The organism is Nostoc sp. DedQUE09 (assembly GCF_034530915.1).
In the GTDB taxonomy this organism is placed as follows: domain Bacteria; phylum Cyanobacteriota; class Cyanobacteriia; order Cyanobacteriales; family Nostocaceae; genus Nostoc.
Genome location: NZ_JAVRCE010000030.1, coordinates 1 through 57671, shown reverse-complemented (window position 1 = coordinate 57671; position 57671 = coordinate 1). Strand labels below are relative to the sequence as shown.

Sequence of the window (57671 nt, the reverse complement as noted above, 5' to 3'; positions counted from 1 at the left end):
TTGATGTTAATGAATCCATCCTAACTTTAATCATGATTACGTATTCGTTGATCTGCTATCTGCCCGATGCAACGTAGTCTAAAGTTTTATGGATATAGCAATAGGTTTAAACCTTGAATAAATCTGTAATCCCGTTGGTTTTTTGTGATAAACGGGTAATTCACCACTATTGCTGTAGCTGCAATCAGACTATCAGGAATAAGCAAGCCATGACTTAGCCGATAAGACCGCAATAAATCAACTGCTGTGTCAGATACAGTCTGGTCAATCTTAATGATGTAAAACTGCTTGAGGAAATTTTCTAGTGCTTGTAGTTCTGCTTTGTTACGACAACCAACCATTAGTTCCATTTGTGTGATTATGCTAATTGCCAAGCCAGAACTCGCTTTCAGATTTTGCAAACACTTTACTGCTTCGATAACACCGCTACCTGCATCAATTAGAATATCAGTATCAACGATAGTTGAGTTAGTCATGTAACTTTGACCACTCATTTTGTCTAACATCACGTACCCAAGCAGTACTATCAGTTAAATCTTGGCGATCGCTCCACATCCCAATAAAGCTATCATTTATCAAGTCAATATCTGGCGACTGAGAGGCAGGTTCAACTACTGCATATCTTTGCCGCAAAAAAGCAATAAAGTCGATTACTTGACGCTGTGCTTCCGCAGGAAGGGATAAAAACTCATTGAACAATTCTTGCTGTGTCATTCTTATGTCTCTCAAAAAGCAGAACTGATACAGATTTTAACGCTATGTCTCAGCTATTCACCCAGATAGCGCTAAAATATCGAGCAACACATCGCTGTCAAACAACACGCGCTTCAACTGTATTTTTAATCTAAATAATCAACATAAGTTTCTATCGGATTTTCTTCTCCTAGCTGGATTACACTTATTAAACTCTGAGTCCAAGGGTCAAGGTCGGTCAAAGGTTCTAAGGTGGAATTGAGAGGAATAGACGATAGAGTTTCTTGTTGAATTGATGCTAGAACAGACTGAACTAAATGCCAACGTTCTTTAATTGGTACTTACAGTACTTGTTTTTGTAGTTCTAGTAATGTTAAAAGTTTCGATAACTCTGCTGAGTCATCTTTGATACCTATCAGAAAAATGAAGATGGTTTTGAATTATTAAATAGTAGAACACCATTTACACTGATTAAACCTCTGTTTCAAATACTCCTGTTTGGGATGGCAAATTTTATCTTCTGGAACTCGTAACTTTATTCCATCAATTATTTGATACTCAGTGTTTTGAAGAATAGGGGAAATATGTACCATCATTGTTTTTGGATTAATGGCAATGAGATTTAAGTCAAATAAGGTATGTAAATCAGCACGTAACAACAAACCATTTGAGGGATTATTATTTTCGGTTTCAATATAAGGAATAATGTGGGCAGCTTCAAGTGCAGCCTCAGCATCAAAATTTGTAATTGCACATTTGCAAGAATAGGCTTTCAGCAAAGATTGACGAAACTGTGATTGACCCTGCCTCCTAACTATTGATACAGCAATTTTTTGACGAGCCTCAGTATCACTTGTACAAGTGAAGAAATTTTCCTTATCAAGCTCTTCTATTGCGGGCAATAGTTCATTCGTCTCTGGCGATGGCTCTGACTCAATCAGCAGTATTTTAGGCTTTGGTTCTATCGGTGCTTCTGGAGGCTTAGATATCTCACTCTCCCTTTTAATAATTGATTTACAATTCTTTATTCTCTCAATTGCTTTGCCATCTTTTGGATCAACTTCCAAAGCTAGTTGATAAGCATCAATTGCAGCTTGATACTGCTTTTTTTTCTTCCAATCATCACCTTGTTCAACAAATACATCAACAAGTCTTCGCCCTTTTTCTAACCTTTGATATTTGAGAGAATGTTCTTTCCATTCTGAATCTAAAAATTGAGCAGATTTACTATTGAATCTACGTCCACTTGCTCCAAAATTAAAATTTATTCCCTGAAATTGAGGTAATCTTCTTAAATCTTTTTGTTCCAGAGGAAAATCAAAGTCAACAACTGAATCTATTTGGATATTAACGGCAAAACATCTCCCATCGTAGGATATATATGCTGCACTTAAATCTGAATATTGTTTTCTATCTAAAAGCTTTAATTGCTCATCTTTTGGTGCTGCAATAACATGACCAGCAGCAATAAAGCCACTAGGTTCATTGCCAATATTTCCGCTTCTCTGAAAGTAAGCTCTATCTCCAACCTGTATAAATCTAGAATTCCAGCAACTCCAAGATGTTTCGTAGTATTGTCCTGACGAAATTTCTGATTTTATCAAGCCAGGAAGTTCACTATTTTTAATGATTCCTTTCCCACTGTAATATTCTGCTTCACCGTTGCAAAGAAAAATTATAGTTTCCATCAAAAATAAAATTGGCTAATCATGATTACCATGATGCTAGCCATTTATCATACTAAATATAAGCCGTATATTTACCCAATTTATAGTATGCGTAGCGGTCGTTATAGGGTAATTAAGCTTACGATTATTGGCCAGCGTTAGGATAAAAGTCTAAGTCTAAAATCTCATCAACAGAAAACGCACAAGCGATCGCAAAGCTATCCTCTGATAAACTTGTTTCCACCATTGCCTCTCGCCGCGCTCTTTGATAGTTAGTATTTATCCACTCGGCATCATTTAAAAAATACCGCAAGCTGGGACTTTCTTGCAGCAATTCATCTATATTCAGGCGCTCATGAGTAATAGTCACTTGCCAACTGTGACTACGACGTTCTGGTTGATACTTCCACTTCCACAAATGCGATAAGACTAACCGCAACCACTCTGCAACGCCCGCTGTTGATTACCCAAGTCCATCACTTCCTCAATTAAATGTTCTAAATCCAGCGTGTCCCAGTGGTGCGATCACAAAAGCTCTACTGTCTGCTCTATCCACGCACAAAAATCTTGCTCATACAGAGTTTGTAACATTTGCAATTCTATAGAGTTCATGGCGCTCCTTCTTCACAAATAAAATAGGTAGGTGCGATTTAATTTTATTTCTGCCTACCTACTTAACATTAGTCACAAACTACATCCTCAATTAGTTCAGCCTATGTGAAAAGACTAAAATTCCCAACTTTTGAGAAAAGTCGGGAATTTTGTTTATGAGGAATGACTTAGGGATATTATCTAACCAAACACTTTGACTGCTGCACGAGTTAGGAGTTCGCCCCATCTCCTTTATCTCCCTCTATTCTGATTGAATCGGGTTGTCTCTAGGATTCACTAACCTCAGCAGTTTTTGCTTAATTTGAGCGTCGAATACTTCCCATTTCATTTTCGCATAAGCAGAATTTTCATTGCTGCCAGATAAGAAGCCCATCGGGATTTCAAAGCCGCCTGCGCTTGTCCTTCCACCGCCGAAAAAGCGCCCTGCACTATCTTGTCCAAAGGCTTCTTTGATGAATTCATCGGGGTCAAGGGTCAGTTTGCTGGTTCTCAGGGAGCCAATGACTATTTCTAGTTCTTCGTCTTCATCGTGAACAATGCCGTAAACTACGGCGGTGTGGACATTTTCTTCGGTGACAAGAAAATCAGCCGCTTGGGGGATGGCGTCACGGTCTTCGTAGCGTAAGTAACCAACACCTGCAATGGAAAAGTTATTTTGGACGATGCGATTTTTTAGCGATCGCTCGATTACATCCATTACCCGCTTGGAACGGTTCGCCTGTAAAATAGCGTTTAGCAATTGGGCATCATAAAATCGGCTTAAATACGCCGCTGCCATAAAGTCTTCTTCTTGTGCTTGCATTAACCGATTTGTATCCGATCGCAAGCCATGCATCAAGGCAGTAGCGCATTTGACGTGTTGATTTATGCTGCTATCTAATGCTAATAATCCCGTTTGGAGGTATTGAGTAAAAATTGTTGCTGTCGCTCTTACATAAGGACGGATATCCTCAAACTCTGAGTGCAGATCGCCTTGGATGCTGTGATGGTCGATGAGTACCACTAAAGGAATTCCAGCCTGCTGCACCGCTGACAGTAGTTGCGAAGTGGTTCCCTGGTTGTCAATTAATACAAAACCTTGATAAGATGACAAATCTTTGGTTTTCAAGGTTTGCGTTGTCCAGCGTTGGATAGGTAAATTAGTCAGTCTTACCAAAGCAATATTTTCTTGATGGCTCAATGCACCAGCATAAATGATTTCACATTTGATATCATATTGCTGGGCAATTAACTGATAAGCCCAAGCACAAGAAAGGGCATCAGGATCAGGAAAATCTTGCAGAATTACCAGCTGGCGATCGTGTCGGTGTGCCAAAAGGGTTTTTTGCAATTCTTCTGACTTTTGTTGTGCCAGAGAATTACCACGCTGACTGAGATATATAGCCCCATCGCTTACCGATGGCGGTAATGACGGGCTTTTAAATGCAACTTCCACTGGCGCTTTCTCGATTTCAGGTTCCTCTGGGTTTGGCTCTGTGGTCAACGACAAACTCTCAAACTGAGTAACGGGAGAATTAAAATACATAGGGAACTTTTTTAAAGTGTGAGGCTCCTTTAATTCAGAAATACTACGAGCAGCAATTCACTGAATTTAGCCACATTAATTACGATCTTCGCAAAAATCTCAAGACATTGCACTATACATCTAAGTATATTTCTTGTCAGTAACAGCGCTTAACAATCAACTAACTTCCACTAAAGGGGATACAGCAAGGAAGTTTAAGATATCGGGCTGTATCTAGCAGGATAAATATGTTTTAGGAGTTTTGTTCTCTTTCGTGAATTGAATTAACCGGATTGTTATCTAACTTAGGGTATACTTTCTATCTTATACTTTGGAATTAGTCCTTGATATTTGAAATATTCTTATGCTTAATATTCTCATTATTGTGACTATTGAGCAATTAACAACTATTTTTCATGAACAACGCGTGTTTACTATCCCCTTTGAAAATTTTGAAAATTTAGAGTAAAGTCCAATGGAAAAGGGCAAAATACAGGGGGAGTAAAGAGCAAAAGGGAAACTCTATATACATACAACAAATTTAAAAGCTTGATAGTTGATCAATTGCCTTCGTTGCAAGCCATATAGCCGCCAATTTTTTAAGACTCCATAACTAAAGTTATTGGCTATTTCCCCAAGAAAGAGGGTATTTCTGCTTTCTCCTTTGCTCCTCGATTTTTTGCTCAAAGACCTATAACATACTTTTGCCACTCTGTATGCAGTCCACTCTTAAGATGTTTGCTGACCTCGAAATAGAGGCTGCTATAAGGTTGGCGCGGGGGATGACGCAAAGGCATGTGAGCTTCGTGGGGAGTCCGACTGCCTTTTTTGACATTGCAACGGACACAAGCGGTAACAATATTCTCCCAAGTATCGCCTCCGCCGCGCGATCGCGGTATTACATGGTCTAGTGTCAATTCATCCCCTGTGTAACCACAGTATTGACAGGCATGACCATCACGGTGCAATATATTTCGGCGAGTTAGAGGGATTTCTTTATAAGGAACGCGTACATAATGACGCAACCGGATCACGGTCGGCAACGGGAAATCCGTGTACAGAAATTTACCGTTGTGTTCCACGCGTTCTGCTTTGCCCTTGATTAAAAGAACTACAGCACGACGCCAACTCGTTATATTGAGAGGTTCGTAAGAGGCGTTTAAGACTAAAACCTTCCCCATTATTTGCGCTCAGGGTATGAGTTTTACAATATATTAACACAAATACACCCTGCTAGGGAGATGAGAAGAAATTATACTTTCGGGAGAATTTGGAAATTAAGTTATGAGTGAGGAGTTAGGAGTGAGGAGTTAAGAGTTGGAAAGTCAAATTTATCACTTGATTAAAATACTTACGTAGGCTGACGTAATCGCGCAGCTTCTCGTAGAGAAGAACGGAGTGAAAAATCGAGTCGTAAGATTTACTTCTAACTCCTAACTCATAACTCCTAACTCATAACTCCTAACTCATAACTCCTCACTCATAACTTTTAACTTTTACTTTAGCGCCGCAACATCTTGTATCAATTCCAATCTGAAGGTTAAACTTCCTATTTAATCTGATCTCGCTTTTAGGAGCGTGTATAGATAGATAACTTGCAAGTTTAGCCGTGGCGGGATAGGAGTCAGTACAAATGTTAAGTCGCAAACAAATCCCAGGTGTAGTTCCCAATCAGCAGTGCGATACTTACGCGTGGTTTTCGCAACGAGCTTGGGTAGAAATTGATTTAGAGGCGTTGTCGTACAATGTAAAGCAATTGGTGCAGTTTTTATCGCCGCGTACTCAGTTGATGGCAGTAGTAAAAGCTGATGCCTATGGACATGGAGCAGTAACAGTCGCCCAAATTGCCATCCAATCGGGAGCTAGTTGGCTGGGAGTGGCTACAGTTCCAGAAGCTATTCAATTGCGAGAAGGCGGGATTCAAGCGCCCATTTTGATTTTAGGGGCAACTCATACACTAGAGCAGATTCACGCGATCGCCCAATGGAAACTTCAGCCCACGCTTTGTAGCCCTAAACAAGCTTTAGTATTTTCTGATACCTTAGAATCGATGAATCACGGTTCTCCAGTGCCCGTACACATTAAATTAGACACAGGAATGTCGAGGTTGGGAACTGATTGGCGGCAAGCTGGTGAATTTGTGCAATTAGTGCAGCGCTTACCACATCTTGATATTGCCAGTATTTATTCGCATTTGGCGACAGCAGACGATCCTGATACCACGGCAATGGAAGAACAGCATAAACGATTTGAGGATGCGATCGCTCAAATCAAAGCAATAGGAATTGAAGTACCTTGCCTGCACTTGGCAAACTCAGCCGCCGCACTCACAAATCCAGCATTGCACTACGATATGGTGCGTGTAGGTTTAGCTGTTTACGGACTCTATCCAGCAACCCATTTACAAAATGCGATCGATCTTAAGCCTGTTTTACAACTTAAGGCACGAGTTACTCAAGTTAAAACAATTGCCGCAGGAACAGCTGTTAGCTATGGGCATAAATTTATTGCCCCACGTGAACTTCGCCTCGCTGTCGTGGGAATTGGCTATGCTGACGGTGTTCCTCGCAGCCTTTCCAACAAAATGCAGGCCTTAATTCGCGGTCAGCGGGTGTCGCAAATTGGGACAATTACAATGGATCAGTTGATGCTGGATGTGAGTGCCATACCCAATATCCAAGAAGGAGAAGTAGTCACCTTATTAGGAGAACAGGGAAAAGAACAAATTTCAGCAGACGACTGGGCAAAACAATTAAACACTATTTCGTGGGAAATTCTCTGTGGATTCAAGCATCGTCTGCCTCGTGTTGCAGTTATGTAATTGGGCATGGGGCATGGAGAAGAGGCAGAGGGGAAAGAGGTAATTTTTTATTCTCCCCTTTGCTTCCAGCAAGAACTGCTTCTTTATCTACTCCCGTCTCCCCTGCTTCTTCCTCATTCCCTATTTCCAAAAATAATTTCTTATGCTATTATAATAAACTGATGATGCGGATGTGGCGAAATTGGCAGACGCGCTAGATTTAGGTTCTAGTTCCGAAAGGAGTGAAGGTTCAAGTCCTTTCATCCGCACTTTTAATAAATTGAATTGCCTTATCTAGGCTGGTACTTATACTTGAGTTAAAACTTCAAGGATAGTTGCCAGCCTATTTAAATATCGTTTAAATAAAAATATATTTCGCCAGCATAGCTTCAGATATAAGAGGATATTTGAAAAATTATTTGTGGTGTGCTGCGCCTGTGAACAAGCCAGGGAAAGACTTTTAGCTTAATAGTCTGTTTTCCAGATGATAGTAAATGTGCGAAAGTGCATAAGTCCTAGTGGATTTAATAACCTACATACAATTTTCGTAGGTAGGATGTGTTGGGGATATAACGTACCATTCCGAGTCCTTTCAGTACCCTACTCTCGGCGGTAAAACACTTTGCAAAAAATAAGTTTTGCATTCTGTTTGATCTAGGTTCTTAAATGCAAATAACAAAAAATACATTTATAGCTTTCAATAAATAAGTATTGTTACTGTGGTCAATTTGAAGTTACTCGATGCAAAGTGGCTTCATTCAGTCCTTACTTGTTTAAAAACTAAATTTTACTTAAGTGTAAATACAGAAGTTAAAAGATATTACATCAATAAAATCAGTATTATTCCTGTGGTCAGATTAGGGTTACTCAATGGAAAGTGGCTTCATCTAGTCTTGACATTTTTATGTCTTATTTATCGAAAGATGTTGATAAATCTCAGTAACACTAAGTAGATTAATTACGATTTACGAATTTACTAAGATTTGCTCATCTGAAAATAACGCTACTCTCGTTGAGTTCTACCACAAATCTAGATGTAAACAGATGTACTTTAAAATCCGAAAGTTTAATGCTTTTTACTTGATTTTAATTGTGGAATAACTTTACACGAATTTAGCTTACACGTATCGAATTTTAGCTGAAGTAAAAGCAAAATGAGCACAACTCCTATAGGTAGCTACAGGTTGTTCCAGAAACTACATCCGCTATCTCTGTTGGCACAATTAACAAGTCGGCGTGCTACGGGTTGCTTAAGCGTATTTACCGGGATAGTTTCTTGGTCAATCTATCTAGAGGACGGTAAACTTACTTATGCCTCCTATTCAGATAAACTATTTGAGCGCCTTGACAGTCACTTACGGCGTTTGAGCCAGCAAATTCCTGCTCTCAACAATGCCACTCGTGTACAGATGCGGCTGATGTTTGAGACTAAAAATGAACATCAATCAATACCAAATGCAGATTACCAAGCTATTTGTTGGTTAGTAAATCAGGACTATATTACCTCTGTGCAAGCAGGAAGCCTGATAGACGAATTGGCAAAAGAAGTAATGGAATCATTTCTGTGTTTAAAAGAAGGTAGCTATGAATTCAGTCCAGAAAGCTCTTTGGATGAACTACCAAAGTTCTGTCACCTGGATTTACGGTTGCTTGTTGAACACTGTCAAAAACAGTTACGAAATCGGCAAAACATTCAGTCATCAATTCCGGCTGGTGGGAGTTCCCAAGTGTTATCTGTAACACAAACATCTCAAGTTCAGCCGCAACTGCAAATAAAAATTGGGCAAAAATTGCCAATCCCGATCAATTTTGATCTTCCTGAGAATAATAAAACTACTCAGCCAACTGTTGGCAAAAAACTATATACAATTGCCTGCATTGATGATAGCCAAACTGTTTTAAATTCCATTAAGCACTTTTTGGATGAAAACACATTTTCAGTTGTGATGATCAACGATCCGGTAAAAGCTTTAATGCAAATTTTACGGAGTAAGCCCGATCTGATTTTGCTAGATGTTGAAATGCCAAGTTTAGATGGCTATGAACTATGTTCATTATTACGTAAACATTCAGCTTTTAAAAATATACCGATCATTATGGTAACTGGTAGAACAGGATTTATCGACAGAGCAAAGGCTAAAATGGTCAGATCGTCAGGATATTTGACTAAGCCTTTTACACAATCAGAATTGCTAAAAATGGTTTTTAAGCATCTTGGTTGATTGAAATAAGGCAAATAAAAATAACAAAATATGTTTAATTTATTTTTTTAGGAGATTTGATAGTGAGCCTGACTTTGCTTGGCACAATTTTGATTGTAGAAGATTCTCCCAGCGAATTGGAATTAATGAGCCATTATCTCAAAGAGAGTGGTTACAACGTAATTAAAGCAAGTGGTGCAAAAGAAGGTTTAGAAAAAGCTGTGTTAGAAAAACCAGATGCGATCGTTACTGATGTAGTAATGCCAGAAATGAGTGGATTTGAATTGTGTCGTTCTCTGAGAAGAAATCCAATTACTGCAAAAGTGCCGATTGTGGTTTGTAGTTCTAAAAATCAAGAAATTGACCGTTTGTGGGCAATGAGACAAGGTGCAGATGCCTATATAACTAAACCTTACACCCGCGAACATCTTCTACGTACTATTAAATCAGTGGTAATTTGAATCAATGACTAGTACAAACATTACTCTTTCTTCAAAACCAATCCCGAATAATTTAGCAGATAGTTATCTAAAGTTTCAGCTAAATCAACAAACTACTGCTGTTTTATCAATGAGGCATACGCAAGAAGCAATTCTCGTGCCTGTTGAATCTATTACGTCAATACCGAATATGCCGTCCTGCATATTAGGATTAATGAATTGGCGGAGTCGGATAATTTGGGTAGTTGATTTACCAAGAATGCTCAATTTAGAATCTCTAGATTATCGACTGCGACAATACAATGTGATTGTTATCCAAGTGGAATCATTGGTATTGGGATTAGTTGTACAAGAAATAAAAGGTACAACCAAGTTCATAGTTGATGATATTCATTCTCCTATAGGACAAGTGACATCCAGTTTAGTTCCTTATTTATGTGGGTGCGTTGTGCAACAAGAAGAAATATTATTGGTATTAGATGCACAGGCAATTGTCCAGTCTTCTATTCTCCGTAGTGATTAGGGTGTACTACTAAAAAAAGCTTTTTAGTGTTCTTATTCACATATTTAGGAGAAATGATTTTATGTTTAATAAAACAAACACGAATCAAGGTAATAGCGTTCAAAATCGAGCATCACTGATTTCATCTCAAAAAGCTATTGGAACTGTAGTAAAGCTACCAAATAAGCTAAATAATAAAAGTGTGAATAATTCTTCTTTGAATCAGGGTATTGCCTATTTTACAAGGCTGGGATTAGTTAAGAAAGCGACTATTTTAGCGATCGCAATCGGTACAATACCAGTTTTGGGCATCGGTGCGATCGCTTTTGGTTTTGCTAATAAATCTATTACTAAGCAAATTACTCAATCTCAACAAGCCGAAGCCACTGGTTTGAGTGATAAAGTTAACCGCTTTATGCTGGGACGCTACGGGGATATTCAGGTAATATCAAACTTGCTATTTTTGACAAATTCTCAAGCTAGTATTAGTACTCAAGAAAAACAAGCAGTTTTAGATCGGGTTGTCGAAGCCTACAAAGCCTATGACGGTATTGCTGTTTTCGATCGCCAAGGTAACTTGATTGTCCAGTCTACAGGCGAACCCCTGGAAAATCCAAAAGACCGCACCTATTTTCAAGACGCTTTACAAAAAGATACTCCTGTCATCAGCAAACCGGAAGCAGCAAATACTGGTGTCGTGAGTATTTATCTAGCTGCACCTGTGAAAGAGACAAGAACGGGACAAACTATTGGCGTGGTACAAGCACGTATGCCCGTAAAATCTTTAGAAGAAGTTATCAAAAATTACGTAGCCAACGGGCAACAATACCATTTGCTTGATGCTTCAGGAACAGTTTTCTTGAGTCCCCAAAAGGAATTATTGGGGAAAGAGGCAAAGGGAGAGTATTCTAATTTACCTAAGCTGCTAGCAGCTAGAAAGGCAAATAGTTTTATAGAAGTTCCCAAAACTCACAAAAAACAAGAACTAGTCAGCTATGTACCAGCTAGTACGATAGATGGCTTACCTGATTTAAACTGGCAGGTACTTTTAGCTACAGACACCGCAACTGTATTTGAGCCGCAAAGACAATTGTTGTGGATTATAGCCATCGGTACAGCAGGGACAGCCTTGATTGTGGGTGCGATCGCATTTCGGTTAGCTAAACTGACTACACTGCCAATTCTCAATGCAACTGCGGCATTAGCAAAGTTAGGTCAAGGTAAATTTAATACCCGTCTGGAAATTGAAAGAGAAGACGAATTAGGGGTATTGAGTGCAAATATCAACCTGATGGCTGAACAATTGCAGGTCTTAGTTAAGGAACAGCAACAGGAACTGGATGTTGAAGGGGCAAAATTACTAGCAGATATTACCCTACGGATTCGGAAAATTCTCAAAACTGAAGATATCTATCACGCAGCAGTCAAAGAAGTTCAGCAAATCCTCAAAACAGACCGAGTAATAATTTATAGTCTGAATCCAGGTACTTTGGCTGGCGCTGTCGTTGCGGAATCGTTAACTGGTAATTGGCCGGAAATGCTGGGAGTGCAAATTGATGACCCCTATTTTCGGGAACATTATCTAGAAACTTATCTCGATGGAGAGGTACAAGCGGTTGCCAATATTCATCAAGACCAAAGCTTGAAAAATGCCGACGGTTACATCCAACTGTTGGAAAAATTTGCTGTCAAAGGTCTTTTAATCGTACCGATTCTTGCCCAAGAAAAACTTTTAGGCTTATTAATTGCTCATCATTGCGAAACTCCTCGTGTTTGGCAACAGCCGGAAATTGACTTGTTTCAACAAATAGCAACTCAAGTCGGCTATGCCTTAGAACAAGCCAAGTTATTAGAAGAGATAGAAAAAGTCAGAAATGTAACTGTAACCGGGTCAGACGAAACACTGCAACAACAACTTTTACAACTACTCAATGACGTAGAAGGTGCAGCTAGAGGTGACTTGACAGTGCGTGCAGACGTAACTGCTGGAGAAATTGGTACTGTTGCCGACTTCTTCAACTCCATTGTGGAAAGCCTCCGGGATATTGTTACCCAAGTTAAACAAGCTGCCATCCATGTAAATAGTGCCATTGGCTCTAACGAAGGAGCTATCCGCCACCTAGCAGAGGAAGCGCTAACCCAAGCTGCCGAAATCAACCGCACCCTTGATGCTGTTGACCAAATGACCCAATCCATGAAAGCCGTAGCCGAAAGTGCCGAAAAAGCTGCCTTCATTGCTAACCATGCTGCTCACACTGCTACTAAGAGTGGATACGCGATGGATTTGACAGTACAAAATATCCTCTCTTTGCGGGAAACTGTGGGTGAAACTGCTAAGAAAGTGAAACGCTTAGGAGAGTCTTCGCAACAAATTTCTCGCGTAGTGTCCTTGATTAACCAAATCGCGATTCAAACCAACCTGCTTGCTATTAATGCCGGCATCGAAGCAGCACGTGCGGGTGAAGAAGGTCAAGGTTTTGCTGTTGTTGCTGAAGAAGTCGGCGAACTAGCAGTCAGGAGTGCCGCCGCAACCCAAGAAATTGAACAAATTGTTGAAAATATCCAACGAGAAACCAGTGAAGTAGTGCAAGCAATGGAAATAGGCACTACCCAAGTGGTAGAAGGTACTCGAATTGTGGAGGAAGCTAAACAAAGTTTGAGTGAAATTTTGGATGTATCTTCTCAAATTGACTCCTTAGTGCAGTCGATTTCTACTGCAACAACATCTCAGGTTGAAATATCCCAAAGTGTTAGCCAATTGATGAAAGATATTGCTGCTATATCACAACGTACCAGCGATTCATCTCACCAAGTTTCCGAATCTCTGCAACAAACTGTGGATATTTCCCAGCAGTTGCAAGAGACTGTCGAGGCTTTCAAAGTTAGTTAAGTTTGTCATTTGTCATTTGTCTTTTGTCCTTTGCGATTTGCTAGTGATGAATACTTCTCTACGAGAGGCTACGCCAACGACTACGCTACTTCGGCTGCGCTCAGTACAAGTCAGTACAAGTGACGAATGACTTTTGTTATTTGTCTGTTGTCATTTGTCCTTTGTCCTTTTACTAATGACCAATGACCAATGACTAATGACTAATGACTAATGACCAATACTTCGGCTGCGCTCAGTACAAGTGACCAATGACCAATGACTAAGGACAAAAACCATGCTACAAGACAAAGAATTAGAAATCCAGATGCAGTTTCTGGAAGAAGCGACAGATTACTTGAATACCTTAGAAGGGGTATTGCTAGAAATCGATACTAGTAACCGCATCGATTTAGATAAAATCAATGCTGCACTCCGAGCCACTCATTCTATTAAAGGTGGCGCGGGGATGATGGGATTTAAATCGTTAAGTGATTTATCTCACCGTCTGGAAGATTCCTTTAAAGTTTTAAAAACTAAAAAAAATTCTTTAGAAATTGATACTCAGCTGCAAAGTTTATTGCTATCTGGAGTTGACTGGCTGCGTCAAATTGTGGAATTGCTTGCAGAAGGGAATGTTGTCGAAGATCAGTGGTTAGCAACTTTTTGTTATCCCATCTTCGATGAGTTGCACGATCGCTTGGGCGACCCCACCCCAGAAGATGCCTCAACTATGCTATCCCCAGAGGACGGGCAAGACGTTATCCCCTTGCTGTTTGCCACAGAAGTAGAAGAGTGTTTGCAGCGTCTAGAATCTATATTGGCAGATACCGAACAAGCCGGATTGCATGAAGAAATTGCGATTTTGGCAGCGGAATTAGGCGGTTTAGGGGAAATGCTCCAGTTGCCAGCTTTTAGCAAGCTTTGTCAGTCAGTAACGCAGCATTTGGAAACTGTTAGTAGCGATCGCATTCCCGAAGTTGCCCAATTAGCATTGCAAGCATGGCGGCGATCGCAAGCTTTGGTGCTGACAAATCAATTAGATAACTTACCTACAGCTATTGACTTGGGTAGTTCGCAATCCCAGCTACTATTGCCAGCAGAAGTAATACCACAACTTCTCCCTACAGATGTCATCGACACAGAAGTAGTGTCAACAGCTGTTTGGCAAGCAGAAATAACTCCAGAAACTTGGGTCAAAGATGAAGCAATTGCAGCCAATTTTACATTTGTAGATGCAGAAGTTGCTGATGATGTAAATTCTGTCAATGTAACTGAACACAATACAATATTTGCTAAAGAAGAGAATCCTCCAGATGCCAAATTGAGCGAAGGCAAAGGAGAGCCAGTTGCCGTTGGTAAAGAACGAGAAATTCATGAAAATAGCGTCCGAGTTCCTAGCAAACAGCTAGAGCAAATTAATGATTTATTTGGCGAACTGATTGTTCAACGAAATGGCTTAAACTCGCAATTAGAAAGATTACGCAAACTCGTTCGCAACCTCAACCAGCGAGTTCAAATTCTCGACCGCGAAAACCAGGAATTACGTATAGTTTCCGACAAAATTTCTACTCAAGCTACCTCACAGGTACAAGCTGAACACGGCCACCAACTACAAGGTACAAACACAGAATTTGATGCCTTAGAAATGGATCGCTATAACGAATTAAACCTGCGATCGCAGGAAGTTATGGAAACCATTGTTCAGGTACAGGAAGTCACAACAGATGTGCAACTAAGTGTAGATGATACAGACCATATTGCTCGTAAACTCAACAAAACATCGAAACAGTTACAGACCAAGCTAAATCACATCCGAATGCGGCCACTATCCGATTTAGTCGAACGTTTTCCCAGAGCTTTACGCGATTTAAATGTCGAATATGGCAAAAATGTTCAGTTAAAAATTGAAGGTGGCAACACTTTAATTGAACGCAGCATTTTAGAAGCTTTAAACGAACCTTTAATGCACTTGTTAAGGAACGCTTTCGATCATGGTATCGAAGACTCTGCCACGCGTCGCCTTTTGGGTAAACCAGAACAAGGATTAATTGAAATTACAGCTACTCACCGCAGTAATCGTACCATCATCACCATCCGTGATGATGGTTGGGGCATTTCTTTAGAGAAAATTCGCACCCGCGCTTTAGCTATGGGATTGGATGCTTCTTTACTGGCTAATGCTAGTGATGAAGAATTATTATCACTAATTTTTGAGCCAGGTTTTACCACCTCCGAACAAGTCACAGCATTATCTGGCCGCGGTGTCGGTATGGATGTAGTTCGCAACAACCTCAAACTAATTCGAGGAGATGTGAAAGTTGATACGGAACCAGGAGTTGGTACTACCTTCACCTTATCAGTACCCTTTACACTTTCCGTTGCGCGAGTTCTGCTGGTAGAAATCAATAAAATTCTATTGGCATTTCCCACAGATGTCATTTCAGAAATATCTTTACTCCAAGACGAGCGAGTTTTTGAAATGGCTGGTAGCGAAGTTTTAAATTGGCAAGGAACCATGCTGCCGCTGATTCGCTTAACTCGTTATTTAGAGTTTAATTGCCTACGCTACGATAGCGCAGAGTTGGAAATTCCGGCAGCCATTAGTACCAACAGCGTGTTAGTAGTCAAAGGTAATAATCAGTCAGTAGCAATCCAAATAGATCGTTGCTGGGGTGAACAAGAAGTTGCGATTCGCCAAGTCGAAGGAAATATACCTTTACCTGAAGGCTTCAGCAACTGCACAATTCTCGGTGATGGTCGAGTAGTGCCACTAGTGAATGTCAATGAGTTGCTGTATTGGATTGCTACAAATAAAAAGACACCGAGAGGTACTCAATTACCATCAGCAAGGTTAAAAACACCGTTCCTGATATTTGATGAAGAGAAAATTTCGGCAGCATCTATTAAGCAAAAAGGCACAATTTTAATCGTAGATGATTCGATTAATGTTCGCCGCTTTTTAGCTCTGACTCTTGAAAAAGGAGGCTATCAAGTAGAGCAAGCTAAAGATGGTCAAGATGCCTTAGAAAAACTCCATAGTGGATTAAAAGTGGAAGCAGTAATTTGCGATATTGAAATGCCTCGCCTTGATGGTTATGGCTTTTTAGGTAAGGTAAATTCAGACGTTGATACAAAAAATATTCCAGTTGCTATGCTGACTTCTCGTAGCAGCAATAAACATCGGCAACTAGCTATGCAATTGGGGGCGCGGGCTTACTTTTCTAAACCTTATAACGAGCAAGAATTACTCCAAACGCTGGAGGAGATAATTCGTAATGTTGCAGAACAGGCAGCTTCTAATTAAAAATTGTTAATTCATAATTAGGTTTTAGATATTTTCGTAGGGTGCATTAGTCTTTGGCTAACGCACCATTTGTTTTAACTTCTAATGTCTTGGCGACTGGAAGTCACAGCTACACGAGACTTTACCCGCCTGCGCGGGTTCAAAAACTAAATTATATCAGTAATCATCGCCTAGCTTTTGCGTCATATTATTGGTGTGAATTGAAATAAATATACGTAAACTCAATTTGTAGTGAATTTATGGTAACTGTAACATTGACGGCTGTTGCTACTGCGATCGCAACTACATATTGAACTAAAGCACAGGACAAAAACACAGAAGCTATCGTTATAAATAAAGTTGTTATCTTTACCAAGCTTGTCTCTTCGTTACCAACACGACTTGTTTTGTGACGAATGCTTATCCGTTGGTAACAACACAACTTGTTTCGTGACGAATGCTTATCCGTTGGTAACGACACAACTTGTTTTGTTACCAATACAACCTGTTTCGTTACCAAAGCTTATCTATTTGTGCAAACATTTATGCGATCGTTACTACAGCTTAAGCAAAACTTATCAATACAAATTCTAACCAAAGCTTAGAGCTATTTTTTTTTCAGGTAAGCAGCAACATCAAGGACAATAAACTCGCTACCTAAAATCCCAGGACAGAAAATGCTAAGATTCCAATCAAATATGGCATTTGCACAGCTATGACAACCACGCTGCACAAATCTATCTCTTTAGCAGAGTTCCTCAAACTGCCAGAAACAGAACCTGCTAGTGAATTTATCGATGGTCGTATCTACCAGAAACCAATGCCACAAGGCAAACATTCCCGCCTACAACTAAAACTTTGTAACGCAATTAGTCAAATTGCTGAAGAACAAGAAATTGCCTTGGCTTTTCCAGTATTACGCTGTACCTTTGGTGGACGTTCGATTGTACCAGACGTGAGTGTATTTACTTGGGAACGGATTCCCTTTGATGCTAATGGGGAAATTGAAAATACCTTTGGAATTTATCCTGATTGGACAATTGAAATTCTTTCACCAGAACAGAATACAACCAAGGTAATTATAAATATTCTTCACTGTCTAAAACACGGTACTCGATTAGGATGGTTGCTTGATCCCAATGAACGCTTAGTATTAGTATTTTTGCCAGGGCAGCAACCTATAGAGATAACTGGGGATGAAGTCTTGCCTGTACCTGACTTTTTGCAACTTAATTTAACGGTTACGCAGGTTTTTGCATGGCTAAAGCCAACAAAAATTAGTCAATAAAGATGATTAATATTCAGTTAAAAGATAGTAAGAATAATATCCCAGACTTTTGTAATTTTGAAAAATTAATCCGAGGAGTTTTAGGTGACAAAAAATAATAAAAAAAAGGCGATCGCTCAAGCTATTTCCACAGTCGTTGCTCTGGGTTGGGTGATAATGCAAGTGGAATCAGCACAAGCTGCTACCTTGGTGGTTAACAATCTCAATGATAGTGGCGTCGGCTCGTTGCGAGACACTATCAACATTGCAGCTAGCAATGACGTAGTAGAGTTCTTATTGGGCAGTAATCCTAGTACAATTACACTGACAAGTGGGGCACTTGCGATTGCCAAAAATCTCACTATTAATGGCCCAAGTGCTAACTTACTTAGCATCAGTGGCAATAATCAATTCCCCGTGTTTGACATTAACGCCGCGAATGTTACACTTTCTGGGCTTGCGATCGCTGGCAATATCAACGCTTACAATTCTAGTAATCTAACGTTTACCAATAGCACCATCAGCGGTGACAATGTGAATATAGATGGTAACTTAACACTTATCAATAGCACTATCAACAGCGAGAATTTAGCGATCAAGGGTGGACTAACAGGAATCGATGATAGTAATGTAAACGTTTTAAATAGCATCACCATTGGCGGCAATTTAACAAGCTCTAGCGGCAATTTAACTATCTCTACTGGCAGCCTGCGAATTAACGCTAGTAGCAATAATTCAGAAGCAGCAGGTAGTTTAACTGTTACAGCCGATAGTGTTGTTGTAATAAGTGGTAGTCAGGTAACGATTCCCATTAGCACTAGCGGCAATTCTGGACAAATTAACAGTGGTAGCCATAATTCAGGAGCAGCAGGCAACATCACTATCAACTCTGGTACTTTGATATTGAACCCTGGTGCTATTCTATCGAAACCAGTACCCGAACCAAGTGCGATCGCTGGTACTATACTTGCTGGTAGTCTGGCTTGGCTAGTGAAGAGAAAGCAAGTAGTATTTCGCAAGGTGAAAGTATAATTAATTATTAAAACAAATTTGTAAATGAAATAGTTTAAATAATTAGCCCGTCTGTGCGGGCTAATTATTTTATGTGCAATTAGTCAAAGATAATATCAATTACCTGAAACTAAAATAATTCCAGGAACCTTTATTAAGCCTCAACTTTTACACCCTTCCAGAAAGCCACATAACCTTCAATATTCTTAGCCTTCTCCTTGGCGGTGGGATAATACCAAGCAGCATCTTTATTGATTTGCCCATCAACTTCGATACTGTAGTAACTGGCAACACCTTTCCAAGCACAAGTAGTGTGGGTGTTACTTTCAGTAAAGTACTGCTTGTTAATGGCGTCAACAGGGAAATAATGGTTGCCCTCCACAACTACAGTATTATCACTCTCGGCTAAAGTAGCTCCATTCCAAATTGCTTTCGGCATAAATGACTTTGTAAATAAACTATACATATAACATTTTTACACTATCAGCTTATTTGTAGTGAATTTCTGGAACCTGTAACGCTGCAAAATAGTTCAGAAGTCATAAAGAGGCAATGAGTTACAGGATTTCCCTTTGATATTAATTACAATCACTTTTACTTATCAATTTGAAAATTAAAAGCATTTGCTTCCATCATCAAGATTTTCTAACATATTGGTATGGAAAGTTTATTAGCCAAAACAAAGTTATATTTCGGTTGATAGCCTCAAGTAAAAAATCTCTAGATATGTGAGTAAGCGATGCCTGCGGTGTTCACTGACTTGTACTGAGCGCAGTCGGCTTTGTCGTACCACTTGCCTACGGCACGCTACCCAAACGTGGAAGCAAGCTACGCGCAGCGTCTCGTAGAGAAGTGCGAACTAAGCTAAAGCATATTCTAGCAATACTTGTGAGGCAAGGAGTTTATTTAGCATATCTTTGACTCTTTTAAGTTCTGACTCAGCCTTCTTTGAATGTTCAATTTATCCAATTTGGGTGAATTTGACTAACCCGTTTAGGTAATTAACAAATCAACCCATCAGATCAACTGATCCTAAAAGGTTGAGATTAAAAAAATAGTGGACTCTATTTTTAGAGAATACTGATTGCAATTGCACTTTGTTCTAATTGAGGATAACTCTATGAAATTCACAAACTCGCTAAATTCTGCACATATTATTGCTTGGATTAACTCTATGTCCAAAATCACTTACTTTCATCAAAGCAAAAATCACAATAGCCCATCAATAAATACAGATGTCAACTCTGATACTTACCCTAGTTATTCCACGAATCCCAATTCTCTCAAACCTTTTGATACTGCTTCTATTGCCTATTACATGATGGGTTTTGGTAATTTTGAATGAGCTAAGTTACATCTGGGCTTTTGAGGTGTAGTCTATATCATTTTACCAATTACAGTTTTGTTTACAAAATAGTCTCTTATGAAACTATGGTAATTTACTTCAAAGCTTATCCCTCAAGCTTTGAGGATATTACTTTACGCGAATTTATGATTAATAAATCAATAAATATGATGACCTAATCACAAGAGCTTAAATTGCTACACAAGAAGATTCTATTACTTGAAAAGACTAATTAATTTCTACCAAGGATAAACTCATGAAATACCCAAGTTTGCTCAATTCTGCACTTATCATTACTTCTATAGCTTTGATACCTGGAATTGCTAGCGCTCAAACAGTTAATAGTAACGATGGTGGTGGACAAATAAATACAGATGCCAACTCTAATACTTTACGCAAAAATCCTACAGATACTAAATATCTGCAACCCTTTAATATTGCCTTTTTAGCTTATCAAGGTTATTTAAAAGAGCAGGGTATTCCCAGTGGAGGCACTTTGTTATTCAAATACCAAACCGGATACTTGACTGCAAAAGATGTGGTTCAAGCTGCTATCAGGGCTAATAAGTTACCAGCGGAAGTTTTGAACGATCGAGGTTACGTCAACGCAGTCGAGTTACAGATGACATCATTTGGCGATATTAATGATTCACAATAGACAATTTAGGCTTGTCAAGTTCCTAACGGATTTACAGCATAACTAAGTCTCTGGAGTGCTGAAATCGATCTCTGCATCTCCCAAATCTATTTAAATCATGCTGTAGAAGCACATCAATACTGTACTTCTACAGCATTTTCTATTTAGCATTCTACTAATTGGTATAGTGAAACGTTTGAAAATCACGAATTAGTAGTTAGTTAAACGCAGCGGCGATATTTGAGGTGATAAACTAAGCCACGGTGAGCAAGATCAAAAGAGTCAATGGTGGCTATCCCAATACCACTAGCACGCATCGAAGCATTTACCCGCATATTTACACTATCACCACAAGCCGACCAAATATTAGCTACGGTTGCCAAGCTATCTCGAACAAAGAAGCTTTATTTTCTAACAGTATGCTTGGAGTCAATGTTTTGCTAAAACCATTATTCCATAAGCATTATAGATTATACTTTCGTAAGAAAAGAGGAATAAGGTTAAAGCTTAGTCTGAAAAGCATTTGAAAATGAGCCATCGCTTGATTTATCCTGCTGCTGAGTTGATTAGGTTTGAGAGAAAGTCGCACACAGGGTTAGAATAACTAAAAACATGAGGATAAGAAAAGTTGGTGGCGAATATATCTCATATCCCCAAATTACCCATACCACCGTCTCTTTTGGGGTCAGAAGTTAGTTCTTTTGCTGAGTATACAGTTACTCAACGAATGCCTGCGATCGCTCGCAAAGTTATTGCTGAAAATAATTTCTCCTCTGAAATTAATACCAACTTAGAAAACTTGGCTACAGAATTGCCAGCTGGATATGTGCAACCTCTTTTAAATAAGACTGCTGTAGATTTTTCAGCCTGGAATACATATTTAGAATTATACAAAGGTCAGCGTTGGCTAGATATTCCTTGGTTTTTTGCCGAAACTTATTTTTTTCGGTTAATTCTAGAAATTACTAATTATTTTCGTCCTGATGTATCGCAAGGTGTCGATCTATTTGAGTTACAAAAGTCTCAAAGTTTAGAAGCATCTCTGGACTCGATTGTTCTACTGTGCGAGCGGGCTAACAATTGGTTAAATAATTCCCCAGGGAAGGGAGAATTAAATCAAACAGCTTTAATAGCGCTGTTATATTTTGCTTTGTGGGGAAATCGAGTTGACTTAAGTTTATGGTCAGCATCCGAGAGCGATCGCAGTCGTTTTGATATTCAAACCCAACTAGCTCACATTTTAGTAAATGATGCCTCCCAAGTCACAGAATTGTTAACCAACTCTCAAGGGGGACGGATTGATTTTGTTGTAGACAATGCTGGTTTTGAACTTGTTTGTGATTTATGTTTAGTAGATTTTTTGTTAAGTAGCGGATTGGCGAATCGGGTTTACCTACACTTAAAGCCACATCCGACTTTTGTATCTGATGCCATGATTAAAGATGTACATTACACAATAAGTTTTTTAGCCGCTACTGGAAATCAACAACTTACATCCTTTACCCAAAGACTGCAAGACAATATTGCATCAGGGCATTTAGTACTATCTGAAGATTACTTCTGGACATCGCCTTTAGCCTTTTGGGAAATACCCAACTACCTCAAAAATGAGTTAGCCAATGCGAGTTTGGTTATAGTCAAAGGAGATGCTAATTATCGTCGATTATTAGGCGATCGCCACTGGGATCTTACCACTGACATTGCAGATATAGTTTGTTACCTACCTGTGCCAATGGTAGCTCTACGCACCCTAAAGTCAGAAGTAGCAGTTGGTTTAAAACCAGAAGTTATTGAGAAAGTAGCAAAATCTGACTCTTCTTGGTTGACAAATGGACAGTGGGGTGTGATTCAGTTGGTGATTTAGGCAATTTTGAAACATCGAGATAATTTGTAAAAGAAGTATACGTATCTTCACTACTTCTACGGTCGTCTACCCTACCCGTATCACCACAACCAGCTTAGGATAGACTAGAACAACTTTCTAAGGAAAATGGTAGAAAAAATCACAGCTGTGTTTAATGGCAAAGTGTTCTATCCGGCTGAACCGATCGCATTGCCAATTAATACTCGCGTGCGAATCAGTATTGAAATTTTACCGCCAAGCGAACATGAAACGGTATCATTTCTGCAAACGGCGCGATCGCTCAACCTCGAAGGGCCGGCTGACTGGTCTGCCAATATAGATAAATATTTGTACAGTAAATAAACTTTTCATGCATTCTGAAGTCTTTCTGGATACATCATTTGCCATTGCCTTATCTGCACCGAGCGATCGCTTGCATGACCGAGCCTTACATCTGGCTAAAATGTTACAAGCAGCAGAAACTCGTTTGGTGACAACACAGGCGGTGATGTTGGAAATTGGCAATGCCTTATCCCAACAACCTTATCGTCAGGCTGCAATCATATTGTTAAATTCTCTAGTAGCAGACTCCAAAGTAGAAATTGTCCCCCTTTCCCAAGAACTCTACGAACGTGCTTTCGAGCTATATCGAGAACAAACAGAGAAAGAATGGGGATTTGTCGATTGCGTATCTTTTATTGTCATGCAATATAGTGGAATCATTGAAGCACTAACCGCTGATGAGCATTTTCAACAAGCAGGCTTTCGAGCCTTACTGCGAGAAAATTTGCCGTAAGGATTTGGGAATTGGGTATGAGACATTAATTATTCACAAATGACAAATGACTAATGACTAATGACAATTAAATATTTCGTTACAATTGGCGTGTGCGTTAGGCATTCAAGAGTTATCAGCCATGAAATTGATTTCCGATCCACCGATTCCTGTGAAAATTCAAAAGATGAAGGAACGGGTGCGGTGGATGCATCCAAGTTTTGTGCAACGGGGAATTGACCAAACCAGTCTAGTTATTGACGATCACAGGCAGGATAATCCAGAATTTTCCTTTATGGTTATTGGTGATTCTGGTACTCAATCCCATTATCGACAACACCCCCAACGAAAGGTTGCCGAACTGATGCTGACTCACCGCGATGATTGCAGCTTTGTGTTGCACACTGGTGATGTAATCTATGTGGTGGGTTCCCAAGAGTATTATTCAACAAACTTTATTGAGCCTTACCGGGAATTTCTTGTCGGTGGCAACAACCCGAACAGCATTCCTTACGATCGTATGGTGTTTAATCTGCCATTCTTGCCAGTACTTGGTAATCATGATTACTACGATGTGCCGTTAATGTACCGTTTATTTACTGGCACAACATCGTCACTACGTCGCCTGTTCCGCTACAAAGACATTGAGATTGGCTGGCATGGATCGTATCAAGGTAATGCTTATGCACGAGCATTTATGGACTATACCCAGGCGATGTCTCCACAAGAGTTAGAACGTCATTTAGATCGGCACTACACTGCTAAGACCGATACAGGGCGATGTTTGCGTTATCAACCTGGACATTTTACTCGTTTACCCAATCGCTATTACACCTTTCGTTACGGCGGGATTGACTTTTTTGCACTAGATTCTAATACCTTTAATACACCATCACCTTTACCTGCAACGAAAGAAGGGGAAATTTACCGTCGGGAATTACAAAAGCGTCGCCAGGAAATAGATCGAGAAGAATTGGAGATTTTGAAAATATGCGATCGCCTCAACCCAGATAAACCCACGGAAGCGGAACAACTTGATGACCTTAGTGCCAAATTAGACCAAATAAACGAAATCAAAATTGACATTGAAAAACAACTAGCATCTCATCAAATGCCTGCCATCGATTTTGAACAACTTGAATGGTTGCGAAGCAGACTAATCGAATCTTGGAACACCTCCGAGGTGCGCGGACGTGTAATCTTTTTCCACCATCCTCCCTACGTCACAGAAGCTACCAAGTGGAATCAAGCACAAACCTTGGCGGTTCGCCACCGTTTGCGCTGGGTGTTTGAACAAGTAGCAGAAACTCTTGGTACTCTAATAAAAGAACGCCCCATAGTTGATTTGATTTTAAACGGCCACGCTCACTGTTTAGAGCATCTTTGCACAACTGACACCGGATTTGCTGATTCTCACATTAACTGCATTATCTCTGGTGGGAGCGGTCATCGTCCCCGTTATCAACGGCGAGAAGGGACTGAATTGATGGAAACTTTTGCTGATATTGCAGGTAAACCCACTCGGAAAGTTGCAGATTCAACGCTATTTGTGGGCCGTCATAACTACAATTTCCAGAACCGACTGCCTTATTCATGTGTGCGGATTGATGTTCTGGATGGTAGCCCGCCCAAGTTTATCATCAGGCCGTTGATTACTGAACGGATTGAACAAGAGTGGCATAACACGGAACTTGAACCTTTTGCGATCTAAACGGGATGCGGCAAGTAATTAAACTACATCATTCCCCATCTCACTTAAAAATCAAATCTTAGTGCTGCTGGGTTGCTTGGAGTGATTTTGTTAGTGTTTTTCCAAATGCACCTTTGCATTGAGACAAAAGCTAGGTATATCCTAATCTTAAATAGAGTTACGATCATCTCAAATTATGGCAGGACATAGTAAATGGGCAAATATTAAGCGCCAGAAAGCGGTAGTAGATGCAAAAAGGGGAAAAACCTTCACTCAGTTATCCAGGGCGATTATCGTTGCGGCTAGAAGCGGCGTCCCAGATCCGGCGCTGAATTTTCAACTTCGCACGGCAATTGACAAGGCAAAGGCAGCAAGTATTCCCAATGATAATATTGAACGAGCGATCGCTAAAGGTGCAGGCACTTTTGGCGGCGATAATGCTACCTTTGAAGCGATTCGCTACGAAGGTTATGGCCCTGGTGGTGTAGCGATTTTAATCGAAGCCCTCACAGATAATCGCAATCGCACTGCTGCTGACTTGCGTGTAGCTTTTAGTAAAAATGGTGGCAATCTTGGTGAAACAGGTTGCGTTAGCTGGATGTTTGAACAAAAAGGTGTTTGTGTAGTACAAGGTGTAGTCGACGAAGAACAGCTTTTAGAAGCATCCCTCGAAGGTGGTGCCGAGTCTTATGAAATGACTGAAGATGAGATGGCTGAGGTTTTTACTGATATTGGAAATTTAGAAACCCTTAGTCAGACACTCAAAAATCAAGGCTTTAAGGTGACTGATGCCGAATTGCGCTGGATTCCTAGTAATAGTGTAGAAGTTACCGATTCCGATCAGGCGCGATCGCTTTTCAAGTTAATTGATACTCTAGAAGGCCTGGATGACGTGCAAAATGTCACAGCTAACTTTGACGTAGCAGAAGAATTGATGGCTCTCAGCATTTCCTAATCAAAATTAACCCCGGTATTATAGCCAAATTACAGTTATTTGAATGATGTCCAGATTGTTACATTTAAGATTGAAATATCAGCAAGTATTTTTTAGCCAAGTATTCCACGTAGGCCCATACGATTCAGTTAAGCTTTTTTTTGATGAGAATTCCAGATTGTAGAGACAGCGATTTATCGCGTCTCTTGCCTTAACCGAGTAAATCCTATATTTGACGAATGTAAAAATAGACATGAAAGATTCATATTAATTACAAACTGATGACATACGTCTATTGGATAGTTAAATTGTTGATTACCTAATGAGGATTTTTCAAGTGAATAAGTTCGCTAAAGCTTTAATTTTGGCTCTAATTTTTGCTGCACCTGTAACCGCTTTTGCATCTCAAGCTCAAGCTAAAACTATCCATCATCCTAGCGTAAAATCTGCTAAAGTTCATCATACGAAACATCACAAGCATCATGCTAAAAAACTAGTTCATAAACACTTATAAATAGTTACTATTAGTCGTAAAAGTTTCTAGTAGCTCTATAATCAAGTTTAGTGTTGGTTTCTCTGAAAAGATAACTGTATTATTTAACCCCGCTGGAATCCCTACCAATCAGTGGGTTTTTTATTAACTTGCTCAAGGGTGCGATCGTATAAAAATCAAAGTTCAAAGCGATCGCCTAATCATATCTGCCACTATCCAATTAGTCTTCAGAACATATATGAACGCAGACTATTTAGAAGAATCACTTTTTCGTGAATTGGAGGAGCGTTTGCTTCAACCCGATGTACGAAAGTCAGCGAAAGATATCATGGATTTACTTGCTGACGAGTTCATTGAATTCGGAAGCTCAGGGCGTGTTTTTAATAAACAGCAAATTATCGAGAGCTTGCAGAATGAATCCATCCAACCTCTGACTCAAAGATTGATAACAGAATTTAAAACGTTAGTTTTAGCTACAGGGGTTGTTTTAGTAACTTATCGTATAGTCAGAAATATATCTGGCAAACAACCTGTTCATTCGTTGCGAAGTTCCATCTGGAAATTAAACAACGATCAATGGAAAATGATCTTTCATCAGGGCACTTTGGTTAGAAAATCATCAGTGCAGTATGATGAATAATTGGCCAAAATTATTTAGAATCAAAGTTTCGCATAAAAAAGGCTCAAGCATTCCTGCCTGAGCCTTTTCTAAATTAAATTCAAGTTAGTAGCGGTTGTTGCTGCGGTTGTAGCCGCCGCCACCACCACGGTTCCCAAAGGAACCACCACTTCTGTCTTCTTTAGGCTTGGCTTTATTTACCTTGAGGTCACGACCAAGCCATTCAGCACCATCAAGAGCTTCAATGGCTTTTGCTTCTTCATCTTCTGAACTCATTTCCACGAAAGCAAAGCCGCGTAAACGACCTGTTTCACGGTCTGTGGGTAGTTGAACACGCTTTACAGCACCATATTCTGCAAATACAGCACTCAGCGCATCTTGTGTAACATCATAGGAGAGGTTACCAACGTAAATTGACATCAAATGTCTCCAAAATCATAAGTTTGTAGAGATTTAGATTTCGGAGAGAAGTCTGTAATACCAAAAGGAAAAAGCCTGTCAATACTAAAAACAAACACTGTCGCCGAATTAATTCTCATTTCACTTCCCATGATGACATAGGAGGCAAATTTCTGGGTAAAAGTTTGAAAAACTGTTATAAAAAGTTATATAAGTGGTTAATAGCTAGATGTTGGCTGGTCTAAAAACGGGTGAGGCTACTCGATCTCTTTAGTTTCTCCCTCCGGTAGGGTGTAGTAGCGTCGTTGCGATTGCCACTTCCCCTCTGATTCTTGGAAAAATTCGGAAATCTGGGATTCATTAGTGGTTTGTACGATTCTGAGCAATGATGTCACGCCTTACCTTCCTCACCTAATGCAAATATATATCTGGCAAAAAACTTCATTCTTGCTGTTGTTGCTATGGTACTTATCACCCTGTTTTTGCCATATTACGCAGGGGGAGTAAAAAAATAGTGTTCTCCGGTACATTATATATAAACTTAAAAAAGCAATAAATCTTTAATATTCTTAACAAGAAATAAAGTACTGTAATTACGAGTATTTATGCGAGAATAAAAAGTGAGATGCAAAAACAAGGGTAATTCTTGTAATACCGCCCATCTTAGGATGTGGGACAAAAAGTTTCATATCTTTAGAAAAACCCAGGCTTCCCCTATGGGTAGATTTCAGAAAACTGACAAATATTTATACTTTGTTTATAATTTATTATCTGCAAGAAGATTTTCTACCTCTGCGTAAGAAGTAGAGCGGTGAGAAGTTTTGGATTTTTATGGGAAAACAGTAATTTCTGATACAGAAATTTAGTGTAAGACAGCTTATGAATTCTCGCCGTTTTTCGTTAATGATATCTCTCAAAATTACTTGGTAAAACACGGCTGTTAACCCCAAAAGCTCCCCAATAAGAGAAAAATAAATGATTTTGGATATGAATAAGCCGCACAAGCAGGTGAAAATAACAGATCCGCTAGCCGCCGACCAGCTCATTAATATCCAGTTAAATTCAGTTGTGAAAACTGAGGTAGTTATGCCTGGGGTGGTCACTGAGCCTGTCCTGAGCGTAGCCGTTGGCGCAGCCTCTCGTAGAGAAGGGCGCAGCCGAAGTGCGGGCTGGGCCTACGCAGATTTAAAGAGTAGACTTCTTGCAAACAGCACTAGTGCAACAGGTGAAAAAGGTAAAAAAGAAAATTACTTACTTTCCTCTACCTCTGTAAGAAGTTTATTTATTTCTTGTTTGCTAGGTATAGGGCTGCTGACGGCAAGTTGCGGCTCGTTGCCCAAAGAATCAGCAGATGCACAATCCCAGAGTCGCGCTAGTAGGAAAGGCAGTGGTGCAACACCTGTAGATGTGGCGATCGCTCGAACTGATTTGCTGCAAAAATCACTAGAATATACAGGTAATACAACACCGTTTCGGATTGTATCATTGCGATCGCAAGTAGAAGCCCGGTTGTTGGCTTTGAACCTAGATGTAGGCGATAGGGTAAAGCTTGGGCAAAACGTCGGGCGGTTAGATGATGCCATACTTATGACCGAATTAAAGCAAGCAGAAGCAGAACTAGCAGCCCTTAAATCAGAAGTAGCTAGGGCAACCAATCAGGTAAGCAATGCCCGTGCAGACGTTGAGCGGGCGCGGCTAGAAGTGGTGCAAGCTCAGGCAGACTCACAACGGCAACAGAATCTATTTAAAGCCGGAGCGATCGCTGAACAAACTGCCCAACAAGCGCGTACCCAGGCGCAAACAGCAGCCCAGGCACTACGGGCAGCTCAAGAGCAGATGCGTACAGAACAGCAAGCTGTTGCTGCGGCCCAAGGTAGAGTATTGGCCCAACAGGCATTGGTTGCTCAAACCAAAGAGCGGAGGTCTTACACTCGGCTGACATCTCCTATCACTGGCGTAGTCACAGAAAAGGTGACAGAACCAGGCAACCTTTTGCAAGCAGGTAGCGAAGTCTTAAAAATTGGTGATTTTAACCGTGTCAAAGTCGTTGTGCAAGTTTCCGAATTAGAACTAGCACAAATTCAGGTTGGGCAGTCTGTACAAGTCCGTTTAGATGCCTTCCCCAAAGAAGCGTTAATTGGCAGAGTTACGCGCATTTCCCCAGCTGCCGATGCCACAGCTCGCTTGATACCTGTAGAAGTAGTGATTCCCAACAATCAGGGCAAGATTGGCAGCGGACTACTGGCGCGAGTCAATTTTGAAAACCAGACTCAACAGCGGGTAGTAGTACCGCAAACAGCTATTCAAAAACAAGCAGGGGCAGCAAAGGCAGCAGCGAAAGAGCAAGAAAACCGCTCGGGGACGCTATTTGTGGTGAAAGACACAGATGGTAAGACGAAAGTAGCGACACGTGCTGTCACCTTAGGACAAAAAGCTGATGGCAAAGTGGAAATTTTATCCGGCTTACAAGCGGGAGAGCGCTATGTTGTTCGTAGTGGTAAGCCGTTAAAAGAAGGTGACACTGTAGGTCTTTCAATTCTTTCAGAAAAGCAATAGTAGGGTGGGGAGTAACCACCATATTAATGAAAAAAGTACTCAGTAGTCAGCACTTAGCACTTATCACTTAGTATCATGCAACAGGCAAATAATAATAGTGGCAGTGGCGGATTTAGCCTTAGTGCGATCGCTATCCGCCAACACATTGGCACACTCATGCTCACCGTGGCAGTAATTGTCATTGGGGTATTTTTTCTCACCACGATCCAAGTCGATCTGCTACCAGCTATTACCTATCCGCGAATTGGCGTCCGGCTAGAAGCCCCTGGTATTTCACCAGAAGTAGCAGTAGATGAAATCACTAGACCTTTAGAAGAAGCTTTACGGGCAACCGAGAATGTAGTGCAAGTTTTTTCCCGCACCCGTGAAGGACAAGTGAGCCTCGATTTATACTTCCAACCAGGGGGCGATATTGACCAAGCCCTAAACGATGCTACTGCTGCTTTTAACCGAAACCGAGGACAACTGCCAGATACGATAGAGGAGCCGCGCTTATTTAAAGTCGATCCTTCCCAATTACCGGTTTATGAATTGGCATTGACATCTGCTTCTTTGCCAGGTAAAGATTTACGCGTATTTGCTGATGAAGAGTTAACGCGTGAACTCAGTGTCGTGCCAGGAGTGGCCTCAGTTGATGTATCTGGCGGTGCTGAAGAAGAAGTACGAGTGCTTGTTGACTTAAACCGATTGCAAGCTTTGGGTGTCGGGTTAAATGATGTCTTAGATGAATTAACAGCCCGTAACCAAGATACTTCTGGTGGTCGGATTCTGGGGCAAAACTCTGAGCCATTGACTCGGACTGTCGGACGCTTCCAAAATGCCAAGGAAATTGAAAACCTTTCTTTAGAAGTTTCTTCTCCTGCTAGTGCTAATACCAGTAATAGCAGTAATAGCACTACCACTTCCACTTCCACTACTCCTGCACCTTCCCGCCGCGTCTACTTGCGAGACTTTGCAGAGGTAATTGACGATACAGAAGAACAGCGAGTATTTGTTTACTTAAATCGCCAACCTGCGGTGAAATTTTCAATTCAAAAGCAGCCTGAAGCCAACACAATCACGGTTGTAGATGCTGTTAAGCGGCGAATTGAACAATTACGGCAATCAGGTTTAATTCCAGCAGACATGACTTTGAGTCCCACCACAGATGAATCTGTCTTCATCCGTAATTCTTTAAACGATGTCATCTTTTCGGGGATTTCTGGGGCATTGTTAGCAGCCGCAGCAGTGTTGTTATTTTTGGGATCGTTCAGGCAAACATTTATTATCAGTTTGACGATTCCGCTGTGTACTCTGGCGGCGATCGCTTTGATGAGAATATTTGGCTTGACTTTGAATGTATTCAGTTTGGCAGGTCTGACATTAGGAGTCGGTCAAGCAATTGATACATCGGTTGTGATTTTGGAGAACATTTCTGAAAAAGCGGGGATGACTCCCAATCAAAAAGAGATCGAGGCAGAGGGGCAGAGGAGAAATTCAAGATTCTTTATTGACAGTGCCATTAATGCTTCCCAAGAAGTAGAATCTGCTTTAGTTGCTGCTACGGGTGCTAACTTAGTTTCCGTAGTGCCATTCCTTTTAATTGGCGGCTTTATTGCACTGCTATTTAATGAGTTGATTCTGACAATTAGCTTCGCAGTTGCAGCATCCCTTGTCGTCGCCATCACAGTAGTACCAATGCTGTCTTCTCGACTCTTGGGAATTCGCTGGTCTAGTCGAATCAGCGAATTTTGGCTGCTTAGACAATTTAATCACCGATTTGAAGATGCTACGCGAGGATACGGTAACTTCTTAACCAAGGTTTTACGCTATCGACTCCTCGTCGTTATCGCTGCTTTGGGAATTTTAGGCGGCAGCAGCTTCTTTATGTTTGGTCAAATTCCCCAAGAAATTTTACCCCGGATCAGTACTGGTCAAGCTAACTTGAGAGCGCAGTTTCCTCCCGGTACACCTTTAGCAACTTCTGAAAAAGTAATGCAAATTGTCGATGACATTTTGCTCAAACAACCAGAAACCCAGTCTGCTTTCACAACTGTGGGTGGTTCTTTGTTTGGTAGCAATACTACAGAGAATCCTTTACGTGCCAGCAGCACTATTAATCTAAAACCAGGCACAGATGTCGAAGCTTTCGTCAAAAAAGTAACTCAAGAATTTAACAAACTCAACTTAGCAGGAATTTTGCTGCGCCTCAATCCTGGTCAGGTGCGGGGTTTAATCTTGAGTAATTCTCCAGTGCAAGGGTCAGAAGTTGACGTGATTCTGCAAGGTGAGAATGAAGAAAACTTAACGCAAGCAGGCGCACAAGTGCTGCAAGCATTGCAGGAAAGGGCAAAATTAGCGACATTCCGACCAGATGCCGACCCCCGACAACCAGAAATCCAAATTCGCCCCGACTGGGAACGGGTTTCAGCTTTAGGGTTGAGCGCTCAACAAATTGGTGCAACAGTTCAAACAGCAATTGAAGGTTCAGTTCCCACACAAATTCAACGCGGTAATCGTTTAGTTGATGTGCGGGTGCAGCTAAATAAAGAAGCTATTCAGCGTCCTTCCCAACTAGAGCAATTACCGCTATTTACAGAAAATAATCAACTAATCCGTCTTTCAGATGTTGCGAACATTCAAGAAGGTCAAGCGCCTGGTGAGGTGCAACGGATTAATCAGCGCCAAGCTTTTATTGTGGCAGGAAATCTGAGCGAGGGAGCTAGTCTTGGTGAAGCGATCGCAGAAGTCAACGAGGTACTCAAAGATGTAGACTTACCTGATGGCGTTTCAATTGTACCTAGTTCTGCCCAAGAAACTAATCAGCAACTTCAGGATGCTTTAAAAACTTTGGGGGCGTTGGCAACGTTCTTAATCTTTGTAGTCATGGCGGTACAATACAATTCCCTGATTGACCCATTGGTAATTATGTTCACCGTACCACTGGCCTTAGCTGGGGGACTTTTTGGGCTTTATATTACCCAAACTGCAATTGGTGCAACTGTAATTGTTGGTGTCGTCCTGCTGGTAGGAATTGTGGTCAACGCAGGAATTCTCATGGTAGAACTAGCGAACCAAATTCGGGATGAAATTGGTTGTAGTCGTCAAATTGCCATCATGAAAGCTGCACCTCAACGCTTGCGCCCAATTATCATGACCACAGTCACCACTATCTTGGGACTGTTTCCTTTGGCATTGGGTATTGGCGAAGGTTCTGAGTTTTTGCAGCCTTTAGGGATTGTAGTTTTCTTTGGGATGGCGATCGCAACGATGCTGACATTATTTATCATCCCCTGTTTTTATATTCTGCTGCACGATTTGCTAGGTGGAAATTGGGCAAAGCCAGTGTTAATCAGGTTGCGTGGAGTTACGAAAAAACTTATCAGCTAATGAGCATTTAACTTGCACATAGCGCAATACCAATTTTGCTGGCGATCGCGATCGCTATTTGTTTCTGGAATGGTTATAAATAGACAACCGTTTGCCATAGTTTCTCAACCTTATAACCATTTCAGATATCCACTTAGATATCACCCCTGTTCTAACCAAGCCAGCCCATTCCCGAATGCTAAAAACAAAGTTTTCCAAAGTTTATGACGCTCAGAGTCAACAAAACGATAGTCTTAGCTGAGTAAATGAATAAAAACTAATATCTCATTACAAGGCATTCTTTCTTGTTTGTGCCTTTTGTGCTTGAAAGCTTATGCTAATCCGCTCCGCCACAATCACTGACGTACCCGCAGTTTTACCAATGGTTGCCAAAATTTGTGCTTTGCATGAGTCTTGGGATTCCGCCAAGTATGGTTTTCTGCCGCATCCAGAACAGCGTTATGAGCAATGGTTGACGCGTTTGGCAAATAGCGATGGCTTCTCTACGAGACGCGACGCGAACGCCGACGCTTCCAGCGATCGCAGTGTATTTCTAGTATCCGAAAATGAAGGGCAAATTGTAGGGTTTCTGGTAGCAACAGTTGAGCGAGAAATACCAATTTATCGGTTACAGGAATTTGCTTTTATTCATGATATCTGGGTAGAGCCGGAATATCGCCAAAAAGGAATTGCGCAGCAGATGGTGATGCTAAGTATTGAACGCTTTCATCAGATGGGTATCAAGCAAATTCGTCTAGATACAGCAATTGCTAACGAGGCTTCACGGCGGTTATTTGCATCTTGTGGTTTTCGAATCAGCATTATTGAAATGCTGATTGAATTGAGTCATTAGTCATAAGCTTATGACTAATGACTAATGACAAAGGACTAACTAGCTAACAGAGTTTTTTCTAGAGAAGTCCAACGGAAAGAGCGATCGCCACCCCTTTCAATGATTACTCTCACTCGTGGTTCTAGTTGAGGCAAATTTGTCAAATACTCAAGTTCTTGATTTGAAAGAATATGCCCTTCAATAATCCACAAGACCAGCCCCTTAGACTTTGGTGGTAGCTGTTCTAGATGAGAATTGAGAATTGGGGGTAAATAGTACACATGACCCACTGCGGCACCGCTACCAGTGCTTTTTTTTCCAAGATGAGGAGGTCTGACTCCATGAATTCTTGTGAGATACGCAGCTAAATCACCCAGTCCTTTAGCAGTAATGTGGAGGGTAGTATAGCCAGCTGCCCGTAGTCGGCGCTGATATCGACCTTCATAACCTCCTTCCAGAGGTACATACACTCCCAGAGCGCCAAACTTTTCCAGATCGCGGATTAAACCGTTGCCAGTGGTAATTAGTGCCATAGATTTTCGTCTTATCCCACTTAGATATTTCTATTATTTACCCTGAACCGATAGATTAAAAGCATTTTTTTTGGGTATTGGGCATTGGGATTAGGGGAAAGGTGACAGGTGACAGGTAATAGGTGATAATCTTTACTCTGTAACCTGTACCCTATTTCCTGCTCCCTTGCTTCTTCCCTACTCCCTCCCTAAAAATAGCTCTATAAATTACTGGACAAACATAAATAAATAATTTATATTATTAGATTGTGACCAAAAACGCAAATTAGGTTAACTTTTTACTGTCATTCTGAAGTAGTGCTAGCATCAAAAGCTGATGACTTAATCCAAATTGGATAATCTAACTCAGAGCGATCGTAGACTGGTAAACTAAGAAAGCTTTCAGGTCAACATTAGAGCTTATGGAAGAATAACTAAAGTTAATCCTAAGCTTCAAGGTACGTTTACTCCTGTGCCTCTAAAAAAAGCAGGCAAAAACTTAAACAATAGTTTAAGGTGTTTAAGGAAGTAAAACTGAGCAGCAATGTTGGTTTCATGGCATTACGTCAGTCTCAGTTAACGGATACTGGGCGGTAATAACCGCTTAAGTCCAACTGCAACACGGCAGTAGCCAATCTCCGGGAAGCCGCCCTTCGGGCGTGTAAAAATCGGAAAACCCGCCGACAGCGCTGCCTCCAGAAAGTGCCAGAGCAATTGCTTGGACGAAAGCATTGCTGCACACAGCTTAAAGCTGTAGCGCCTTGCATTGATTCCAGAAGTTACTCCTTCCCAACGGGAAGAGACTTGTGGCTGTTCTGGTGATCTAAATGAGTGAAGCTAAACAGATTCACCAAGCAGTAAGGACACGGTTTGTTGTGTCCGAAAGCATTTGGAGCGGTTTATTAAAACCATTCCAAATTTCGCAGGCTAACCTAGCCTAAACTGATGCGTACAAAGCGTGTCCTCTAAAGTCCAATTCCAAGGTCAGCAAGTAGAAAGGAGAACCAGTTACTGTGTCTGTAGGTATTCTCGGCACCAAGCTGGGCATGACTCAAATATTTGACGAAGCAGGAGTATCTATTCCTGTAACTGTCATTCAAGCAGGGCCATGCACTGTTACACAAGTTAAAACGAAAGAAACCGACGGGTACTTTGCCATTCAAGTTGGTTATGGCGAAGTCAAACCCAAGGCACTAAACAGACCATTATTGGGTCATTTGGCGAAATCATCTGCCCCAGCATTGCGTCACTTAAATGAATATCACACCGATAGCTCTAGTGATTATGCTTTAGGTCAAGAGATTAAAGCAGATATTTTTAGCGCTGGTCAAATTGTCGATGTCGTCGGTACAAGCATCGGTCGCGGCTTTGCGGGAAACCAGAAGCGCAACAACTTTGGTCGCGGGCCAATGTCACACGGTTCCAAAAACCACAGAGCGCCGGGTTCTATTGGTGCTGGTACAACGCCTGGTCGTGTTTATCCAGGTAAGCGGATGGCAGGTCGTTTGGGTGGAAAACGTATTACAATCCGCAAACTGACCATAGTGCGAGTCGATCCAGAACGCAACTTATTGCTGATTAAGGGAGCTATTCCTGGTAAACCAGGCGCTCTAGTAAGTGTTGTGCCTGCAAAAACAGTGGGATAGTCAAAAGTCATTAGTCAGTAGTCAGTAGTCATTGGCTAAGGACAAAAGACAAATGACAAATGACAAATGACAAAGGACAGATAACAAAGATGGTTGAAAGCGTAGTTAAAAATTGGCAAGGAGAACAGGTCGGTGAGACGACCTTCGAATTGCGCGTTGCCAAAGAAGGAACAGCGTCTCATATTGTGCACCGCGCCTTAGTACGGCAATTGACCAATGCTCGTCAAGGAAATGCCAGCACAAAAACTCGTGCTGAAGTCAGAGGTGGTGGCCGTAAACCTTGGCGGCAAAAAGGTACTGGTCGCGCTCGTGCAGGGTCTATTCGTTCACCATTGTGGCGTGGTGGTGGTGTGATCTTTGGGCCAAAGCCTAGAGACTTCGATCTGAAATTGAACCGCAAAGAGCGACGTTTAGCCCTGCGGACAGCATTTGTCGGTCGTATTGACGACTTGATCGTAGTAGAAGAATTTAGCACCGAGCTATCTCGCCCGAAGACTAAAGAATTAGTGGCAGCGCTTGCCCGTTGGGGAATAGTACCAGAAAGCAAGGCACTGTTAATTTTGTCTGAAATTGCGGATACAGATAACGTTTATTTATCAGCCCGCAACATTGAAAATTTAAAACTAATTGCAGCCGACCAGCTAAATGTTTTTGATTTACTGCACGCTGACAAAATTGTAGTTACGGCATCAGCCCTAGAAAAAATTCAGGAGGTCTACAGTGCCTAGCTTTGACCCCCGCGACCTTGCCGACTTAGTACGTCGCCCAATCGTTACCGAGAAAGCGACCATCTTGATGGAGCAAAACAAGTACACCTTTGAAGTAATTCCAAAGGCATCTAAGCCAGAAATCAAGGCTGCAATCGAAGACTTGTTTCAGGTCAAGGTTGTAAAAGTCAACACCACTCTACCACCGCGCAAAAAGCGGCGCGTTGGTAAATTTATTGGCTATAAGCCCCAATATAAGCGAGCGATCGTCACCGTCGCACCTGGGGATGAAGACAAGATTAGACAAGTTCTATTCCCAGAAGTCTAAAAAAGTTTTGAGTTAGGAGTTAAGAGTTACTGAACTCAACACTCAAGACTCAGCAACGCCAGTTGCTACAACGGAGGGAACCTCCGCAACGCACTGGCTCCTCAGCACGGGCTAAACGCCCCGCTACAGCTAACAGCACTCAGCACTGTAAAAATATGGGTACCCGTTCTTATCGCCCTTATACCCCCAGCACTCGCCAAGTTACAATCTCTGACTTTGCGGAAATTACCAGAACCGAGCCAGAAAAATCCCTAACAACCTCGAAGCATCGCGCTAAAGGTCGGAATAATCACGGACGGATTACTAGTCGTCGTCGGGGTGGCGGACACAAACAACTTTATCGGATCATCGATTTTAAAAGGGATAAACATAATATTCCGGCCAAAGTCGCAGCGATTGAATACGATCCTAACCGCAATGCCAGAATTGCCCTTTTGTATTACCAAGATGGCGAAAAACGGTACATACTTCACCCCAACGGGTTGAAAGTTGGAACAATAATTGTTTCTGGACCTGATTCTCCCTTTGAAGATGGTAATGCCTTACCACTCTGGAAGATTCCCTTAGGTACTAGTGTTCACAACGTAGAATTCACTCCTGGTAAAGGTGGTCAAATTGTACGTGCTGCTGGTGCTAGCGCCCAAGTCGTAGCAAAAGAAGGTAATTATGTAACTCTCAAGTTACCTTCAGGAGAAGTCCGGTTGATTCGACGCGAGTGCTACGCCACTATTGGGCAAGTAGGCAACACCGATGCGAGAAACCTGAGTGCAGGTAAAGCCGGACGAAATCGCTGGAAAGGTCGCCGTCCTAAGGTTAGAGGTAGCGTCATGAACCCAGTGGATCACCCACATGGTGGTGGTGAAGGTAGAGCGCCTATCGGTAGATCGGGGCCTGTTACACCTTGGGGTAAACCCACATTGGGTGCGAAGACACGCAATCGCAAGAAACTTAGCAGCAAGTTGATTGTACGTCGTCGTCGTAAGTCTTCTAAACGCGGTCGCGGTGGTCGTGAGTCTTAATCAGTAATGAGTACCGAGTAACGAGTGCTGAGTGGAATTGTCAAACTCAACACTTAAAACTCAACACTTAAAACTCAAGACTCAAAACTTGAGACTCGAAACTTAAAACTCAAAACTCAGCACTCAGAACTCAGCACTTAAAAAATATGGGTCGTTCTCTAAAAAAAGGTCCTTTCGTTGCGGATCATCTCCTAAAGAAAATTGAAAAGCTCAACGACAACAACAGAAAAGAAGTTATTAAAACTTGGTCAAGAGCTTCGACAATTTTGCCTCTAATGGTAGGTCATACCATAGCTGTTCATAACGGACGCCAACACGTTCCCGTTTTTGTAAATGAACAAATGGTAGGACATAAGTTGGGTGAATTTGCCCCGACACGCACCTACAGGGGTCATGGAAAAAGCGACAAAAAAGCGGGTAGGTAGTTATTAGTCATTGGTCATTTGTCATTTGTCATTGGTGAACCAGTGCGGTCTTGGGGGTTTCCCGCATGAGCAACTGGCGAACCCGAAGGGTCATTAGTTATTAGCTTTCGACAAAAGACAAAGGATAAAGGACGAAGGACGAAGGACAAAATTGGAGAAAATTATGGCTACTAATACTACTGAAGTAAAAGCGATCGCTCGTTTTATCCGCATCTCGGCCTACAAGGTGCGTCGGGTACTCGATCAAATCCGTGGGCGATCTTACCGAGAAGCGTTAATCATCCTGGAATTCATGCCCTATCGCGCCACTGAACCCATATTGAAGGTTCTCAGAAGCGCTGCTGCCAATGCCGAACACAACGCTGGGCTAGATCGGACTCAACTAGTGATTACTCAGGCTTATGCCGATCAAGGACCACCGTTGAAGCGCTTCCAACCAAGAGCGCAAGGTCGAGCTTACCAAATTCGCAAGCCGACGTGTCATATTACCGTAGCTGTTGCAGCTGCTCCAGAAAAATAAGCACGTTTACCCAATAAATTGCGTAAAGTAAGAAATTTTAGAGGAAGCATTTGTGGGACAAAAGATTCATCCAGTTGGTTTTCGCCTGGGTATTACACATGAACATCAATCCCGTTGGTTTGCTGTTCCCGATCGCTATCCAGAACTTCTACAAGAAGATTACAAACTCCGTCAATATATAGAACAAAAGCTGGGTAGACAGGCTCAAAACAACGCCGGAATTTCCGAAGTGCGGATTGAGCGCAAAGCCGACCAAATCGACTTAGAAGTACGCACAGCTAGACCTGGGGTAGTAGTGGGACGTGGTGGACAAGGTATCGAATCCTTACGTACCGGACTCCAAGGACTGTTGGGTAGTAACCGTCAAATTCGGATTAACGTAGTTGAAGTTCAACGAGTTGATGCTGATGCCTACCTAATTGCTGAATACATTGCTCAACAATTGGAACGTCGGGTTTCCTTTCGGCGGGTAGTGCGGCAATCGATTCAACGCGCCCAACGCGCTGGTGTCCAAGGTATTAAAATCCAAGTTAGCGGTCGCCTCAACGGTGCGGAAATTGCCCGGACAGAGTGGACTCGTGAAGGTAGAGTACCTTTACATACCTTACGGGCTGACATTGACTACTCTTATTGCACGGCAAAAACTGTTTACGGCATTTTGGGTATCAAAGTATGGGTGTTCAAGGGAGAAATTATTCCTGGACAGGAACCAGATCCACTACCACCAGCAAGCCGCGATCGCGAACGTGACCCACGCGATCGCGAACGTGAACCCCGCCGCCGTCAACAACAACGTCGTCGCCAGCAATTTGAAGACCGCTCAAATGAAGGATAAATCGTCATTAGTCATTAGTCATTAGTCATTAGTAAATGGCAGATGACAAATGACATAGACGGCCTTTGGCGGCTTCCCGTAGGGTAGGACAAATGACAAATGACAAGTAACAAACCATGTTAAGCCCTAGAAGAACTAAATTCCGCAAACAACAGCGCGGACGGATGGAAGGACTAGCCAGCCGTGGTAGTAGCCTCAACTTCGGTGATTTTGCACTCCAAGCTCAAGAACCTGCTTGGATTACCTCGCGTCAAATCGAGGCTTCCCGTCGGGCAATGACTCGTTATATTCGTCGGGGTGGACAAATCTGGATTCGGATTTTCCCTGATAAACCAGTAACCATGCGTCCTGCTGAAACCCGGATGGGTTCCGGTAAAGGTAATCCAGAGTTTTGGGTAGCTGTAGTCAAGCCAGGACGAATTTTGTTTGAAATTGGTGGAGTTTCTGAAGAAATAGCCCGTGAAGCGATGCGTTTGGCTTCATTTAAACTGCCCATCAAAACTAAATTTATTGTGCGCTCTCAACCACAGGAGCAGGAGTAGCTTATGCCTCTTCCCAAGATTTCAGAAGCTAGAGAATTAAGCGACGAGAAGCTCTCTGATGAAATTGTCGCGATCAAAAGACAACTATTTCAGTTGCGCTTGCAAAAAGCCACCAGACAACTAGAAAAACCCCATCAGTTTCGACAATTGCGCCACCGCCTAGCCCAACTGCTGACGCTAGAAACAGAACGCAAACGGGCAGCAAGTCAATCGGCTAAAGAAGCAAAGTAGGAGATTATGGCAGTTAAAGAACGAGTTGGCTTGGTAGTGAGCGATAAAATGCAAAAAACTGTGGTAGTCGCCATAGAAAACCGCGCTCCTCACCCCAAGTACGGCAAGATTGTGGTTAACACCCAACGATATAAAGTTCACGACGAAGAAAATCAGTGTAAAGTAGGCGATCGCGTTCGCATTCAGGAAACTAGACCCCTGAGTAAAACCAAGCGCTGGAAAATCACAGAAGTCCTGAACGTCAAGCCTACTTAAACCTCATCGTTGTTAGTTTCTAACAACATTACAAGGGAGAATAATTGTGATTCAACCTCAGACTTACCTGAATGTCGCAGATAATAGCGGTGCCCGCAAACTAATGTGTATCCGCATCTTAGGCGGAGGCAACCGTCGTTATGGTTTCATCGGCGATAAAATTATCGCAGTTGTCAAAGATGCTACACCCAACATGGCTGTTAAAAAGTCTGATGTTGTGGAAGCAGTAATTGTTCGGACTCGGAAAGCTGTAAATCGTGACAGCGGCATGAGTATTCGCTTTGATGATAACGCTGCTGTAATCATCAACAAAGACGGTAATCCCAGAGGCACACGGGTTTTTGGCCCAGTTGCACGGGAACTGCGCGATAAAAACTTCACCAAAATTGTTTCTCTGGCTCCGGAGGTGCTTTAATGGCAACCAAACAGGGTACGCCCAAAGTATTCCACAAAATGCACGTCAAAACTGGCGACACTGTACAAGTGATTGCTGGCAAAGACAAAGGAAAAGTTGGCGAAATTACTCAGGCACTTCCCCAACTGAGTAAAGTCATCGTCAAAGGTGTCAACATTAAAACCAAGCACGTTAAACCCCAGCAGGAAGGGGAATCAGGGCGAATTATTACCCAAGAATTCCCAATTCATAGCTCCAACGTAATGCTTTATTCCACCAAGCAAAACGTTGCCAGTCGTGTTGGTTACACCTTTACCTCAGAAGGCAAAAAGGTGAGAAAACTCAAGAAAACTGGCGAAATTCTCGATAAATAGTTAGAAGTTAGGAATTAAGAGTTAGGAATTAAATTTAACTCATAACTCATAACTCATAACTTATAACTCATAACTTTGTTCCCTGACCAAGCCCAGGGATATCAGGACAAAAAACTATGGCGACAACAAGACTCAAAACCTTATATCAAGAGACAATCGTTCCCAAACTGATTAATCAGTTTCAATATACCAACGTTCATCAAGTACCGAAGTTGGTAAAGGTGACGATTAACCGGGGTTTGGGTGAAGCAGCTCAAAATGCGAAGTCTCTAGAGGCATCCATTAACGAAATTGCCCTGGTAACAGGTCAAAAACCAGTGGTGACACGGGCGAAAAAGGCGATCGCTGGCTTTAAGATTCGTCAAGGGATGCCTGTGGGGATCATGGTTACTCTCAGAGCCGAACGGATGTATGCCTTTTTCGATCGGTTAGTTAGCCTGTCACTACCTAGAATTCGAGATTTTCGCGGCGTTAGCCCTAAAAGCTTTGACGGACGCGGTAACTACACTTTGGGTGTGAGAGAACAGCTAATTTTTCCAGAAGTCGAATACGACAGCATCGATCAAGTGCGTGGGATGGATATTTCCATCATCACCACAGCAACAAACGACGAAGAAGGACGCGCCTTACTTAAAGAATTAGGAATGCCTTTTCGCGATCAATAAGTTCATCTATAGAGGGAACGATGGCGGCTAACGACACAATTGCAGATATGCTGACGCGCATCCGCAATGCCAACCTGGCGCGGCATCAAACTACACAAGTGCCAGCGACAAAATTGACCCGAAGCATTGCCAAAGTGCTACGGGAGGAAGGCTTTATTGCTGAAATCGAAGAAGCAGAAGAAGGGGTAAAACGCAATCTGGTGATTTCCCTGAAATACAAGGGAAAAAACCGTCAGCCTCTGATCACCGCCTTAAAGCGAGTGAGTAAGCCTGGCTTGCGTGTTTATTCAAATCGAAAAGAATTACCAAGGGTACTAGGCGGCATTGGCATTGCCATTATTTCTACATCCAGTGGCATTATGACTGACCGCGAAGCGCGGCGTCAGAACTTGGGTGGCGAAGTACTTTGTTACGTTTGGTAGTCATTGGTCATTAGTCATTGGTCATTAGTCATTTGTTATTAGTGAAAGACAAAGGACAAAGGACAAAGGACAAATAACAAAGGACAAAAAGTCATGTCACGTATTGGTAAACGTCCAATTACTATTCCCGCCAAAGTTCAAGTGGCGATCAATGGTACGAATATTGTGGTGAAAGGCCCGAAAGGAGAACTTTCTCGCACTCTCAGAGATAATGTCTCACTCTCTCAAGAGGGAGAAATATTACACGTAAATCGTCGGGATGAAACTCGGACATCGAAGCAATTGCACGGCTTGAGCCGCACTTTAGTTGCCAATATGGTCGAGGGAGTTTCCCAAGGTTTTCAGCGCCGCTTGGAAATCCAAGGTGTTGGTTACAGGGCACAAATTCAAGGGCGTAACCTAGTTTTAAATATGGGTTATAGCCATCAAGTGCAAATTGAACCACCAGATGGAATTCAGTTTGCAGTAGAAGGTACCACTAACGTCATTGTTAGCGGCTATGACAAAGAAATCGTAGGTAACACAGCCGCCAAAATTCGTGCCGTTCGTCCACCAGAACCTTACAAAGGTAAAGGCATCCGCTATGCCGGTGAAGTGGTCAGACGAAAAGCTGGTAAGACTGGTAAGGGTGGTAAGAAGTAGAAATGAAACTTACTCGTAGAGAATCAAAAAACCGTCGTCATCGACGCGTTCGCGGCAAAGTTGTTGGCTCCCCAGAACGTCCGCGTTTAGCGGTATTTCGTTCTAATGAGCATATTTATGCCCAAGTAATTGATGATACTCAGCATCAAACTATCGTGGCCGCATCGACTGTAGAACCAGAGTTGAAATCTAGTTTAGCGTCATGTGCAAACCGTGACGCATCGGTACAAGTTGGGAAGTTGATCGCAGTGCGATCACTAGAAAAAGGCATTACCAAAGTAGTCTTTGATCGCGGTGGTAACTTATATCATGGTCGTGTCAAAGCACTCGCTGATGCGGCACGCGAAGCTGGTTTAGATTTCTAAAGTCATTGGTCATTAGTCATTAGTTATTGGACAAATGACAAAGGACAAATGACAAATGACAACTGACAAATGACGTTCACCAGAGCATGAATTATGGCAACAGAGCGTAAAAGTAGAACAAAGCGTGCCAAAAAAGAAGAAACCACTTGGCAAGAGCGGGTGATCCAAATCCGCCGCGTAAGTAAAGTGGTCAAAGGTGGTAAAAAACTCAGCTTCCGAGCGATCGTTGTCGTTGGTAACGAACGCGGTCAGGTTGGAGTTGGAGTAGGCAAAGCTTCAGATGTAATAGGTGCTGTTAAAAAAGGCGTAGCCGACGGCAAAAAACACCTCATTGATATCCCAATCACCAAATCCAACTCCATCCCCCATCCTATTGATGGTGTCGGTGGTGGTGCAAAAGTGCTTATGCGTCCAGCCGCACCTGGTACTGGGGTAATTGCTGGTGGTGCTGTGCGAACTGTGTTGGAATTAGCCGGAGTTCGTAACGTCCTAGCCAAACAACTAGGCTCCAACAATCCGCTCAATAATGCTAGAGCCGCAGTTAATGCCTTATCTACACTGCGTACCCTTTCTGAAGTAGCCGAAGATCGCGGTATTCCTATTCAAAATCTCTACATCTAATTTAGTCATTAGTCATTGGTCATGAGTCATTAGTGAATAACAAAGGACAAATGACAAATGACAAACGACAAATGACAAACGACAAATGAGAACTTGATAACTTATGAGACTCCATGATGTTAAGCCGCAAAAAGGCTCAAAGAAACGCAAGCGCCGTGTAGCCAGAGGTATTTCTGCTGGTCAAGGCGCTAGTGCTGGTCTAGGTATGCGGGGTCAAAAATCTCGTTCTGGTAGTGGTACCCGCCCAGGTTTTGAAGGTGGTCAACAGCCATTGTACCGCCGCTTACCTAAGCTGAAGGGCTTTCCGATTATTAATCAGAGGATTTACACTACGATTAATGTAGAGAAGCTAGCCTCCCTTCCCGCGAATACGGAAGTAACTTTGACCTCATTGAAAGCCGCAGGTATCCTGACTGCTGTCAAAGGGCCACTGAAAGTTTTAGGTAACGGGGAATTGAGCATCCCGCTCAAAGTACAAGCGGCAGCTTTCACAGGTTCAGCTCGTAGCAAAATTGAGGCAGCTGGTGGTAGTTGTGAAGTCTTATGAGTGAGCCGGAACAGCGCACTTAAATGCAAGCCAACTCGCTGCCAGTGCTTGGTTCACTATAAAGGTAGCACTCTATGATCAGTCGAGATAAAGCCCCAACGGCTCAAGAAACTTTTATGCAGATGGCACAGGCAGCTGGCCTAAGAGGTAGGCTGCTTGTGACCGTCGGTATTTTAATTTTGGTTCGCCTGGGTATTTTCTTACCCGTACCAGGGATTGATAGACCGAGATTTGCCGAAGCCATATCGGGCAGTAATTCCATATTCGGCTTATTGGATATATTTTCCGGGCGAGGACTTTCGACTTTGGGAGTCTTTGCTTTAGGAATTTTGCCCTTCATTAATGCGTCTATTATCATCCAATTGCTCACTGCGGCAATTCCATCTTTAGAAAATTTACAAAAAAATGAAGGGGAAGCCGGTCGGCGAAAAATATCGCAAATTACCCGCTATGTCACTGTAGTTTGGGCAATTCTTCAAAGTACAGCTTTTTCGGCATTATTCCTTCAGCAATTCGCCATCAAGCCAGGGCCCATATTTGTCGCTGAAACTGCGATCGCTTTGACTGCTGGTTCTATGTTCGTCATGTGGGCATCAGAACTAATTACAGAACGGGGCATTGGTAATGGTGCATCCTTGTTGATTTTTGTCAACATTGTTGCGTCATTACCAAAAGCTTTAGGCGATACCATCGATTTGGTACAAGTAGGTGGTCGGGAAACAGTAGGTCGGGTGATCGTGCTGATCTTAGTTTTCCTAGCAACAATTGTTGGTATTGTGATTGTGCAAGAAGGAATGCGCCGCATCCCAATTATTTCAGCTCGTCGCCAAGTAGGTCGGAGAGTTTTAGCAGAGCAGCGCAGCTATCTGCCCCTGCGGCTAAATCAAGGCGGCGTAATGCCAATTATTTTTGCTGCTGCCATCCTCAGTTTGCCACTACTGATCGCCAATTTTACTAAAAATGCCGATTTGGCGAATATAGTTAACACTTATTTGAGTCCAAGTGGTTCTAGCTCCTGGGTCTATGCCTTGGTGTACATGGTTTCCATCATTTTCTTCAGCTACTTTTATTCTTCGTTGATTCTCAACCCAGTAGATGTGGCGCAGAACTTGAAGAAAATGGGTTCTAGTATTCCCGGAATTCGTCCCGGTAAGGCAACTAGCGAGTATATAGAACGTGTGTCCAACCGACTCACTTTTTTAGGTGCGATCTTTTTGGGCTTCGTTGCGATTATCCCCACAGCCGTGGAAAGTGCTTTGAATGTGAAAACTTTCCAGGGGATAGGTGCAACCTCTTTGTTAATTTTAGTTGGTGTGGCAATTGAGACAGCCAAACAAGTCCAAACTTATGTCATCTCTCAGCGCTATGAAGGAATGGTGAAATAATAGTGACGCGATTAATCTTCTTGGGGCCACCTGGAGCGGGTAAAGGAACACAAGCTCAAACTTTGGCTCAACACTTGAGTATTCCCCATATCTCTACGGGTGAAATATTAAGGCAAGCCATGACAGAGCAGACTCCTTTAGGAATCAAAGCTCAAAGCTATGTTGATAGCGGCGAGTTAGTACCCGACCAGCTAGTGGAAGACTTGGTACAGGAGCGCCTCGATCAGCCAGATGCCAAAAATGGTTGGATTCTTGATGGATTCCCCCGGAAAGTGACCCAAGCAGCTTTTCTGGAGAAGTTACTGGAAGCAATACATCAAGGTGGCGAAAGGGTAGTCAATTTAGATGCACCAGATGAAATTGTCATCGCACGTTTGCTAGCTAGAGGACGAAAAGATGATACCGAAGAAGTGATTCGTCGTCGTTTAGAAGTTTACCGTGCTGAAACTGCACCTTTAATTGATTATTACGGCGATCGCAAAAAACTCCTAACAGTCAATGGCAATCAGTCCCAAGAAGATGTCACTGATGAACTACAAAAGGTAATCGCTTCCTGAACAAGAAAGGGGGAGGGCATGAGGAAGACAAGGAAGCATGAGAGGAGCTACAGTCATTCTTTCCCAATGCCCCATGCCCACTTGCCCTGAGCGTATCGCTAAAGCGAAAGCTCCGCTAACGCAACGCGTAGCGTCTCGTAGAGAAGTCGTTCGCGTAGCGTCTCGCAGAGAAGGGATGCCCCATACCAAAAAAAAGATCAATTTTAGCTAAGATATATTAATAAACTGTTGATATATTTCTTAAAATGTGTTTCTTTGCAGAGGAAGCGCTGCAACTGAACACGAAATTGTTGAGTTGAGGAAAAAACAAATTGTCTAAGCAAGATTTGATTGAAATGGAAGGCACGGTTACAGAGTCCTTGCCCAATGCGATGTTTCGCGTTGACTTGGACAATGGCTTTAACGTGCTAGCACACATTTCCGGCAAGATTCGCCGAAATTATATCAAGATTTTGCCCGGCGATCGCGTCAAGGTGGAGTTAACTCCTTACGACTTGACCAAAGGCAGAATCACCTATCGACTACGCAAGAAGTAAGTATATGTAGAGAATTTTACCATAAAACCATTTTTTTGGCTGTTTATTAGTCATTTAACTGGATTAATTTCCCTATAAATGCTATAATCTTATATTTGGAGTCAAAAATAAAAGGCATGAAAGTTAGAGCCTCAGTCAAGAAAATTTGTGAAAAATGTAACGTGATCAAACGTCGTGGTCGCGTTATGGTGATTTGCGTGAATCCCAAGCACAAACAACGTCAAGGATAACGCTCTTACCAACAGAGCTAGTTGCAGGACGCATATCATCATTAAAACGAAAAGACGCGATTAATCACGTTTTTCCAACCAACAGTAATTGCGACAACAATAGGGAGAGTTCATTGTGGCACGTATTGCCGGAGTAGACCTTCCACGCGATAAGCGCGTCGAGATCGGTCTAACTTACATCTACGGAATTGGATTATCACGCGCTCAAGAAATTATAGCGACAACTGGTGTGAACCCAGATACTCGCGTTAAGGACTTAAGTGATGCCGATGTAACAGCCCTACGAGGGGAAATAGAAACCAACTATCAAGTTGAAGGCGACTTGCGGCGCTTGGAGTCTTTGAACATCAAGCGCTTAGTTGACATTGGTACCTACAGAGGTCGTCGTCATCGCATGGGCTTACCAGTCAGAGGCCAAAGAACTCGCACCAATGCTAGAACCCGTCGAGGCAGAAGGCAGACAGTGGCTGGGAAGAAGAAGGCTCCAGGGAAATAATTTTGCAACGCTTGTTAATCCGAGCAAGTTTTACCTTAAATCAACTAAACAAGTATGGCGAGACAACCAACTAAAAAAACCGGGAGCAAGAAGCAGAAACGGAATGTACCCAGTGGAATGGCCTACATCCAGTCTACTTTCAACAATAGCATTGTCACCATTACCGATCAAAATGGAGATGTCATCTCCTGGGCCAGTGCTGGTTCTAGCGGTTTTAAGGGAGCAAAAAAGGGAACTCCCTTTGCAGCACAAACCGCAGCTGAAAGTGCAGCCCGTCGAGCTATCGATCAAGGAATGCGCCAAATTGAAGTAATGGTCAGTGGCCCAGGAGCAGGTAGAGAAACCGCTATCCGAGCGCTCCAAGGAGCAGGACTGGAAATTACACTGATTCGGGATATTACCCCGATTCCTCACAATGGTTGTCGTCCACCCAAGCGCCGTCGAGTTTAAATACCAAAGCTTGGACAGTGAGGACGAAAAGTTAAAGCCAGCAATGACCGCTTGAGCGTCTAACGTTCAAACTGTCATTGAGTGAAAGGTTGGGCGACCAAAAGCGTGTCAGATTTTCCCGCCGGGAAAGCTGTTAAACTTCGGGCTACCCAAAATATTATTAGCGCCTGCAAGCTGAATAGGAGTGTCAAACTATACCGTAATTTTATACTAGTAGTTTGATAGACCTAATAATCTACAGGACATAAATTCAATTCTGGAGGCAATTGATTTGTCTGCTAGCAGCACCTTAGAAAAAGGGAGGCTCATCCGTGGCGCAGTTTCAAATTGAATGTGTAGAGTCGAATACCGAAGAAAGTCGGAACCATTACAGTAAATTTGTATTGGAACCTCTAGAACGCGGTCAAGGAACAACTGTTGGCAACGCACTGCGGCGGGTTTTACTGTCTAATCTAGAAGGTACAGCAGTTACAGCAGTGCGGATTGCGGGCGTTTCACATGAATTCGCTACAGTTCCGGGCGTGCGGGAAGATGTGCTGGAAATCCTCATGAGAATGAAGGAAGTTATCCTGAAAAACTATTCTTCGCAGCCTCAGATTGGTAGATTACTTGTTAGCGGCCCAGCAACAATCACTGCGGCACATTTTGATTTACCCAGTGAAGTAGAAGTCATCGATCAGACTCAGTATGTAGCCACCATCGCTGAGGGTGGAAAGCTGGAAATGGAATTTCGGATCGAGAAGGGCAAAGGCTATCGCACCGTAGAGCGAGGACGTGAGGAAGCCACATCGTTGGATTTTCTCCAAATCGACTCGATATTTATGCCGGTGCGGAAAGTCAACTACAGTGTTGAAGAATCTCGTGGGGAAGGCTTGATTCCAAAAGACCGACTACTGTTGGAAGTTTGGACAAATGGTAGTATTTCCCCTCAAGAAGCACTATCTTCTGCCGCTGCGATCTTGGTAGATTTATTCAACCCGTTGAAAGACATCTCCCTAGAACCAACAGACACAGGTTCCGATATTCCAGACGACCCAACTGCCCAGATACCCATCGAAGAGTTGCAACTTTCTGTTCGGGCATATAACTGTCTCAAACGGGCACAAGTTAACTCTGTGGCAGATTTGTTGGATTATACCCAAGAAGACCTCTTAGAAATTAAGAACTTTGGGCAGAAGTCAGCAGAAGAGGTCGTGGAAGCTTTGCAGCGACGCTTGGGCATCACCCTGCCAATGGAAAGAGGCTCTAAACACCCTTAAGAAAAACCGTTCATAATTCATAGTGCATAATTATGCGTCACCGTTGTCGCGTCAAAAAACTCAGTAAACCAGCCGATCAACGCCGTGCTTTACTGCGATCGCTCGCCACCGAGCTGATCCGTCATGGTAAAATCACCACCACTTTGATTAGAGCGAAAGTTCTCCGAAGTGAAGTGGAAAAAATGATTACCCTTGCTAAAAATGGCTCCTTGGCAGCACGTCGGGAAGCTCTTGGCTATATCTTCGACAAACAACTGGTTCACGCTCTATTTGAGCAAGCTCCAACTCGATATGGCGATCGCCAGGGCGGTTATACCCGCATTCTGCATACCGTACCGCGTCGAGGCGATAATGCAAAAATGGCAATAATTGAATTGGTTTAAGTCATTTAGTCATTGGTTATTAGTCATTAGTCATTCCTCATTGGTCATTAGTGAATAACAAAGGACAACTGACAAAGGACAAATGACGAAGGACAAATGACAAAGGACAAAATCTGTATGTTAGAAAGCCACCAGCCGACACAAACTCATCGAGTAGCCTTGGTAATCCAATACCTAGGCACTCATTTTCATGGCTGGCAAAGGCAAAAACAACACCGGACAGTCCAAGAAGAGATCGAAATTGCGATCGCTACTATTCTTGGGTATCATGTAACACTACATGGTGCTGGGCGAACCGATTCTGGAGTTCATGCAGCTGCTCAAGTAGCCCATTTTGAAGCAACAGGTTTAATTCCGCCTCACAAGTGGGCAACAATCCTAAATAGCTATCTGCCGCCAGATATATTAATCAGGGCTTCAGCTAGTGTAGATAACCGTTGGCACGCCCGCTTTAGTGCAGCCTATCGACGGTATCGCTACACAATATATACTGAAGATCGGCTTAACTTGTTTGTAAGACCCTTCAGTTGGCATTATTATTATGCACCCCTGGATGAATCTTTAATCCAAGCTGCCCTAAAACCTCTCTTGGGAAAGCATCACTTAGCTGCTTTTCACCGTGCAGGCTCAAAGCGATCGCATTCCTGGGTAGAGGTGCAAGCAGCAGAGTGTCGTCGCAGTGGGCCATTTATCCATATTGAAATACAGGCAGATGGATTTTTGTATGGCATGGTACGGCTGTTGGTAGGGATGCTGGTAGAAGTAGGTTCTGGACAACGAACACTTTCTAACTTCACCGAACTCTGGAAAGAAGAACGCCGAGAAGAAGTGAAATATGCCGCACCGCCCCAAGGCTTGTGCTTGTTGCGAGTCGGCTATCCCGATTTTCCCTTTCCAAAAGAGATTTGGTACGACACCTTGCCAAAGTTCGTCACTAGTCAAGAGTCATTAGTCATTGGTTAGTACAGACGCGATTAATCGCGTCTGTACAATGGTCATTAGTGAATAACAAAGGACAACTGACAAATGACAAAGGACAAATGACTAATGACAAATTTAAAATGACAAAGGACAAATGACAAATGACAACAGTTAAAACATACCTTCCTTCTCAAGCAACCCTTGAGCGTGAGTGGTACATAGTAGATGCCACCGATAAACGCCTCGGTCGGCTTGCTAGTGAAATCGCTCAGGTATTGAGAGGCAAAAAGAAACCCGAATATACACCTCATCTAGATACAGGTGACTTCGTAATCGTCATCAATGCCGAGAAAGTAGCAGTTACAGGCAAGAAGCGCACTCAAAAGCTTTACCGCCGCCATTCTGGTCGTCCTGGTGGGATGAAAACCGAAACTTTCGCTAAACTGCAAGACCGCATACCAGAGCGAATTTTAGAACAAGCTGTTAAAGGTATGCTACCTAAAAATAGCCTGGGTAAGCAGTTGTTCACCAAGCTAAAAGTCTACGCTGGGCCTACGCATCCCCATGATGCTCAAAAACCTAAAGAACTAAAAGTTAGTACAATTCCTGGAGAAGAAAATTAATGGTAGTAGCAGATGCTAATAGCGGTCGCGCCGTATACTGGGGTACTGGCCGTCGTAAGAACGCAGTAGCACGGGTACGCTTGGTTCCAGGCACCGGTCAACTGATTGTGAACGGTAAAGATGGAACCTTGTATTTCCAATTCAACCCTAACTACCTGGGAGTGATTAAAGCACCCCTGGAAACTCTGGGACTAGAAAACGAATATGACATTTTGGTGAAAGCAGAAGGCGGCGGCTTGACCGGACAGGCTGATTCTGTTCGTTTGGGAGTTGCTCGTGCTTTATGCCAACTTGACCCAGACAACCGCCCACCTTTGAAAACCGAAGGTTATTTGACTCGCGATCCCAGAGCAAAAGAGCGTAAGAAATATGGTTTACATAAAGCTCGGAAAGCACCTCAATACTCTAAGCGTTAGGGAATTGGGCATGGGGCATTGGGCATGGGGCATTTACCTCATCTCTGCCACACCCCTCTCCCTAGCTTCAATTGAAACCTGAAAGTTATAATTGATATAGATTCATCACAAAAGGAACAATGGCTAAAGCTGATATTCACCCCAAGTGGTATCCAGATGCTAAAGTTTACTGCAACGGTCAAGTTGTTATGACCATTGGCTCTACCAAGCCAGAATTGCATGTAGATGTTTGGTCTGGAAATCACCCATTTTACACCGGCACTCAGAAGATTATTGACACTGAGGGTCGAGTAGAGCGCTTCCTCCGCAAGTACGGTATGAGCAGCACTCAAGCATCTGGCGACGATCAAAACAAAAAGTAGCGGGTTGGCTCTGCTGTTAACGACGGCCCTGCATCAGCTGGGTCGATTTTCATTTATATGCTCGAGCCAATTTGTTATTTTTTTAAGGAGCGATCGCAATCGTCATGGCTGAATCATACTTACTGGACAAACTAAAATCCGTTGAACAAACTTTTAATGAATTAACACGTCGTCTTGGCGACCCCGATACTGCTAGCAATCCTGACGAGTATCAAGAAATTGCTAAGTCTCGTTCTTCTTTGGAAGAGGTAGTTAATACTTATGAAATTTGGAAAACAGCCCAAGAAGACTTGATCGGAGCGCGTCAGGTTTACAAAGAATCTGCAAGTGACCCAGAGTTGCAAGAAATGGCATCACTGGAAGTAAAAGAACTTGAAGAAAAAATAGAACATTTAGAGTCTCGCTTGAAAGTCTTGCTGTTACCACGCGACCCCAATGATGAAAAGAATATCATGTTGGAAATTCGCGCTGGTACTGGTGGCGATGAAGCAAGTATTTGGGCTGGCGATTTGATGCAGATGTACACCCGCTATGCTCAGACTCAAGGTTGGAAAGTTTCTCTAGTGAGCGAATCTCGTGGAGAAATGGGTGGCTGGAAAGAGGTCATTTTAGAAATTAAAGGTAATGACGTTTACAGCCAGCTAAAGTTTGAAGCTGGAGTGCATCGTGTGCAGCGCGTGCCGGCAACTGAATCTGGGGGACGGGTTCATACTTCCACGGCTACCGTAGCGATTATGCCAGAGGTAGATGATGTGGAAATTCACATTGACCCGAAAGATATTGAAATGACTACAGCTCGTTCTGGCGGTGCTGGTGGACAAAACGTCAACAAGGTGGAAACAGCCGTTGACTTGATGCACAAACCAACGGGAATACGCATTTTCTGTACAGAAGAACGCAGCCAGTTGCAAAACAAAGAACGGGCGATGCAAATTCTGCGGGCGAAGTTGTATGAAATCAAGTTAAGCGAACAACAAGAAGCTGTAACTTCCATGCGGCGATCGCAGGTTGGTACTGGATCGCGATCGGAAAAAATTCGCACCTATAATTATAAAGATAACCGGGCTACCGATCATCGGTTAGGTCAGAATTATTCCCTTACTCCTGTTTTGGATGGTGATTTAGAGACACTTATCCAGTCTTGTATATCTCTAGACCAACAAGAACGTCTCGCAGAGTTAGCGACTTCTGCCGCTAACTAATTTTTGCTGTTAAATAGCCTGCAAAACCACTTGTTGTACTGTTGCTTGTAACACACACAGGTGGTTTTCTAATATCGCGTGAAGTGCATCTTCCATTACACTAGGATAACGGTAATAGGCAAATTCGTACTTCATAACGTAATTTAGCCTTGCCCATTGCTTCAGAGTTTGACAGGTATAAATTAGCTTTTCTGCTTCCTCTTGCCAACGTACAAAAATCCGGTAGCTAAAAAAGCTGCTGCATATATTGCCTTTTACATCCCAGTAGGAAATACACACCTGATGCTTCAGACGGTGGATTTTTTTGATTTGCTTAACATCGTAACCTTTGGCTTTCAGAGCTTCTTTTACCTCAGCGTTTGAAAGTTGCCACTGTTCTGGTTTAATTTTATTAGTGGCTATAAGATTTCGACCCTTGCGGCGATATTGATTAGTCTTGCGTGGCTTGCCAAACATGATGCACCCTTTATATTGTCGGCATTACTACCGATAACGTGATTGAAATTTTTATATCGATATTGCAAGTTTCATTGCGGTCTTACAATAATCATTTTAAATTATCATTAACAATGAAGCTTGTCAAGCTAAAAGTAAAGTTTTAGATTTTCCTCACTAAACTTGTAAATACAGTTGGCTAGCTATATAAATAGTGAACATCGAAAGCAGAGAAAAACTGATTGAAATCATCAAGCTAGCTCGTGGTTCAATGAGCCAGCGAGCTTTTGGCAAGCTTTTGGGAGTTTCTGCTACTGCTGTTCAGTTGTGGGAAAAGGGTGTGAATGTGCCAGATACTGAATATTTAGCAAAAATCGCAGCGAGAGCGGGTTACACACTCCAGGAGTTACTTAGCTGTCTGGATGGTAAGCCAATTGCAGAAACTTCAGATTTAAGTCTGATTCTGAGACAAATCCAGCACATGCCTCTGGCGCAAGTGGCTCAAATTGTGCAAGCGGCGGCAGATAGATTGGCGGCTGTGGCTGAAGCGTCTGGGGATGAAGCAAAAGCAAGTTGAATAATTCGTAATTCGTAGTGACGCTTGCTGTCAAAATTCAATATGGACAAACGTTTTTTGTACGATCAAGACTTCTATGGCTGGACACAGCAGCAGGCTAAAGCGTTAGAGCAGAGGCTAGTTATGGAACTAGACTGGCAACACCTGCAAGAGGAAATTCAAGCTTTGGGGAGACAGGAGTATCGGGAACTCGTGAGCCGTCTGAGTGTATTACTCGGTCATCTTTTGAAGTGGGAGTATCAACCCGAACAACGCTCTCGCAGTTGGTTTTTAACAATTCGAGAACAGCGTCGCGCCATTCATAGGCATCTGCGGCAGAACCCTAGCTTAAAGTCTCGAATCGAAGAAGCCTTGTTAGATGGCTTTGAAGCAGGAGTCGATTTGGCGCTACGAGAAACTAACTTACCATTACGAACTTTTCCAGAACATTGCCCGTATTTATTTGATGATGCGATCGCAGACAATTTTCTGTGCAATACTCGTCAAGACTGGGAAGTATAATTCCTGCAATTTTCCTTGCGATCATTTGCTATTTGGAGACACATTATATTTGTCAATAAGTAATAGAAACTAGCTTTTCAAAATCTTGTAAATCACAGCTTTGCTGTTTTTCAACATCTTGAACATATATATTGTAGTACAGCTTGTTTTCTTGAAATTTGAAGAAAGATCCTACTATGGGTAACTGCTCACCTTTAAGCCTGAAAACTATTCTGTTAAGTTTATATTTTCCATATTTATTAACAAGATAAACAAAACTATCAAAACTTCCATTTACAGCTTTTTCAAATTCTAGTAGATTTTTATCTAATTTATTAGAACTTTGGAAGATTAAAGGTGTTATATCTTCAAGATTATTGAGAGTATTACTCATAAAGACTCCATCTTTTTTGATATAAGCAATAATTTGGTGATAATTGTATAAAATACCAATTTCTGAACAAGATTGTTTTAGGTATCTTTCAATCTGCTTTTCATGATTCCGTAAGTTTTCTTCTTCTCGTTTGACTTCCACAATCATTAGAGGAGGAGAATATGGTTTAAAATATCCATTTTCTGCAGTTTTATATAATTCTATATCATGATTATCAGATTCCACCCTTATATCAATTTTATTTGGGAATAGTCCACTTTGATTTACTAAAAAGTAGAGAAACAATTGCCTAATTTTTTCTTCTGGTCGTCCATCAAGAACAATTTCCCTCCTTCTAATCAAACACTTTGTATATTCTGCATAGTCTATCTTATATATATTTAGTTTTCCGGATATTTCTTCACTTAAGCTAGTCATAGATAGTCAGGTTGGTTTATAAACTGGTTATAGGGATGCAATAATATTGCATCCCTTAGTATTTACCATGCGATTTTAAATTGCTATCTGTCTATTTTTCTCCGAAAAAGCTTAATATTTTAGTAACTAATTCTGCCCAATACTCACCTGCTTTAATCTCTAAAAATGTATTGAGGCTTTGCTCACTTTCAAGTTCGTTCTTCAATGTCCTACATACATTCTTTGTATAGTTTTCACCTGGAAGCTGTACCTTGCCTTTCTCTTTAATTAAAGCCGTCCAGAATTCAGAATCTGCGCTTTGAGGTGATAATTTTCTTATAGCTTCATATTGAACTTTGACACCTACTTCACTTATAAAATTGTCATAAAATGAGTTAATTTGTATGACTAATTCAGGAATAAATGTTTTTAAAGATTCATTTGCAGAGGTAAGCTCATTAAGGATACTTTCTAATTCCTGTTTAGCTTCTTTGGTAAACTTTTTCAACATTTCATTTTCATTTCTTCCTTCAGCAAAAACCCTCATATCGTAAAATATGTCTATATTTCTTGGCTCGTAGTAACCGAAGTTTTTATGGATAGCGTGTTTAGTGTTCCATGCCTTATAAAGGGTACGATAATATTCAACATATTTAGCAATAAAGCCTGTATCTTCATCTTTATAAACAAAGCTAGGTACTCTTTTACTCAAAAGTCGTAAATCTTTTATCTTCTGAATAGCATTTTCAATCGCCTTGATTTCTGATCCTGTCAAAGCATCACCATTTTTTATTCTCGTAAAGCTTTCTCGGATATTTTTTATTTCATCTAATAAAATATTTTGCCTACGTTCTACTACAGCGGCTACAGCTTTGATAAAATCATCTTTATCTGCCTGTACATCTTCTTTACTGTAAATATCAGTATTGAGCTTGACTATATCATCACGGTAGTACCTCAAAGCATCATAGAATAAAATATTTTCTGGGAAAAATTCTAAATTTGAATTCCTGAATGTAGAGTGAACCTCTTTTTTTCTGATTTGAATTCCTATATCATAATCTCCGTCGCATTCATTCACTTTTTCAGGTTCATTTTTTTTAGGTAATACCAAAGTTATAAATCTATGATGAAAATCTTTAGATTTATACCAATTTAATATGAAGCTGCATAGAAAAGAGCTTCTAGGATAAAGTTAT

64 protein-coding genes, 1 tRNA gene and 3 pseudogenes are annotated in these 57671 nt (G+C 41.9%); 54 read left to right on the top strand and 14 right to left on the bottom strand.

The features are described 5' to 3' along the window. Positions 1–86 precede the first annotated feature (86 nt). The 6 genes and pseudogenes from RMY27_RS19535 to RMY27_RS19505 form a co-directional block, all read right to left on the bottom strand. On the bottom strand, positions 87–476 hold the full coding sequence (locus RMY27_RS19535) for a type II toxin-antitoxin system VapC family toxin (RefSeq protein ID WP_322665968.1): 390 nt from the start codon (positions 474–476) through the stop codon (positions 87–89). Then, complete coding sequence (locus RMY27_RS19530; protein WP_322665966.1) at positions 469–714, bottom strand: hypothetical protein; 246 nt, start codon at positions 712–714, stop codon at positions 469–471. Before RMY27_RS19530 ends, RMY27_RS19535 begins: the two co-directional genes overlap by 8 nt. 422 nt (positions 715–1136) lie before the next feature. After that, positions 1137–2381: an HNH endonuclease gene (locus tag RMY27_RS19525; protein WP_322665964.1), complete on the bottom strand. Its 1245-nt coding sequence runs from the start codon at positions 2379–2381 to the stop codon at positions 1137–1139. Positions 2382–2505: 124 nt separating this feature from the next. Next, positions 2506–2837: pseudogene (locus tag RMY27_RS19520) on the bottom strand (DUF29 domain-containing protein). A 376-nt stretch (positions 2838–3213) separates the two neighbouring features. Next, positions 3214–4497, bottom strand: coding sequence for a bifunctional oligoribonuclease/PAP phosphatase NrnA (locus tag RMY27_RS19510; RefSeq protein WP_322665959.1), 1284 nt, complete (start codon positions 4495–4497; stop codon positions 3214–3216). Positions 4498–5159: 662 nt separating this feature from the next. Next, positions 5160–5657 (bottom strand): HNH endonuclease, encoded by a 498-nt coding sequence (locus RMY27_RS19505; RefSeq protein WP_094349059.1) that lies wholly within the window; start codon positions 5655–5657, stop codon positions 5160–5162. A gap of 452 nt (positions 5658–6109) precedes the next feature. On the opposite strand from RMY27_RS19505, the gene alr reads away from it, so the two are divergent. The 9 genes from alr (at position 6110) to RMY27_RS19460 (ending at position 18870) form a co-directional block, all read left to right on the top strand. Next, positions 6110–7297, top strand: coding sequence for an alanine racemase (gene alr / locus RMY27_RS19500; protein ID WP_322665955.1), 1188 nt, complete (start codon positions 6110–6112; stop codon positions 7295–7297). A 166-nt stretch (positions 7298–7463) separates the two neighbouring features. Then, a tRNA-Leu gene (locus RMY27_RS19495) sits at positions 7464–7545 on the top strand. 885 nt (positions 7546–8430) lie between these two features. Further along, positions 8431–9498, top strand: coding sequence for a response regulator (locus tag RMY27_RS19490; RefSeq protein ID WP_322665953.1), 1068 nt, complete (start codon positions 8431–8433; stop codon positions 9496–9498). A gap of 62 nt (positions 9499–9560) precedes the next feature. Further along, on the top strand, positions 9561–9938 hold the full coding sequence (locus RMY27_RS19485; protein ID WP_069071198.1) for a response regulator transcription factor: 378 nt from the start codon (positions 9561–9563) through the stop codon (positions 9936–9938). 4 nt (positions 9939–9942) lie between these two features. After that, on the top strand, positions 9943–10440 hold the full coding sequence (locus RMY27_RS19480; protein WP_194042956.1) for a chemotaxis protein CheW: 498 nt from the start codon (positions 9943–9945) through the stop codon (positions 10438–10440). Positions 10441–10501: 61 nt separating this feature from the next. Next, positions 10502–13309 carry a methyl-accepting chemotaxis protein gene (locus RMY27_RS19475; protein ID WP_322665950.1) on the top strand — a complete coding sequence of 936 codons (2808 nt, stop codon included), beginning with the start codon at positions 10502–10504 and terminating at the stop codon, positions 13307–13309. Between the two features lie 274 nt (positions 13310–13583). Next, positions 13584–16592, top strand: a complete 3009-nt coding sequence (locus RMY27_RS19470; protein WP_322665948.1) for a hybrid sensor histidine kinase/response regulator — start codon at positions 13584–13586, stop codon at positions 16590–16592. A gap of 694 nt (positions 16593–17286) precedes the next feature. After that, a complete protein-coding gene (locus tag RMY27_RS19465) occupies positions 17287–17859 on the top strand; it encodes a Uma2 family endonuclease (RefSeq protein ID WP_322665946.1) in 573 nt (190 codons plus the stop codon). An 84-nt stretch (positions 17860–17943) separates the two neighbouring features. Then, a complete protein-coding gene (locus RMY27_RS19460) occupies positions 17944–18870 on the top strand; it encodes a PEP-CTERM sorting domain-containing protein (RefSeq protein WP_322665945.1) in 927 nt (308 codons plus the stop codon). Between the two features lie 133 nt (positions 18871–19003). On the opposite strand, the gene RMY27_RS19455 is transcribed toward RMY27_RS19460, so the two are convergent. Next, on the bottom strand, positions 19004–19288 hold the full coding sequence (locus tag RMY27_RS19455) for a DUF427 domain-containing protein (RefSeq protein ID WP_322665943.1): 285 nt from the start codon (positions 19286–19288) through the stop codon (positions 19004–19006). A gap of 681 nt (positions 19289–19969) precedes the next feature. Here RMY27_RS19455 and RMY27_RS19450 point away from each other — a divergent pair. Both RMY27_RS19450 and RMY27_RS19445 read left to right on the top strand, forming a co-directional pair. Next, positions 19970–20194 (top strand): hypothetical protein, encoded by a 225-nt coding sequence (locus RMY27_RS19450; RefSeq protein WP_322665941.1) that lies wholly within the window; start codon positions 19970–19972, stop codon positions 20192–20194. A gap of 256 nt (positions 20195–20450) precedes the next feature. After that, complete coding sequence (locus RMY27_RS19445; protein WP_322665939.1) at positions 20451–20852, top strand: hypothetical protein; 402 nt, start codon at positions 20451–20453, stop codon at positions 20850–20852. A 200-nt stretch (positions 20853–21052) separates the two neighbouring features. Here the strand turns inward: RMY27_RS19445 and RMY27_RS19440 are convergent. Further along, positions 21053–21226 (bottom strand): annotated as a pseudogene (locus RMY27_RS19440) (DUF4360 domain-containing protein); the annotation flags it as partial. A gap of 236 nt (positions 21227–21462) precedes the next feature. On the opposite strand from RMY27_RS19440, the gene RMY27_RS19435 reads away from it, so the two are divergent. The 7 genes from RMY27_RS19435 (at position 21463) to RMY27_RS19405 (ending at position 27206) form a co-directional block, all read left to right on the top strand. Next, a complete protein-coding gene (locus tag RMY27_RS19435; protein WP_322665937.1) occupies positions 21463–22695 on the top strand; it encodes a damage-control phosphatase ARMT1 family protein in 1233 nt (410 codons plus the stop codon). A gap of 126 nt (positions 22696–22821) precedes the next feature. After that, positions 22822–23037, top strand: coding sequence for a hypothetical protein (locus RMY27_RS19430; RefSeq protein ID WP_292746820.1), 216 nt, complete (start codon positions 22822–22824; stop codon positions 23035–23037). A 7-nt stretch (positions 23038–23044) separates the two neighbouring features. Then, positions 23045–23470: a type II toxin-antitoxin system VapC family toxin gene (locus RMY27_RS19425; protein WP_322665935.1), complete on the top strand. Its 426-nt coding sequence runs from the start codon at positions 23045–23047 to the stop codon at positions 23468–23470. 121 nt (positions 23471–23591) lie between these two features. After that, on the top strand, positions 23592–25160 hold the full coding sequence (locus RMY27_RS19420) for a metallophosphoesterase family protein (RefSeq protein ID WP_322665933.1): 1569 nt from the start codon (positions 23592–23594) through the stop codon (positions 25158–25160). 175 nt (positions 25161–25335) lie between these two features. Continuing rightward, complete coding sequence (locus RMY27_RS19415) at positions 25336–26094, top strand: YebC/PmpR family DNA-binding transcriptional regulator (RefSeq protein WP_322665931.1); 759 nt, start codon at positions 25336–25338, stop codon at positions 26092–26094. A gap of 316 nt (positions 26095–26410) precedes the next feature. Further along, positions 26411–26587 carry a hypothetical protein gene (locus RMY27_RS19410; RefSeq protein ID WP_322665930.1) on the top strand — a complete coding sequence of 59 codons (177 nt, stop codon included), beginning with the start codon at positions 26411–26413 and terminating at the stop codon, positions 26585–26587. A 217-nt stretch (positions 26588–26804) separates the two neighbouring features. After that, positions 26805–27206, top strand: a complete 402-nt coding sequence (locus RMY27_RS19405) for a nuclear transport factor 2 family protein (protein WP_322665928.1) — start codon at positions 26805–26807, stop codon at positions 27204–27206. An 84-nt stretch (positions 27207–27290) separates the two neighbouring features. On the opposite strand, the gene RMY27_RS19400 is transcribed toward RMY27_RS19405, so the two are convergent. Both RMY27_RS19400 and RMY27_RS19395 read right to left on the bottom strand, forming a co-directional pair. Next, complete coding sequence (locus tag RMY27_RS19400) at positions 27291–27605, bottom strand: RNA recognition motif domain-containing protein (RefSeq protein ID WP_194041514.1); 315 nt, start codon at positions 27603–27605, stop codon at positions 27291–27293. Between the two features lie 242 nt (positions 27606–27847). Beyond that, positions 27848–27979: pseudogene (locus RMY27_RS19395) on the bottom strand (phycobiliprotein lyase); the annotation flags it as partial. A 592-nt stretch (positions 27980–28571) separates the two neighbouring features. On the opposite strand from RMY27_RS19395, the gene RMY27_RS19390 reads away from it, so the two are divergent. The 3 genes from RMY27_RS19390 (at position 28572) to RMY27_RS19380 (ending at position 34341) form a co-directional block, all read left to right on the top strand. Continuing rightward, on the top strand, positions 28572–30140 hold the full coding sequence (locus tag RMY27_RS19390; RefSeq protein ID WP_322665926.1) for an efflux RND transporter periplasmic adaptor subunit: 1569 nt from the start codon (positions 28572–28574) through the stop codon (positions 30138–30140). Between the two features lie 75 nt (positions 30141–30215). After that, entirely contained in the window at positions 30216–33509 is a 3294-nt protein-coding gene (locus RMY27_RS19385) for an efflux RND transporter permease subunit (RefSeq protein WP_322665924.1), read from the top strand. A 313-nt stretch (positions 33510–33822) separates the two neighbouring features. Continuing rightward, positions 33823–34341: a GNAT family N-acetyltransferase gene (locus tag RMY27_RS19380; RefSeq protein ID WP_322665922.1), complete on the top strand. Its 519-nt coding sequence runs from the start codon at positions 33823–33825 to the stop codon at positions 34339–34341. A 35-nt stretch (positions 34342–34376) separates the two neighbouring features. Here the strand turns inward: RMY27_RS19380 and RMY27_RS19375 are convergent, their stop codons facing one another. After that, positions 34377–34853: an NAD(P)H-quinone oxidoreductase subunit N gene (locus RMY27_RS19375; RefSeq protein WP_322665920.1), complete on the bottom strand. Its 477-nt coding sequence runs from the start codon at positions 34851–34853 to the stop codon at positions 34377–34379. Between the two features lie 992 nt (positions 34854–35845). On the opposite strand from RMY27_RS19375, the gene rplC reads away from it, so the two are divergent. From rplC to prfA, 31 genes are all read left to right on the top strand, one after another. Continuing rightward, positions 35846–36478, top strand: coding sequence for a 50S ribosomal protein L3 (gene rplC / locus RMY27_RS19370; protein WP_094349087.1), 633 nt, complete (start codon positions 35846–35848; stop codon positions 36476–36478). Between the two features lie 89 nt (positions 36479–36567). Continuing rightward, the gene (rplD, locus tag RMY27_RS19365) at positions 36568–37206 is read left to right on the top strand and encodes a 50S ribosomal protein L4 (protein ID WP_289800116.1); all 639 of its coding nucleotides are present in this window, start codon (positions 36568–36570) and stop codon (positions 37204–37206) included. Continuing rightward, on the top strand, positions 37199–37513 hold the full coding sequence (locus tag RMY27_RS19360) for a 50S ribosomal protein L23 (protein ID WP_069070779.1): 315 nt from the start codon (positions 37199–37201) through the stop codon (positions 37511–37513). Before rplD ends, RMY27_RS19360 begins: the two co-directional genes overlap by 8 nt. Positions 37514–37668: 155 nt before the next feature. Next, positions 37669–38532 carry a 50S ribosomal protein L2 gene (rplB, locus tag RMY27_RS19355; protein WP_094349090.1) on the top strand — a complete coding sequence of 288 codons (864 nt, stop codon included), beginning with the start codon at positions 37669–37671 and terminating at the stop codon, positions 38530–38532. Between the two features lie 146 nt (positions 38533–38678). Then, entirely contained in the window at positions 38679–38957 is a 279-nt protein-coding gene (gene rpsS / locus RMY27_RS19350; RefSeq protein ID WP_012410721.1) for a 30S ribosomal protein S19, read from the top strand. Between the two features lie 163 nt (positions 38958–39120). Then, the gene (gene rplV, locus RMY27_RS19345; protein WP_069070777.1) at positions 39121–39477 is read left to right on the top strand and encodes a 50S ribosomal protein L22; all 357 of its coding nucleotides are present in this window, start codon (positions 39121–39123) and stop codon (positions 39475–39477) included. A 52-nt stretch (positions 39478–39529) separates the two neighbouring features. Next, the gene (gene rpsC, locus RMY27_RS19340) at positions 39530–40312 is read left to right on the top strand and encodes a 30S ribosomal protein S3 (RefSeq protein WP_322665917.1); all 783 of its coding nucleotides are present in this window, start codon (positions 39530–39532) and stop codon (positions 40310–40312) included. Positions 40313–40428: 116 nt separating this feature from the next. Then, positions 40429–40854: a 50S ribosomal protein L16 gene (gene rplP, locus RMY27_RS19335; RefSeq protein WP_322665915.1), complete on the top strand. Its 426-nt coding sequence runs from the start codon at positions 40429–40431 to the stop codon at positions 40852–40854. A 3-nt stretch (positions 40855–40857) separates the two neighbouring features. Continuing rightward, entirely contained in the window at positions 40858–41085 is a 228-nt protein-coding gene (gene rpmC / locus RMY27_RS19330) for a 50S ribosomal protein L29 (RefSeq protein ID WP_289799262.1), read from the top strand. 6 nt (positions 41086–41091) lie between these two features. Then, positions 41092–41340 (top strand): 30S ribosomal protein S17, encoded by a 249-nt coding sequence (gene rpsQ / locus RMY27_RS19325; protein WP_094349093.1) that lies wholly within the window; start codon positions 41092–41094, stop codon positions 41338–41340. A 46-nt stretch (positions 41341–41386) separates the two neighbouring features. Beyond that, entirely contained in the window at positions 41387–41755 is a 369-nt protein-coding gene (gene rplN, locus RMY27_RS19320; RefSeq protein WP_099101129.1) for a 50S ribosomal protein L14, read from the top strand. Beyond that, entirely contained in the window at positions 41755–42108 is a 354-nt protein-coding gene (gene rplX / locus RMY27_RS19315) for a 50S ribosomal protein L24 (protein ID WP_069070771.1), read from the top strand. The genes rplN and rplX overlap by 1 nt, the downstream gene beginning before the upstream one ends. A 116-nt stretch (positions 42109–42224) precedes the next feature. After that, positions 42225–42773 (top strand): 50S ribosomal protein L5, encoded by a 549-nt coding sequence (rplE, locus tag RMY27_RS19310; RefSeq protein WP_322665913.1) that lies wholly within the window; start codon positions 42225–42227, stop codon positions 42771–42773. Between the two features lie 20 nt (positions 42774–42793). After that, the gene (rpsH, locus tag RMY27_RS19305; RefSeq protein ID WP_094349096.1) at positions 42794–43195 is read left to right on the top strand and encodes a 30S ribosomal protein S8; all 402 of its coding nucleotides are present in this window, start codon (positions 42794–42796) and stop codon (positions 43193–43195) included. Between the two features lie 93 nt (positions 43196–43288). Next, entirely contained in the window at positions 43289–43837 is a 549-nt protein-coding gene (rplF, locus tag RMY27_RS19300; protein ID WP_322665911.1) for a 50S ribosomal protein L6, read from the top strand. A gap of 2 nt (positions 43838–43839) precedes the next feature. Then, positions 43840–44202: a 50S ribosomal protein L18 gene (gene rplR / locus RMY27_RS19295; RefSeq protein ID WP_322665909.1), complete on the top strand. Its 363-nt coding sequence runs from the start codon at positions 43840–43842 to the stop codon at positions 44200–44202. A 93-nt stretch (positions 44203–44295) separates the two neighbouring features. Further along, positions 44296–44823, top strand: coding sequence for a 30S ribosomal protein S5 (gene rpsE, locus RMY27_RS19290; protein ID WP_322665907.1), 528 nt, complete (start codon positions 44296–44298; stop codon positions 44821–44823). 103 nt (positions 44824–44926) lie between these two features. Then, complete coding sequence (gene rplO / locus RMY27_RS19285) at positions 44927–45370, top strand: 50S ribosomal protein L15 (protein WP_289799263.1); 444 nt, start codon at positions 44927–44929, stop codon at positions 45368–45370. Positions 45371–45444: 74 nt separating this feature from the next. Continuing rightward, complete coding sequence (secY, locus tag RMY27_RS19280) at positions 45445–46755, top strand: preprotein translocase subunit SecY (RefSeq protein ID WP_322665905.1); 1311 nt, start codon at positions 45445–45447, stop codon at positions 46753–46755. A 2-nt stretch (positions 46756–46757) separates the two neighbouring features. Beyond that, a complete protein-coding gene (locus tag RMY27_RS19275; RefSeq protein ID WP_322665903.1) occupies positions 46758–47312 on the top strand; it encodes an adenylate kinase in 555 nt (184 codons plus the stop codon). Positions 47313–47623: 311 nt separating this feature from the next. Further along, entirely contained in the window at positions 47624–47848 is a 225-nt protein-coding gene (gene infA / locus RMY27_RS19270; RefSeq protein WP_006276978.1) for a translation initiation factor IF-1, read from the top strand. Between the two features lie 116 nt (positions 47849–47964). Next, the gene (gene rpmJ / locus RMY27_RS19265; protein ID WP_015129703.1) at positions 47965–48078 is read left to right on the top strand and encodes a 50S ribosomal protein L36; all 114 of its coding nucleotides are present in this window, start codon (positions 47965–47967) and stop codon (positions 48076–48078) included. A 115-nt stretch (positions 48079–48193) separates the two neighbouring features. Next, entirely contained in the window at positions 48194–48574 is a 381-nt protein-coding gene (rpsM, locus tag RMY27_RS19260) for a 30S ribosomal protein S13 (RefSeq protein ID WP_099101135.1), read from the top strand. 54 nt (positions 48575–48628) lie between these two features. Further along, positions 48629–49024 (top strand): 30S ribosomal protein S11, encoded by a 396-nt coding sequence (gene rpsK, locus RMY27_RS19255; RefSeq protein ID WP_069070761.1) that lies wholly within the window; start codon positions 48629–48631, stop codon positions 49022–49024. A 311-nt stretch (positions 49025–49335) separates the two neighbouring features. Then, a complete protein-coding gene (locus RMY27_RS19250) occupies positions 49336–50283 on the top strand; it encodes a DNA-directed RNA polymerase subunit alpha (RefSeq protein ID WP_094349104.1) in 948 nt (315 codons plus the stop codon). Between the two features lie 32 nt (positions 50284–50315). After that, a complete protein-coding gene (gene rplQ / locus RMY27_RS19245) occupies positions 50316–50666 on the top strand; it encodes a 50S ribosomal protein L17 (protein ID WP_100901254.1) in 351 nt (116 codons plus the stop codon). A 117-nt stretch (positions 50667–50783) separates the two neighbouring features. Then, complete coding sequence (gene truA, locus RMY27_RS19240; protein WP_322666009.1) at positions 50784–51629, top strand: tRNA pseudouridine(38-40) synthase TruA; 846 nt, start codon at positions 50784–50786, stop codon at positions 51627–51629. Between the two features lie 119 nt (positions 51630–51748). Then, positions 51749–52210 (top strand): 50S ribosomal protein L13, encoded by a 462-nt coding sequence (rplM, locus tag RMY27_RS19235; protein ID WP_012410699.1) that lies wholly within the window; start codon positions 51749–51751, stop codon positions 52208–52210. Continuing rightward, positions 52210–52626, top strand: coding sequence for a 30S ribosomal protein S9 (gene rpsI / locus RMY27_RS19230; RefSeq protein ID WP_104906415.1), 417 nt, complete (start codon positions 52210–52212; stop codon positions 52624–52626). The genes rplM and rpsI overlap by 1 nt, the downstream gene beginning before the upstream one ends. Before the next feature lie 119 nt (positions 52627–52745). Further along, positions 52746–52988: a 50S ribosomal protein L31 gene (rpmE, locus tag RMY27_RS19225; RefSeq protein WP_229483376.1), complete on the top strand. Its 243-nt coding sequence runs from the start codon at positions 52746–52748 to the stop codon at positions 52986–52988. A 104-nt stretch (positions 52989–53092) separates the two neighbouring features. After that, entirely contained in the window at positions 53093–54190 is a 1098-nt protein-coding gene (prfA, locus tag RMY27_RS19220; protein ID WP_322665900.1) for a peptide chain release factor 1, read from the top strand. A gap of 9 nt (positions 54191–54199) precedes the next feature. Here the strand turns inward: prfA and RMY27_RS19215 are convergent, their stop codons facing one another. Beyond that, positions 54200–54646, bottom strand: a complete 447-nt coding sequence (locus RMY27_RS19215; protein WP_322665899.1) for a hypothetical protein — start codon at positions 54644–54646, stop codon at positions 54200–54202. Positions 54647–54839: 193 nt separating this feature from the next. Between RMY27_RS19215 and RMY27_RS19210 the strand changes: the two genes are divergently transcribed. Both RMY27_RS19210 and RMY27_RS19205 read left to right on the top strand, forming a co-directional pair. Next, positions 54840–55202: a helix-turn-helix domain-containing protein gene (locus RMY27_RS19210; protein ID WP_118167594.1), complete on the top strand. Its 363-nt coding sequence runs from the start codon at positions 54840–54842 to the stop codon at positions 55200–55202. 42 nt (positions 55203–55244) lie between these two features. Beyond that, positions 55245–55703, top strand: a complete 459-nt coding sequence (locus tag RMY27_RS19205; protein WP_322665897.1) for a DUF29 domain-containing protein — start codon at positions 55245–55247, stop codon at positions 55701–55703. A 52-nt stretch (positions 55704–55755) separates the two neighbouring features. Here the strand turns inward: RMY27_RS19205 and RMY27_RS19200 are convergent, their stop codons facing one another. Continuing rightward, the gene (locus RMY27_RS19200) at positions 55756–56493 is read right to left on the bottom strand and encodes a type I restriction enzyme HsdR N-terminal domain-containing protein (RefSeq protein ID WP_322665895.1); all 738 of its coding nucleotides are present in this window, start codon (positions 56491–56493) and stop codon (positions 55756–55758) included. A gap of 91 nt (positions 56494–56584) precedes the next feature. After that, on the bottom strand, positions 56585–57586 hold the full coding sequence (locus tag RMY27_RS19195; RefSeq protein WP_322665894.1) for a hypothetical protein: 1002 nt from the start codon (positions 57584–57586) through the stop codon (positions 56585–56587). Positions 57587–57671 lie beyond the last annotated feature (85 nt).

Coding starts and splice junctions, on each gene's coding strand:
- RMY27_RS19525 (WP_322665964.1), bottom strand. CDS start 2,381: ATGGAAACTATAATTTTTCTTTGCAACGGTGAAGCAGAATATTACAGT.
- RMY27_RS19510 (WP_322665959.1), bottom strand. CDS start 4,497: ATGTATTTTAATTCTCCCGTTACTCAGTTTGAGAGTTTGTCGTTGACC.
- rplE (WP_322665913.1), top strand. CDS start 42,225: ATGGCGACAACAAGACTCAAAACCTTATATCAAGAGACAATCGTTCCC.
- rpsH (WP_094349096.1), top strand. CDS start 42,794: ATGGCGGCTAACGACACAATTGCAGATATGCTGACGCGCATCCGCAAT.
- RMY27_RS19535 (WP_322665968.1), bottom strand. CDS start 476: ATGACTAACTCAACTATCGTTGATACTGATATTCTAATTGATGCAGGT.
- rplM (WP_012410699.1), top strand. CDS start 51,749: ATGACAACAGTTAAAACATACCTTCCTTCTCAAGCAACCCTTGAGCGT.
- rplO (WP_289799263.1), top strand. CDS start 44,927: ATGAGACTCCATGATGTTAAGCCGCAAAAAGGCTCAAAGAAACGCAAG.
- RMY27_RS19420 (WP_322665933.1), top strand. CDS start 23,592: ATGAAATTGATTTCCGATCCACCGATTCCTGTGAAAATTCAAAAGATG.
- prfA (WP_322665900.1), top strand. CDS start 53,093: ATGGCTGAATCATACTTACTGGACAAACTAAAATCCGTTGAACAAACT.
- rplR (WP_322665909.1), top strand. CDS start 43,840: ATGAAACTTACTCGTAGAGAATCAAAAAACCGTCGTCATCGACGCGTT.
- rpmJ (WP_015129703.1), top strand. CDS start 47,965: ATGAAAGTTAGAGCCTCAGTCAAGAAAATTTGTGAAAAATGTAACGTG.
- rpsK (WP_069070761.1), top strand. CDS start 48,629: ATGGCGAGACAACCAACTAAAAAAACCGGGAGCAAGAAGCAGAAACGG.
- truA (WP_322666009.1), top strand. CDS start 50,784: ATGTTAGAAAGCCACCAGCCGACACAAACTCATCGAGTAGCCTTGGTA.
- RMY27_RS19400 (WP_194041514.1), bottom strand. CDS start 27,605: ATGTCAATTTACGTTGGTAACCTCTCCTATGATGTTACACAAGATGCG.
- rplB (WP_094349090.1), top strand. CDS start 37,669: ATGGGTACCCGTTCTTATCGCCCTTATACCCCCAGCACTCGCCAAGTT.
- RMY27_RS19455 (WP_322665943.1), bottom strand. CDS start 19,288: ATGCCGAAAGCAATTTGGAATGGAGCTACTTTAGCCGAGAGTGATAAT.
- rpsE (WP_322665907.1), top strand. CDS start 44,296: ATGGCAACAGAGCGTAAAAGTAGAACAAAGCGTGCCAAAAAAGAAGAA.
- secY (WP_322665905.1), top strand. CDS start 45,445: ATGATCAGTCGAGATAAAGCCCCAACGGCTCAAGAAACTTTTATGCAG.
- RMY27_RS19465 (WP_322665946.1), top strand. CDS start 17,287: ATGACAACCACGCTGCACAAATCTATCTCTTTAGCAGAGTTCCTCAAA.
- RMY27_RS19375 (WP_322665920.1), bottom strand. CDS start 34,853: ATGGCACTAATTACCACTGGCAACGGTTTAATCCGCGATCTGGAAAAG.
- RMY27_RS19445 (WP_322665939.1), top strand. CDS start 20,451: ATGAAATACCCAAGTTTGCTCAATTCTGCACTTATCATTACTTCTATA.
- RMY27_RS19450 (WP_322665941.1), top strand. CDS start 19,970: ATGAAATTCACAAACTCGCTAAATTCTGCACATATTATTGCTTGGATT.
- RMY27_RS19385 (WP_322665924.1), top strand. CDS start 30,216: ATGCAACAGGCAAATAATAATAGTGGCAGTGGCGGATTTAGCCTTAGT.
- RMY27_RS19430 (WP_292746820.1), top strand. CDS start 22,822: ATGGTAGAAAAAATCACAGCTGTGTTTAATGGCAAAGTGTTCTATCCG.
- RMY27_RS19470 (WP_322665948.1), top strand. CDS start 13,584: ATGCTACAAGACAAAGAATTAGAAATCCAGATGCAGTTTCTGGAAGAA.
- RMY27_RS19200 (WP_322665895.1), bottom strand. CDS start 56,493: ATGACTAGCTTAAGTGAAGAAATATCCGGAAAACTAAATATATATAAG.
- RMY27_RS19490 (WP_322665953.1), top strand. CDS start 8,431: ATGAGCACAACTCCTATAGGTAGCTACAGGTTGTTCCAGAAACTACAT.
- rpmE (WP_229483376.1), top strand. CDS start 52,746: ATGGCTAAAGCTGATATTCACCCCAAGTGGTATCCAGATGCTAAAGTT.
- RMY27_RS19215 (WP_322665899.1), bottom strand. CDS start 54,646: ATGTTTGGCAAGCCACGCAAGACTAATCAATATCGCCGCAAGGGTCGA.
- rplX (WP_069070771.1), top strand. CDS start 41,755: ATGGCAACCAAACAGGGTACGCCCAAAGTATTCCACAAAATGCACGTC.
- RMY27_RS19415 (WP_322665931.1), top strand. CDS start 25,336: ATGGCAGGACATAGTAAATGGGCAAATATTAAGCGCCAGAAAGCGGTA.
- RMY27_RS19530 (WP_322665966.1), bottom strand. CDS start 714: ATGACACAGCAAGAATTGTTCAATGAGTTTTTATCCCTTCCTGCGGAA.
- RMY27_RS19380 (WP_322665922.1), top strand. CDS start 33,823: ATGCTAATCCGCTCCGCCACAATCACTGACGTACCCGCAGTTTTACCA.
- rpsS (WP_012410721.1), top strand. CDS start 38,679: ATGGGTCGTTCTCTAAAAAAAGGTCCTTTCGTTGCGGATCATCTCCTA.
- rplF (WP_322665911.1), top strand. CDS start 43,289: ATGTCACGTATTGGTAAACGTCCAATTACTATTCCCGCCAAAGTTCAA.
- RMY27_RS19480 (WP_194042956.1), top strand. CDS start 9,943: ATGACTAGTACAAACATTACTCTTTCTTCAAAACCAATCCCGAATAAT.
- rpsI (WP_104906415.1), top strand. CDS start 52,210: ATGGTAGTAGCAGATGCTAATAGCGGTCGCGCCGTATACTGGGGTACT.
- RMY27_RS19505 (WP_094349059.1), bottom strand. CDS start 5,657: ATGGGGAAGGTTTTAGTCTTAAACGCCTCTTACGAACCTCTCAATATA.
- RMY27_RS19425 (WP_322665935.1), top strand. CDS start 23,045: ATGCATTCTGAAGTCTTTCTGGATACATCATTTGCCATTGCCTTATCT.
- rplV (WP_069070777.1), top strand. CDS start 39,121: ATGGCTACTAATACTACTGAAGTAAAAGCGATCGCTCGTTTTATCCGC.
- RMY27_RS19205 (WP_322665897.1), top strand. CDS start 55,245: ATGGACAAACGTTTTTTGTACGATCAAGACTTCTATGGCTGGACACAG.
- RMY27_RS19405 (WP_322665928.1), top strand. CDS start 26,805: ATGAACGCAGACTATTTAGAAGAATCACTTTTTCGTGAATTGGAGGAG.
- rpsQ (WP_094349093.1), top strand. CDS start 41,092: ATGGCAGTTAAAGAACGAGTTGGCTTGGTAGTGAGCGATAAAATGCAA.
- rplP (WP_322665915.1), top strand. CDS start 40,429: ATGTTAAGCCCTAGAAGAACTAAATTCCGCAAACAACAGCGCGGACGG.
- RMY27_RS19390 (WP_322665926.1), top strand. CDS start 28,572: ATGAATAAGCCGCACAAGCAGGTGAAAATAACAGATCCGCTAGCCGCC.
- RMY27_RS19475 (WP_322665950.1), top strand. CDS start 10,502: ATGTTTAATAAAACAAACACGAATCAAGGTAATAGCGTTCAAAATCGA.
- rplQ (WP_100901254.1), top strand. CDS start 50,316: ATGCGTCACCGTTGTCGCGTCAAAAAACTCAGTAAACCAGCCGATCAA.
- rplD (WP_289800116.1), top strand. CDS start 36,568: ATGGTTGAAAGCGTAGTTAAAAATTGGCAAGGAGAACAGGTCGGTGAG.
- alr (WP_322665955.1), top strand. CDS start 6,110: ATGTTAAGTCGCAAACAAATCCCAGGTGTAGTTCCCAATCAGCAGTGC.
- rpmC (WP_289799262.1), top strand. CDS start 40,858: ATGCCTCTTCCCAAGATTTCAGAAGCTAGAGAATTAAGCGACGAGAAG.